This is a genomic window from Streptomyces spinosus (genome assembly GCF_020400655.1).
GTDB lineage: Bacteria > Actinomycetota > Actinomycetes > Streptomycetales > Streptomycetaceae > Streptomyces > Streptomyces argyrophylli.
Genome location: NZ_JAINRC010000035.1, coordinates 1 through 43711 on the forward strand (window position 1 = coordinate 1; position 43711 = coordinate 43711).

The window sequence follows — 43711 nt, forward strand, 5'->3', positions numbered from 1 at the left end:
CGCCGACTGGCAGACCAACCCGGCCACCCAGATCAAGTGGGGCCTGAACTACATGAACAGCGTCTACGGCAGCCCCTGCCAGGCCTGGACGTTCTGGCAGGCCAACCACTGGTACTGAGGCCCGTCGGGCGAGCGGGACGGCACCTCGCGTGCGTCGGCCTTCCGGGCGGACGCACGCGAACCACGTGAGACCACCGCTCGTTCCCGTAACGGAGGAGTCCCGGCCCCCGCCCGCCGGGAAGCCCCGCCTCAGGGGGTGGACGTCGCTATGGCCACGGAACCGGACTGGGACCTGGGCGTCTTCGCTCCCGGCTTCTTCGGGGCGATCGTGCGCGGGTCGACCGCTTCTCCCGGCGCTCCCTCGCGGTACAGGCCGTCGGGCAGGCTGTCACGGTCATGGGGCAGCAGGAAGAACACCCGGCGCTTGTACAGGCCGCTGTCCGGGTCCGGGGAGGCGTCCTCGTCCAGCAGCGCGTACCCGACCATACGGCCGTCGCGCGCGTACGGCGGCTTGGTGTTGCGCCGCCTCGTCTTGTCCAGCGCCTGACGGACGTAGTCGAGCCGTTCGAGGTTCTCCAGCCACACCACCTCGGCCTCGTGGATGAGGTCGCTCTCGGTCAACAGCGAACTCATGGCTGCAGCCTCTCCTTCGTCGGCGTGCTCCCCGGCCATGGGACATGGCCGGGCATCTGTCCGTGTCGCTCCGGCCCGCCCTTCCCCGGGGGACGGGCCGCTTCTCGGGGGCTCACCGCATTCGGGGCCCGCCCACCATCGTAGAGCGCACTCCGACGACCGTGTAGGCCACGTGGTGGAGAGAGCAGACAAACGGAGGCCGTCATGAGTGCTCCAATAGGGCGATGCCAGGATAATATTTCCGGCCATTTGACTTGATCATGTCGGCGGGTGAGGCCACGCCCACCTCCTGGCGGACGCGGTTGGCGAAGGCCCGGGGTGTCGCGGGCCGGATCCCCTCGCCGGCGTTGCACCACGAGCTGTACTCCGAGTAGAGGAGCCCCTGCTCCACCCGCAGGTCCTTCCCCTCGCCGTCACGCGTGCAGCACTCGGCGAGGAAACGGCCGATGTGGTCCTCGGTGGTGGCGTAGGCCGTCGTCGCGATACGGACCCTGTCGGGGCCTTCCAGCGGATCCCTGGTACGCAGGTAGCGCTGTGCCCCCTCGATGAGCCAGTGCAGGATTCCCGGCCCCTCGTCACGGACCAGTTCGAAGGCCAGGTTGTCGATCCTGCGGTGCGCCGGAACCGTCCGGGTGAAGGGCAGCAGCCGGATGCGCCGCCAGAACGCGAAGCCGCCCGTGGACACCTCCGGGCGGTGGTTGCCCAGCAGCCACAGGTGGTGGGTCGGGGTGAACGAGAAGTAGTCCTGCCGCATACGGCGGGCCTTGATCTTGTCGCCGCCCGTCAGGAGGCGGACGCGCGCCTCGTCGAACTTGTCGTTCGGCTTCAGCTCGCTGCACACCACCAGGCGGCGCCCGTGCAGTTCGGTCAGCTCGGTGGAGTGCTCCGAGAAGGCCCCACGGTCCATCAGGAAGCCGGGCGGAGCCGCGTCCGCGTAGTCACCGAGGATCTGGATCATGATGTCGAGCAGCACCGACTTGCCGTTCTTGCCCTCGCCGTGCAGGAAGGGCAGCACCTGCGCGCCCACGTCGCCGGTGATGGAGTAGCCGAGCAGCAGGTGCAGGAAGTCGATCATCTCCCGGCCCTCGTCGTCCTCGCCGAAGGTGTCGGCGAGGAACCGGTGCCAGCGCGGGGTCTCCATGGCCTGCGGGGCGACACTGGTGGCACGGGAGTGGAAGTCACGGGTGGGGTCCGGCTTGCGGAGGTGCCCGCTGTGCAGGTCGACCACTCCGACGGGAGTGCACAGGGCGTACGGGTCCCCGTCCAGCCTGTCAGGGGCGACCGAGATGTCCGGTGAGGCCTTCGCCTGGGTGAGGAGCGCCTTCAGACCGGTGGTGGACAACGTGCGCCGCTTGTGGTTCGCCAGTTCCCGGTCGCTGAAGACGCCCCGCGGGTCGGTGGCCGGCATGTCCTCCGCCATCTCCCCCGCGGCCCACAGCGCGGCCTTCTCCCCTCCCCCGCGCTTCCACCGGTAGCCGTCCCAGGCGAACCAGCCCAGTCCCTCCACGTGCCGGAACTGATCACGGTGCATCTGCACGAACAGGCGGGCGTTTCCCCGGTCCGAGAGGGAAGGAGGCAACAAGGGAACCGAGGAGGCGGCTCCGCCGCCGAACGACGCCACAGGGGCGTTGACGAAGCCCTGCGCGGGCAGACGTGCGGGCGCGGCCACCACTTCCACCGTCTCCAGGTCGAGCATCTGCTGAGCGGCGGCCTGCGGATCAAAACGCGGTGAGCCTTCGGCACTGCTGCTCATGGACGTCCTTTGAGGTGAAGAGGGCGGACGGACCCTACGGCAAGGGCGTCGTCGACGATCTTTTCATTCCTGGTCTGCTGCCACGGCCGGGCGTAGGAAGCGACACGGACAAGTCGGTCACGAATGGTGGCGTGGTCGAGATGGCCCGCGCCGACCAGGCCTCCGGCCGTGTACGCGGCGCGGTTGAGCTTCTCGGTGAACCCCGTGCCCTCGGGGGCGGCCGCACACTCCGCGACACTGGCGATCAGAGGATCGAGCAGCCGCTCCGCCGAGGCGGCTCGCCGCTGCGACCGCGTCACCGGGGCCGGAACGGCGGCCACAGCGGCCACAGCAGGGCGCTGTGACCCGAGCACGTGTCCCGTACGGCGCAACTCGCGCTGGAGCCACTCCGGGAGCACCGCAGGACGCCGGGCCGTTCCCTCCGCACGGTAGACACCCTGCGGCGTGCGGGTGCCGGGGGCGACGATGTAGCCGCCCTCGGCCCGTACGTCGACCTGCCAGGCGAGCGCGGTGTGGCGGGCGGACCCGGTCGAACACCTGTACCGCGTCGATGTGTCGGGATTGCGGTACCAGACGTGCAGACCACCTGAGGGAGTACGTACGCGCAATGTGTTCTCGTCCTCGGCAGGGGAGGTTTCACCCCGATAGGCGGCCAGGAGGGCCAGCGTGTCGAAGCCTGAGGCCAGCCCGGCGAGCTGCACCTGGTCGGGGATCGGGATGCCGGGGAGGAGCCGTCCCCGGTCCGGCACGGGGGCCTGGTGGGCATCGATGTCAATCACGACGAGTCCTGCGGGGCCGCAGGCGACTCCGACACCGGCGGCGGGCGTGTCGGCCCACCAGCGGTCGACGAGCCCGGGATCCGTCGTGGCGGCGTGAAAGCCGTGGCAGGGGCGTCCTGCGGGCAGACAGGGGCACTCGGCGGGTTCGTGCCGGCGCCCCGAGCAGGCGGAGCAGTTCCCCACAGGGGTCTTGCGTCCCGGTGTCAGCGGGTGGACCGGCCAGCCCTGCGCCGCACACCAGCCCGCGACGGCTCGCGGCGACCCGTGCGCAACTCCGGCTGCACTAGGGCTGCTCTCGTCTTCGCGGCGCACGGGAATCGTCCTCGTCACTTCTGTCTGCCCGATCACTTCACACACCTGGCGTGGGACGTTGCCCCCACCAGGGACCGAAGGGACTCTGATGCCAAACGAGTGTAAGGCCCGCTTACTGAAAAGGGAGTGTCTGTCTGACCCGCGTGCCGTTCTATCAGTTTCGTGGGTCCCTTGGGTCCCTGGCTAGGTGCTCCGCTCCCACCCTAGGGGCTGAAGGGACTGAACAGCACGGTGAACTTCGCCTGCGTTTCGGGGAGGAAGCGGGCAAGGCCTGGTCCAGGGGGCGGGGCGAGGGACCAAAGGGTCCAGGGACCAACGGCCAGGGGCTGTAAATCCGGGCGGTCCCTGCTAGGGCGGGGAGCATAACCGCAGGTCAGGGCCTTACGCCTCATCTACGCAGGGACTGTAGGGACTCAACGTCGCCATTATGAGCTGTACTTGAGTGTTGTGTTGTATGCGCGCGCGTGTACGAATACATCTCTTCTCTACGTCATAATTGCGAGTTTCGGTCCCTACAGTCCCTCTCAGATCCTGTGCTAGGGCTCTGACCTGCACAAACACCAGGGACGGAAGCTCAGGGACCAAAGCAGCCGCAGTCCCTCCCGCCCCTGCGGTCAGGCCCTGCCGGCAGTTGCGTCCCTGCCGGCTTTTTTTCCTCGCCCTGCTGGCCCCTGTGGAGGTCTTGAGTCCCTTCGGCCCTTGAGTCCCTTGCCCGGACCGGAGCGGCGTCCCTGGCGACACGGCCTCGGCGAGCCGCGAAGCAGGGACTGAACCTTTTCGGTCCCTGCAACCGTTCCCTCTGAGAAGGCGTAACGTTTCTCTTCGGTCCCTGGCGGGTCGGCTCTCCAGGGCCTGACATGTCCTCAACCCGACGCAGACGGGGAGGCTCAGCCCGTCTTTGACAGGTTTTTACTGACAGAGCCCATTTGTCAACCACCCACAGCCCGCGTGTCGCAGGCACGCGCCGCCGCGAACGAGCCTCTCCCCCACCGACGGTGAGACGCTGACCGAGGGACTGTAGGCCGTCCGCTGCGCGGTCCCAGGGCGGCGCGCGGCCGAGGCACCAGTGGCCGTCGAACCCCTCGTCGAGGATGCGGCGGTCAGAGGACGCTTGTCCGAACCCTGGCAAACGGGGACGAAGGCTGCGCCTGTTCGATGCTGGGCGGCGGAGGTGGACGGCGGACGGCACCTTTGACTGTCCCCCCTCCCGGGACGCCTCGTCCAGCTGGCGGACCGGACACGCTGAGAGGCGTTGGCTGGTTACGGGCTGACCGCCTGGATGTGTGTCGGCAGTGCTCTGTGTTGGCTGACGTGAGTGGGCGTGGGCGGAGTCGTCGATACGTCGGACCGGCTGAGCTGAAAGCTGCGTTCTGTTCTGGTGGCGGCGGGCGTCGGATCGGATCAGCGGCTGACTTCAGTGCCTGGATCGTGGAGCAATCGGCGGCGGAGCCGGCCCAACCGTTCCCCCTCGTGATTGAGTTCGTCTGTGTCTTCTGCGGCAGCGCTCTGCCTGTGGCGTGGAACGTGGATCCCACCGGTGACGAGTGCGGGCCACAGCCACTCGCTGATGGCAGCGACGAGGACGGTCGCCTTGTAGCGGCCCCGCCGAGCACCGTTCTGCTGCGGCCGGCGGAACAGGTCGTAAATCCGGTTCCACGGTACGTACTCGAAGGGGACGTACCGCCCCGGAACCTCGTTCCGGACCCGGACCCGGACCCGGAGCCGTACGCCGTCGATCAGCTGCGACCGAGGCCAGACGGGCGTCCGCCCTACCTTCAGACCTTGCGGCGGCAATGGGTCAGCATCGCCCGCTGTTCCTTCGCGAGATCTCCCCGACCGATGAGCCGCGATCATTCATGGCCCAAGATCCACTTTCGCTACACGTCTGGAGCTATTACGGCGTAATAGCTCCAGACCTGATGGCTCCTCCGCCGCCGCTAGTTGCTGCGCAGCACCGACCCCCCGTTGTGTTTTCCACGGTCCTGCAAGAGGGCCGCTGGCCTTCGGGCCCGGCATGACTGTTCCTCCCCGTCGAAGGGATGACCTGGGGTGGTGGCACCGAGGGCCTGGGAGACGTCGTTGGAGACAAGCAACTGCCCAACAGCGAGCCGAAGCTGCGGGCCGTCTTCGACAAGCCGGCCGCGGAGTTCGGCACCGTGCTGGTGATCGTGGACCAGCCCGCCTCCATCGGAGCTCTGCCCCTGACGGTCACCCGGGACGTCGGGTTGCAAGGTCGCCTACCTGCCCGGACTCTCGACGCGGCGCATCGCCGACCTCTACCCGGGTGAGGCGAAGACCGAGGCGAAGGACGCGGCCGTGATCGCGGAAGCCGCACGGACGATGCCGCACACCTGCGCTCGCTGGAACCGGCCGACGAGATCACCGCCGAGCTGACCGTACTGGTGGGCCTCGACCAGGACCTGGCGGCCGAGGCCCGCATCTCCAACCGGATACGGGGCCTGCTCACCGAGTTCCACTCCAGCCTGGAGCGTGTCCTCGGCCTGCGCCTGGACCACTCTGCCCGGCCGATCGACGTGGTCTTCGACGCCCTCGACGAGCAGACCGTTGTGGTCCCGGGCACCGGCACCCTCCCCGTTGTGATCCCATTTCTGGTCCGTTCGCACGCGGCCGTCTGCGAACAGCGACGATCCCTGGAAACGCAGATCGGACAGCCGCTGGAGACTCACCCTCGTTCCAGGGTCTTGACGTCGCTGTCCGGCGTCGGCGTCAGGACCGCCGCTGCTTTGCTGGTCACCGTCGGCGACGGCACCAGCTTCCCTACCGCCGCCCACCTGGCCTCCTCTGCCGACCCGGCCCCGACGACCAAGTCGTCGGGGCCCTCGATCCATGGCGAACACGCACCCAAAGGCGGCAACCGGCAGCTCGTGAGCGTCCCGTGTCCAGGGTCGACCTCTTCCAGAACCGCAACCGTCGGCTGGCGGGACTGGACCGAGGCCGGCGTCAGGCCACGTCCGCACGCCCCTCTGCTGGACCTGGACGACTGCCCCGTCGACGCATCGCACTCGCGACCCAGGTCGGACGTGTCCGCTTTCGCTGGCTGCACCAGGGCCTGCTTGCAACAAGCTCACCAAGCCGGGTCGATGAAGGGACTCTCGTCGTATCACAGCAGGTCAGCCGCCCCGCCATGCTGTTCGACTCGCCGACACCGGAGACGATTCACAGTCTGTGAAACGGCGTTCGGGCGGGGCAGGATGTGCGTATGAAGAAGCGCGTGCGAAGTGCGAGCCGCCCTACAAAACCGCTGGTCAAGGCTCCTATGCGGATCGGTCCCCTTGATGCTCCGGCCGTCGTCGGTGAACTACGCAAGATGCACGAGAACGCGGAAGACCCGGACGTGGAACGCATGCCTGCCGATGACGAACTGTTCGGTGCGCTCGTGTATGCCGAGAAGCACGTGCAGGCGTTGCGGGGACAGCCACCTGAAGTGCAGCGTGCCGCGGCGCTGAGGCGTGTGCAGCTCTGGGAGTACCTCCGTGAGCAGACCGAGGTCCACCAGGCGCGAGCAGTGGACGACGCCCGCCGAGCGGGAGCCCAGTGGATCGAGTTGGCTCCCGCGTTGGCTGTCGGCGCACCGAACGCCGCCTACAACAAGGCGAAGCGACTGAAAGCCGTCCAGCTCATCGATGGAACGCCTCAGGCCAAACCTGTACGTCGGACGCCTGAGGCGGTCCTCGATGCTGAGCGACGGATCGCCTTGGAGGAGGCCGCCGAGCGTCGCGCCCAGGAGGCGGCGCAACGGCGGCATGAGCTGTTGGTCCCGGTGGTCACCCGTCTGCTGGAGCAGCGCGAGTCCTTGCAGCGCGACGAGGATGCCGACTACTGGTTGGAGGAGATCGAGGCGGTACTCCCCCATTGCCGGACTCCGCTGCAGATGGTGAGCCTCAACCGCTATCTCGACGCAGCCCTGCGGGCTCTGCTCAAGCTGGGGAAGCGGACGGGCCGTTCACCGGCGTTGACAGATGAGGCTCGCCTGGCTTTGGCCGCTGCGGTGGAACTACAGAAGGGACCGGGGGCCAGTAACGAACTCGACTCCCCCGGCGCCGTCCCGCACGGCGCGTGAGCGTCACTTCGTTCAGGGCCTCCAACTATTACGCCGTAATAGTTGGAGGCCCTCGAAGCCGGGCAGGCAGGCACTTACCTGATTCATGCTGGCGAGGCATCGATCCCGGATGATCAAGCACGCGGAGCACCAGCCCCATCGCCCGCCCGACGTCTCACAGCTGCGGGACCGCTCAGGAAGGATGCCTCGAAGTGCTTCATGCGGACGCGGGACATGGGCCCGCCCCAGCGCTACTCCCCCGCTTCAGAAGCAACGGCAGTGCTCACCGCGCGCGTGTCCCGGGCCGGTTTGGTGCTGCTGCAACGGCGCCCCTCCTGACGCCTCGCTCCCCCGGCCGGCTCTCGGTTCGGGACCGTGTTGCACTGGCTGGCGGTGGCCTGCGCAATGTGCCAGCCAGGTGGTAGGTGCTCGGGCGTGACCGCTCGACACCGACTGCGGGACTGGTTCGATGCTGGGATCTGGCCCTCCCTGGACACGGCACCCCGTCCGCCATCACCCTCCGGCCAAACGGCTGCCAGCTCAAGCGGTCAACGCATCAGCGCTGCTCGGTAGGTCAGCGGAGATCTCTGTCAGAGTGCGATACCTGCCGTGGGTTGTGCGGCTTGCGGAGGTAGATCGGTATCCCCGTCTCGGCGGTGATGGCCGGTGCTCGGTCATCTCGCGGCCCTGGCACCTGGTGAGCGTTCGCCGTAGCCGGGGCGGGATGCTGAGAAGACTTTTGGTGAGTTGTGGAGTGACCTGCTCAGCCCCGTCCTGCGATCTGCTCGGGTGACCGGCACAGAGCGGGCTTGGCCTCTGCCGGTGCGGGTGGAGCGGGCCGCTGGGCTAGTTTGGTCTGCTTGGGACGACGCCCGTGTCCGTAGGCGGCCGTATCGGCCGTGGCAGCTTGGTAGGGGTCCCGGCCGGCGTTGCGGGCGGTCTCGCGAGAGACGGTCAAAGGGGAACCGGGTCGGTCGCTTGGCCAGATGCCGGGCCGGTTCCCCGGCGGCGATGCCGCGGGATGTCTTCTCGCGCCCGCTGCTGCTTGGATGCAGCTCTGACCGCGCCTGCGGGCCGAGACGGGCGCTGCCGCCTCGGCCCGCAGGAAGCGATGGGCATGGTGCATGGGCGCCCCGAGCGGCCACCCGGTCGACCCGAACGATTGCCCCTCACGCCAACCTCTCCTCCACATCTCGTCCGACGGGTCAGAGAGCACCGCGTTGAGTCTCCGAAGGCCACGCGGAGTTCTGGTTGGCTTTGGGAGTCACCAGGCCTGGCCCGGCCCTGATCGCTCGGACGGTACGACGCGTGTCGTGTCCCCGTGGAGCTTCAGACGCCGCATCCGCTGTCGACCTATTACGGCGTAATAGCTCCGCGGCGCACGATGGCGTCAGGAAGTCGGGTTCGCGGAGGACATCGTGCCTCGGTGAAGCAAGGCACCGCAGCCGTATAGCCGGCCTCATTCGGCGTCGGCCCGTGCCGCTAGGCCCGCTGTCTGGGGAGGCTGGTGACGTGGCTGGCTGGTGGTTGGCCGCTGATGCCGGTGTGGGGTCTGGAGTAGTTGTATCAATGCAGCTGCTCCGGGAACGCTGCCCGGCGTTCGAGGTCTGAGGTGCCTGACCGGTGGTGGGCCCATTCCTTGAGGAGTGTGCGGCCGGCCGCACGGCCCCGAGAACCTGGTGGCCGCCGCCGTCGGGGTACGGCTGAGTCCTTGATGTCGATGTGGAGCAGTTCGCCGGGCCGGGCGCATCCATAGTGGCGGACGGGTTCGCTGGTGGCCGATCCAGCGTGGCCAGGGCGGGCACGCCTCACCGGTTCAGAATCCGGTGGACGATGCAGGCGGCGACGCCGGTACGGGCCGCCAACCGCAACGGACCGATGCGGTGGCGCTGGTGTGGCTGACATGGAAGCGCTCCGGGCCTGCCGCAGGGGCCATCCCTCCTTCACAACGCACCGGGTGGATCACCTGGCGCCGGGGCTGCTGGGACGTTTTACGGAGATGCGATCGGATCGCGTGGGGCGAATACGCCTGTCGACCAGGACCACGTCTGGTGGTCCTGCGGTCGCTTGAGCGCCCAGTCAACCGAGCGGCGGAGGGAGGCGGGCATCAGCGGCTGTCTGGATCGGCCGGGCTGAAGTCTGCGGTCCCTCTTGTTGACGGCAGGCGTCGGATCGGCTCGGCGGCTGACCTCGATGGCTGATCACCGGGCATTGGCAGTGGAGCTGACCGCACCGTTCACCTTCGTGGCACGGACGGTGTGCTTCGGCTGGCGCTGCCGCGAAGCGAGCCCGAGGGCTGTGCTGGCGGAGGGATGGTTCAGGTGCTGCAGAGATCAGCTTCGTACGCGAGGCGCCTTCGTCTGCGTCTTCTTCGGCAACCATCTGCGCGTTGGCTCGTGGTGCCGACAGGGTCATGCAGTGAATCTCGCGGCGGCGCAGGGCGCGCAGCGCTTGTGGGGGCCCGTGACGACGAGGCTCGAACCCGCTCAGGGTGAGTCCATCCGACGTGGCCACCGACACCGCATCGCGCCCGTTGCCCCGGAAGCCGTCTGGCTCTTGCCGCGCCTGACGTCAGGCCGGTCACCACGCCGCTCGCCGGTTGCCGCGCTGGTGCCCAGAAGCCGAAAGCGCAGGGGGGGGGCGGGGGAGTAGTCGGGTAAGTGCGTGGGCGCAGGCTATTACGCCGTAATAGGTCGCCGATGGAATCGGGCGTCAGCCAGCGGTGCCCAGGACGACTGGATGACCGAGGAGCATGAAGGCCGCACCCCGCTGGTGACTCCTGTCCAGGTGTCCATGGAGGAGCCTGACATGCTCCGGGCTCTCCTTTGCTCTGGCTGAGCGACCCTTCCCTTCTTCGCCCGCCGGCCCGACGTGGCTCTGCTGCCTGGGCCTGCGCCCCCTCCGCTGAGGCCAGCCGTCCAGCCTCCGTCGCGTGAGCGGATCAGGGGTCCCCGAGCTGACGACCTGAGGCGTCGTCAACCGCTGCCAGTCGGTGGTGGCTTCCTGGGATTCGGATGAACGTGGCTGAGCCAGGTGGGGGGCTGATGGAGACACACGCGCGCCTGATCGTGCTCGTACGGGTACGTCGTGGCTGACTTTCTGTGGTGCGGGTGTAGCGGGGGAGAGGGGAGCGCGTGATTGGTGACAGTGGCTGCGTTCACGGGCCTGAGCCGAGTCCGGTAACCCCGTACGGCGCTGGGTTTAAGTAAAGAGAGCGACACCTCTGAAAGGGCCTCTGACCTGCATAAACAGTGGTCTGGACCCAGACCGTGTGAACTGCCAGGCAGTTCCTGTGACAGCAGAGGCGGATCCGTGGAACCGAGTGCCCAGTTCCACGGATCGTGGCAGTCAGTTCCCAGGGACCGCCACCACGGCTGAAGGAACCGCCAGGCAGTTCTGAGGGACCGCCAGGCAGTTCCCAGGAACTGCCACCACGTCCACAGGGACTGAGTACCACTGTTCTACAGCAGCGGTAGATTGACGTCACGTACATCTCTCACGCAGGTGCAGGCGGTGTCGGGGAGCTCGCGAAGTGATCCGTGACGGCAGACGACACGGCCGACAGGCGGAGTTGATTGACTTCTTGCTCATGTACGTTAGGTTCATGAGGGCGGCTCGAAGGCCGCTCTCAAGGAACGGTGCGGCAATGACCCATGCACGGAGGGCCTGTTGGGAGCAGCACGCAGACTGGTCGATGCCGACACGGGCGAGCCAGTCCTCTATGCGCCATACGCCTTCTCCGGCAGGCACACCCAGGTAGACAAGGCCAGGGTCGAAGCCATCACGGAGTCGAAGGCGTTCACGCCCAGCCAGAAGTTCCTGGTCCTCTGGTGGATCGGCGTCTCTCCGGAGGGGATGGAGCCGTTGAGGGCCACGGGAGCCGACATCGCCAAACGGGTGGGCATGTCGACCGACGCCGTGGGGAAAATCAATAGGAAGCTGACCAAGCACCGCATCCTGGTAGTGCGTGGACGTATCGGAAATTACAACCTTTACCGCATCAGTCCTTACATCGCTTTCCATGGCACAGGCTTGGAACAGCGTGAAGCGGTGAAATCATGTAATCCACCAGACATCCCCGGCTTCGACGAGAACACGCCAGCACGGTGGGAGGCAAAGTGACCAGCGACGACAGGCAGCAAAACCTCAGGCTGCTGGAGGCCACGGCCGGCATGACCGCCAACCAGCGCCTCGTCGTCATGCTCTACGCTCTGCACCCGACAGATCGCTCAGGCGCCGTCCTGGAAACCGCTGCTCAGCTGGCCAAGCTGGTCGGCATGGCGCCGCCCGTCTTCTCCAGAACGCGTAAGCAGGTCATCGAACTCGGCTGGCTGGAGCAGACGGAGAAGATCGGTCACATCAAGTACTACCGGTTGACCCCGGGGCAGCTGGGGGAGCGGGTCGTGGTCCCGTTCCGGCGGGCCACCTGAGGTATCCCCGCATCGATCTGAGGCGGTCTGCGGATCGCGCTAGATGTACGCCACGTCAATGAGGCGCGATCCGTAGGACGTCTTTGACTGTCGCCCGGGCAAGGTGATGGGTCTCATGCCGGCCCCTTTTTCGGGTCCCTCGTCGACCCCTCGTCGGCCCATTGGGTCCCTCGCCGGTCCCTCGCCGGTCCCTTGTCGGTTCCTGGCGGTCCCTTGTCGGCCCCTTCTTGGGTCGTGGCTGGGCCGGGGTCGCGGGCTGAGCCGGTTTCGCGAGGGAAAGGCGCTCGATCCCTGGGCGGCACCTCTGATGCGTATCAGTCGGGCGAAACGCATCATAACGGCCTGACTTTCGAACAGTTCGATTCTTCGCTCAGAACGATTCTCCCGAAGACACCTCCGAAGCGTCGAAGACGATTTCGCGTTGAGGACGGCCCCACAGCGGCCGTCGACATGGCTCTGCGGGGGTGCGGAGCCTGTTTTTGCCTCTGCGTCGGTGGGTCAGTGGTCCGTTCTCGCCCGGCGTGGTCACGCGCTGCGTGCCCGATGCCTCCGTTCCATTTCACGGTTCGCCATACGCCTCGGCACATGTGTGTAAAGACGAGTCGAGGCGGCGGCTGCTCGGGATACGTGTCTCTATACTGACGTCGCGGCCCATCGCGTACGCCGGAGAGCGCGCATATGTCGCTTCCTGAAGCCGCCGGAAAAGAACTGGGCTGCCGGCTGCCGTAACCAGTCGCCCTCGGACGACGCTGCCGTACACGTGTGTGAAGGACATGGTCGCACACGTGTGTAAAGCTGGAGGGGTGCTCCCCTCGTGACCTATGGGCGTGAGAACTTCAAGTAACACATGTTACTCGATCGTCCCACCGTGCCTGAGGCGTGGCGTGCCACGCCAGTGACGACGGAGTCCGGCAATCCAAGGCGTGAAGCCGGTAACGGTCGAGTTGTCGGCAAGTCGCTGCGCGATTCAAGTCACCGTCTTGACTGGTGACGTACGGCCCTGCCATGATTACGTCACCACCTCAACCGGTGACACGATGGTGTCCGGCCGGAAGGTGCCCGCACACCACTCGTTCCAGACCGGGAGCAACAGCCATGGCAGTCAGCTACACCGCCGTCGTCGACGTCGACGGAGAAGGCCGCAACGGCGGCCACGTCCGCTCCTCCGACGGCCTGCTGCAGACCAGCCTCGCCCTGCCCCAGGAACTGGGCGGCGCCGGCACCGCGACCAACCCCGAACAGCTCCTGGCCGCCGGCTGGGCGGCCTGCTTCCTCGGCGCCCTGCGCCGCGCCGCCACCACCCGCAAGATCCGCCTGACCAGCACCACCATCACCGCCGAGATCACTCTCACCCACGGCGACGACGGCGAGTTCACCCTCTCCGCCGTCCTCAACCCCGTCCTCGGCGGCGTCGACCAGAGCACCGCCGAAGAACTCGCCCACGCCGCCCACCAGATCTGCCCCTACTCCAAGGCCACCCGCGACAACATCCCCGTCACCATCAACGCCACCACCGCCACCGCCTGACACCCACACCCACGCCGACACCCACCAGACCGCGGGTCCCGTGCCCCTTCCCCCGGCACGGGACCCGCTCCGCCCCCGACTGCGACGCCGGCTCAAGGACGTCGGATCGCGGGGCCGTGCCGGACACACCGTCAGGTGACTGATGTGGGGCATGCCGTTACCGGACGACAGTGAGGACGGAGACGGCGAGCGCCGGCACGTGGACACGTGGTTCACCCATCAACGAACCACCCATCAACGAACCAACCATCAACCGACCCACCATCACACCCGAACCGAAAGCGAGACATCCCATGGACATGAAGCTCGAAGTCGTCATCCTCCCCGTCTCCGACGTGGACCGCGCCAAGGGCTTCTACGTGGAGCAGCTGGGCTGGCGTCTGGACGCCGACTTCCCGATTCACGACGGTTATCGGATCGTGCAGGTCACGCCCCCCGGTTCGGAGTGCTCGATCATCTTCGGGGAGGGCCTCACCGAGCAGCCGGCGGGCACGCTCCACGGTCTCCAGCTGACCGTCACGGACATCGTCAAGGCCCAGGAGGAGCTGACCGGGCGCGGTGTGGAGGTCACCGGGCCGTTCCGTGACGAGACCGGCGCGTTCCACCACGCCGGTGACTCCCACCGGGTTCCGGGGCTCCACCCGGAGCGGGCCAGCTACGGCACCTTCGCCGCCTTCAAGGACCTCGATGGCAACGAGTGGTTCCTCCAGGAGGTCACCGAGCGCGCGCCCGGCCGCTGAGACCGGGTCCCGGCGCGGCCGTCATCCCCGTCGCGCCGGGACCGCCCGTGTGTTCGGGCACCACGACACCCACCCGACCGGCACGCATCCACCGGAGGACACATGCCGACCGAGAACATCCGGACCTACGACGTCATCGTGATCGGCGCGGGCCCGGTCGGCGAGAACGTAGCGGACCGCACCGTCGCCGCCGGGCTGAGCACCGTGCTCGTCGAGAGTGAACTGGCCGGTGGCGAATGCTCGTACTGGGCCTGCGAGCCCAGCAAGGCGCTGCTGCGTCCCGTGCTGCTGCGCGCGGACGCCACGCACGTTCCGGGGCTCGACCCGGCCGTGAAGGACCCACTGGACGTCGAGGCCGTCCTGGCCCACCGCGATCGCATGTCCGCCGACTGGAAGGACGACGGGCAGGTCGAGTGGATCAAGTCGGCCGGCATCGACCTGCTGCGTGGCCACGGACGCCTGGAAGGGGTCCGTGAGGTGTCGGTGCGGACACCCGAGGGCGACACCGTCCGGCTTCGGGCCCGGCACGCCGTCGCGGTGTGCACCGGCAGCCGCGCGGCCTTGCCCGACCTGCCCGGGATCGAGTCGCTGCGGCCCTGGACCAGCCGGGAGGCGACCAGCGCCCAGCGGGCGCCGGGGCGCCTGGTGATCGTGGGCGCCGGTGTGGTGGGCGTCGAGATGGCCACCGCCTGGCAGGCCCTGGGCAGCCGGGTGACCCTGCTCGCCCGCGAGGACGGGCTGCTGCCGCGCATGGAGCCCTTCGCGGGCGAACTGGTCACCGAGCGTCTGCGCGAGGCCGGTGCGGACGTAAGGTTCGGCGTCTCGGTCGTCGCCGCGCGACGGCTGGGTGACGGCGAGGTGCGGATCACGCTGTCGGACGGGGACGAACTCACCGCCGACGAGATCCTCTTCGCCACGGGCCGTGCTCCGCGTTCCGAGGACATCGGGCTCGGCACGGTGGGGCTCACCCCTGGCGACTGGATCCCCACCGACGACAGCCTGACCGTCACTTCCGTCCCCGGGAACTGGCTGTACGCCGTGGGTGACGTCAACCGGCGGGCGCTCTTCACCCATCAGGGCAAGTACCAGGCTCGTATCGCCGGAGCCGTGATCGCCGCCCGTGCCCGGGGCGAGGAACTCGACACCGGCCGTTGGGCCCCGCACAGCAGCACGGCCGACCTCGAGGCCGTTCCCGGCGTCGTCTTCACCGATCCGGAGGTCGCCTCCGTCGGTCTGACCGCGGATCAGGCCGAGCGTGCCGGACGCGCCGTCGACGTCGTCGACTACGAGATCGGCCACCTCGCGGGTGCCGTGCAGTACCGCCCCGACTACCGGGGTCGGGCCCGCGTCCTGATCGACCGTGACCGCCACGTCGTCGTCGGCGCCACGTTCGTCGGGCCGGGCGTCGGTGAGCTGCTGTACTCGGCCACCGTCGCCATCACCGGGGAGGTGCCCGTCGAGCGCCTGTGGCACGCCGTACCCGCCTTCCCCACCATCAGCGAAGTGTGGCTGCGCCTGCTGGAGACGTGGAGGGACTCATGACCACCGCACAGGACCTCACGCTCGTCGTCCTCGGACTGCTGCCCGACCAGCCCGTGGAACAGGGCGACCTGTCCCTCGCGCTGGCGGGTGCCGAGGCGATCGATCTGCTGGAGAGCGGGGCGCTGACCCTGGACGGCGAACGCATGGTCCCCGGTCCGCGGGTGCCGACGGGTGACCGTCTGCTGGACCAGGCGGCCGCCTCGCTCGCCGGGCAGGAGCCGCACGAGACGGTCGAGGACTGGCTGTGGCGCCGCGGACGGGAACTCGCCGGGGCCTATGTCGACGACCTGGACCGGGCAGGGCTCTTCGTCCACCCGCGCCGCCACGGCTTCCACCTGTGGTCGGGGCGGACCGTGCCGGCGGACTCGCCGGAGCGGGCGCGCGCCGAGGAACGCCGGGAGTCGGGCGAGCCCGTCCTCGGGGCTCTGCTGGCGGCCGTGGGGATCGGCGCCGGCCCGTCTGCGGAGGACGAGAGCGCGACCGGGGACGCGGTCACGACCGTGCTGGCCGCCGTGGGGGACGCGGTGACGAGCCTGGAGGCGCTGCGACTGCGCAGGGATGTCGAGAACGCCGCGTTCGACAACATGTGGCGGGGCTAGTCCCTCGTTCGGATCACGCCGGGCTCGTGGGGTGATCCGAAGGAGAGACCCCGGGGCGTCCCGCGGCCCGGCCGGTGTGCCGGTGCGGGAGCGGGCCGTGACACCCATGAGCGAACCGAACGGATTCGCCGTGTTGACGTGGGGGCGCGGCCGGCGGTCCGGGCCTCGCGCGGGGCGTGTGCCGACCGAGGGGCCGCCGGTTCGTCGGACGCGGGGGCCGATCCGGGTGAACCTTTGGGCATCGCCCGTCCGTGGACACAAGGAGGACGCAGGGAAGCCGGGTGGGTCGCCCGCCGGTGCGGACGTGAGGGGAGACGCGCTTGTGGGAACCGGCGCCGAGTTGTCCGGCGGGGGCCGCGCGACGGGGCGCCGCGCCGTCGGCCGCGCCCTTGCCGCACTCCCCGGAAACGGCTCACCCGTCCCGCGGGGCGGGGTCCGCCACACCGGACACGTACCGGTGTCCGGTGGCGGGACCACCGCCGACGGGACGGGCGCACAGGTGTCAGCCGGCGGTCTCCGTCGCGGCCGAAGCCGGTTTCACCAGGGTGTACATGACGGAACGCTGCTGCTTGTGACGCCGGATGCGGCCCTTGGCGACCAGGGCTTCCAGGGTGTTCCGGACCACCTGCGGGGTGGGGTTGCGGTCAGGGTGCTTCTCGAGCAGCTCGTCCCGCAGCTCCTTCGCCAGGCGCGGCTCCTCGTAGCCGGCGAGCAGTTCCGTCAGCAGGTCGCCGAGCAGGGGCCGGTGCGACTTCCCCTTCGCACCGGCCTTCGCGGGCCTGCCCTTCGCCGCGGTCCTGACCTGCGCCGGACGCCGCGAAGCGGTTCCGGAGGCGGGCTTCGCCTTCGGGAGGACCGGCTCGTCCTGCAACTGCTCGGGCAGACGTGACGGGTCGGCGAAGCCCTCGTACCGCTCGGCGAGGTTCAGGATGTCCGCCAGGAGGGCCTCCTCCTGCTTCAACATCCTGATCCTTTCCTCCAGCTCCTGCTGTCGCCGGCGGTTCTCCTCCAGGTCCGATGCGGCTTGTTCCACGTACCGCGACCGGAGCGTGGCGGCTGATTGGCTGGTCACAACCGTTCACTCCCTCGATATGGATGACGTTGCGCATGGTACCCACGCCGAGGGTCCCGTGCAGATAAGTGTCGACGCCAGACGGTTCGCCGGGCATGTTCACTCTTCACGATAAGCGCGATGCGCCCGATGCACGTGGCAAGTGCCTGCTTTTCACACGGCTTGCGGGACGTGACCGCCACCCGCACGAGGTTCCCCTCGAACAGACTGCCCGGGGAGTGTGTCGTCGAACCCTGTGCGCACCGGTGGGACGGGAAGCACCCGCCCCACCGGTCCCCGAGGTCACATCGCCGGGCGTTCGCGGGCGGTCAGGGGCTGTCTGCCCGGCCGAACCCGTGGTCACGGGTGCGTGACCGGGCAGGACGGTGTCCGCGTCGATCCGCTCCGACACCGCGAGGGACTGGAGGGCCCTGGCGCGGTCGGTGTGGAACATGTCGGGCAGCAGGCGCGGTCCGCTGACGCGTGACGTGGGGTGCGCGGTCACCAGGGCGTCACCGCTGACCAGGACGCCCCTGCCGGGCAGGTGATACGCAGTGCCCTCTGGTGTGACCAGGGGTGTGCACGGGGACGGGGGCGCCGGGCAGGTCCAGGGACCTCGGCACGGGGAAGGCCCGCGGCTCGCGGACCGGAACATGGGTGGTTCCGGCCCGCGCAGGGCGTGCACGGCCCACGGGAGAACGCCGGGCCGCCACGCCTGGCCGAGCACCTGTCCGACCGGGACCTGGTCGAGGAAGTCGCGAGGAAGTCGCGGCGGGCGTGTGGCACCTCGTCCCCGCGCATGAGGACGGGTACGCCGTACACGGAGCGGGGGTGTTCGGCCGCACCGATGTGGTCGTCGTGCGCGTGCGTGACCAGAACGGCGGCCACCGAACGCGGGTTCAGTCCGACCGTCTGCGACGAGGCGTCGGTCGGCACCGGCCCGCGGGCGAGCGCGTGCCGCACGCGTCGCACACGGCATCGCAGACGGCATCCCGCAACGCCCTGACGGCCTCGTACAGCTCCGATGGCGGGGGAGTGTGCGGCATGGCGGAGTGCGTACCGGGGCGGCCCCACAACGGCCTGGTCCACGCGGATTCGTGGACCGGGCCGGTGCCGACCGCTGCCGCGCGGGCCTCGTCGACCAGGCGGCGCCGGCACACGGACGGTGCCTCACGGATCGCCTCCGGGCGGAGCGGTGCGTGCCGGCCCGCGCCTTCCAGGGCCACCGGCAGACGGATCTTCGCGGCCGTCAGCACGGCGACGGCGCGGGCCGCGAACTCGGTACGGGCCGTCGTGAGGGCCTCCCTGACGCTGTCGCCCAGCTGGGGGGGCGGCCAACTCACGAAAACGCCGGCTGACGAAGTGGACCCCCGCGGCGCGCCCGTCGGCGCCCACGGTGACCTCCACGACGCCCTCCCTGGAACACGCGGTCACCGACAGCGCCCTCATCTGCTCCCGGGCCCTGGTCAGCACACCGTACTGCTCGGCGAAGTCGGAGGACCTTCTCCAGACGGCTCCCCGGTGGCCTGTCCATACGTCCTCCGCCGCCGGTGAGACCGCGCGCGGGCGGCATGACCTCGAAGCGGCCGGGTGGGCCGCGTGTGCCGCGGACACGTACCGGGACGACCTCCGCGTCCGGGCCGGGCGGTCTTCGAGGGCGGAGCCGGGCCGGTGGTGCCGTCGGACACATGATGGACACGAGACGACGACGCACTTGGTTCACGTGCCGGGGGAACCGGAAACGTCTTCCACCGGTCGGCGGCCGGGTGTGAAAACATCTCCGTCACAGGTGCGCCAGGTGTCTTGTCGCGCCGGTCCGTGGCCCCATCTTGGAGGACTCTTGTTCAGCATCACCGTACGTGACCACATGATGGTCGCCCACAGCTTCCGGGGCGAGGTCTTCGGGCCCGCCCAGCGGCTGCACGGTGCGACGTTCGTCGTGGACGCGACGTTCCGTCGCCCCGACCTCGACGACGACAACATCGTCGTCGACATCGGTCTCGCCACCGCGGAACTCGGCAAGGTGCTCGGTGCGCTCAATTACCGCAACCTCGACGACGAGGAGGACTTCCGGCAGATCAACACGTCGACGGAGTACCTCGCGAAGGTGATCGCCGACCGTCTGGTGGAACGGATCCAGGCGGGAGCACTGGGGGAGGGCGCCCGGGGGATCCGCGAGGTGGCGGTGACGTTGCACGAGTCGCACATCGCGTGGGCGTCGTACGAGCGGCGCGTGTGATCGGCCGTACCGTTCGGTGGCCGGGCCGACCCTCGGCCTCCTGGTGCGGCGAGACCGCCACGGCGTGCTGCCGTGGCGGTCTCTTCGTGCCCCGGGAGGGTGCGGGGGCGCCTACTGGAAGTCGCAGCCCGGGTTGGGGGCGTCCTCGGACAGCGGGGCGCCGTGCGGCAGGACGTAGAGCACGTCGAGGACGACGTCGGTCGTGCCGAGGTTGCGGCCGAGGTGCACGTGGTCGGCGCCGGACGGCTCCGTGATGCTGCTGCCGGCGCGGTACACGCCGTCGGAGGCGCAGTCGGAGGCGAAGTGGCTCAGGGTGCCGTGCTGGACGAGGCCGTAGACGGTCCCGTCGTGATAGTGCCAGCCCGTGCTCTGGCCCGGGGGGACGGTGATCTGCCGGAGGACGTAGTCCTTCCCGCCGAACGTCGTCCGGGAGATGACCGTGCCCTTCACACCGGGACCGGCCGGTGTGGCGAACGCGGTGCCCGCGCCGAGGGAGAGGCCGACGGCCACGGCCGTGGTCACTCCCAGGCGCAGCAGGTTCTTGCGCATGTGCGTCAAACCTTTCAGGTGGGTCCGCAGCGCGCCGGCAGGGGCCGGCGTGGCCGGTCGGGCCGGCGCGCCGTCTCGTTGGAACACGCGTGGGTGACCGGCGCCGTCGGCACAGGTGGCCCTGGGGTCCCTACCGTGCTCGCGCGCGTCGCGTGCCGGGCCGACGGTGTCACACCCGTGGCGTGAGCCGCCCGGGCCACCACACTCTCCACCCCATTGCCCCACGACGATCACATGTGTTTACCTTGGGCGCCGCGTCGTCCCGAGAGTCAAGGCGGCGTGACGCACGTGACATATAACTCACCGTTCGGACATGTTTAGATCCTGTTAAGACCGGGAATAACCCGGCGGAGCAGAAAACCACCTGGTGAGACGGGGTTCTCCCCTCCGCCGCGGACGGTGTGCGCCCACATGTGCCGGTCGGACGGCGACACGGCACTGCGACGACACAAATGCGGCAGATTTCTGGCACTCGCCGCTGCCTACAGTGCGAAAGCGGGGGTTACATCCGGCCCCCGGTCGCCGCACGAAGAGAACCAGGATGGTTCAGAACACTATGGCTACGCCCCTCACGGCTATGTCCCGGTCCGAGCTGCTCGGCACGATCATGAGGGAACACCGGGACGGCCTCGTCTCGTACGCCGAGAAGATGCTGGGTGACCACGGACTGGCCGAGGACATCGTCCAGGAGACCATCATCCGGGCCTGGCGGAACATCGACCGCCTGGTGGGGATGGAGGGATCGGTCCGCGGCTGGCTCTTCACCGTGACCCGGCACCTGGTCATCGACTGGGTGCGCAAACCCCATGCCCGAAGGGAAGTCATCGGAGACAACTACAACGACCCCGTGTCGGGTACCGACGGCACCGAGGCGGTGCACGACGCCCTGGTCGTCAAGCCGCTGCTGCGCCGGCTGTCTCCCGAGCACCGGGCTGTGCTGGTCCACATCTACCTGTGTGACCGCACCATCCAGGAAACCGCCGGCATCCTCGGCGTGCCGGCCGGCACGGTCAAGAGCCGTCAGCACAACGCCCTGCGCAAGCTGCGCGCCGTCGTCCGGCCGGAGGCCGCTTAGACATCGTTGTCTTCGCGTCGGGACCGCCCACGGGCCACGAGGTCTCGGCGGGGAGAGGCCGCGTGGAACACACGGCAGGCCGGGCGAGGACCCCGTGACCGACGCGGTGGTGCCGCCGGGCCCGGAGAGAGGGCGTCGGCGCGGGGCGGTCTCCGCGTCCGCGCCCTTACGAGGGGAGCTCCGGCACCACGCGCCCTTACGACGGGAGCTCCGGCACCACGCGCCGGACGACGCGGACCGCACGGCGCGCCGGTGAGCGAGGTGTCGTTCTGAGCGCGGCCCACACGAGGCGTGGGCGGAGGTGGCGCAGGGTTCCCGGGGAGCGGTCCGCCGCCTGGGCGTGCGGCCTCCGGCCCCGGTCGCGGCCGGCGGGGGGCCGCCGCCGTGGACGTCGTGCGGCGGACCGTCCCCGTGGGACCGGTCGCGGCCCCTACTCCTCCTCGACGCACGTCTCCAGTGCCGAGGTCAGTTGCCGCCGGAAGGCGTCGCCCCTCGGGTGGTGACTCAGCGAGCGGGCGAGTTCGGGCAGCAGGTACCGCTCGGCGACGATCCACTCGGCGGCGTCCGCGCGTCCCTCGAAACGCTGGGGACGGACACCCGGTCGCGGCGGCGGCAGGATCACGGTGCTGCGGTGCGGTGCGAGCAGCGCCGTGGCGGCCTCGGCGCTGTACAGGTAGTGCTCGACCATGCGGGCGACCGCTTCCGACCGGGCGCTCGGCGAGTCCAGCAGGGAGCTGAGTTCCGCGGCGTAGGCGCGCAGCAGTTCGTGACAGGTGTACCGCCCGGCGACCAGCTCGACGAGGAGGTGGTGGTCCATCAGCTCGGCCACGTCCTGCCGGGTCCTGCGCAGATCGGTGCCGGCCATGCTGGCGGCGGCCGGCAGGGCGATGTCCCGCGAGGGGTGCAGGCCGAGCAGCCGGAACAGGCGTGCGGCGCTGCTGCCGAGAGCGTCGTAGGAGCGGTGGAAGGCGTCGCGGGTGCTCGTGCGGGCGTCCCGGCTGGACAGGGCGTCGAGGCTGTCGGCCGTGTCACGCAGTCCGGCCGTGAGCGAGGCCAGCGGGAACCGCGGCTGCGTCAGGGCACGGGCGCCGACGACGGCCAGCGCCAGCGGCAGCCCGCCGCACAACTCCACCAGCTCCTCCGCGGCGGCCCGCTCGGCACGGGTCCGGTCCGTGCCCAGCCGCCGGTCGAGCAGTTCGAGACCTTCCTGCCGGGTCATGGGGTCGAGTGTGATGATCCGGGCGTTGTCGGTGACGGCGAGGCCCTCCAGCCGCCGGCGGCTCGTGACGATCGCGAGGCACCCCGGCGTGGCGGGCAGGAGCGGCCGTACCTGCTCGCAGTCCACCGCGTCGTCCAGGAGGAGCAGCAGCCGGCGTCCGGCCAGGGCGCTGCGGTAGGCGGAGCCGAGGGCGGCGGCACTCGGGTACGACTGGTGGTGCTGCACGCCGAGTGCCTCGAGGACCTCGGCGATGGCCGCGCCCGGTTCCAGGGGACCCTGGGACGGGTGGTGGCCCTGGAGGTCGACGTAGATCTGGCCGTCGGGGAAGTGGTCGGCCACCAGGTGGCCCCAGTGCACGGCCAGCGTCGTCTTGCCCACGCCCGCCATGCCGCAGACGGCCGCGGTCATCGTGGGCGGCCGGCTCTCACCCTCCAGCGGGAGCAGTTCCAGGCACTGGCCCAGCGCCTGCTCGCGGCCGGCGAAGGACAGGCAGTCCGCGGGCAACTGGGCCGGCTTGGCGACGCCCACGGGCCGGGGCGCCGGATGGTCCGTACCGGCGGCGATCCGGCGCTGGAGCAGGTGCTGCTGGGCGGCGCGCAGTTCGGGTCCGGGTTCGACGCCCAGTTCGTCGGCCAGCCCCCGGCGGATGTGCTCGAACTGCTCCAGGGCCGCGGCCTGCCGGCCGCTGGCGGCCAGCGCGGCGATGACGCGGCAGTGCAGGGCCTCGTCGAAGGGGTGGCTCTCGACGGCGCGGCGCAGCATCGTCAGCACTTCTTCGGTCAGGGCGGGCTCCGCCGTGAGGACGGCGTCGGCCGCCTCCTTCACCGTCGCCACGAACTCGTGGCCCACCGACGTGAACACCGGGTGCCGGGCCACACGGGTGCCGGCGGCCACGGTCGGACCGCGCCAGAGCCGCAGCGCTTCCATGAAGTGCTGTGCGGCCCGCGCCGGCGCGCCGCTCCTGAGCGCGAGCTGTGCCTGGGCACGCAGGTCACGGAAGTGCAGCAGATCCGAGGTCGAGGTGTCGACGAGCAGGCGGTATCCGTCGGCGGCGCGCACGAGGTGTGTCGCGTGCGTCCTGCTGCGGAGTTCCGGTTCGAGTGTTCTGCGCAGCGCGCCGATGTGCCGGTGCACCACGTTGACGGCGCTGGCGGGTGGTTCGTCGTCCCACAGGATGTCCACGGCTTCGCCCACCGTGAGCGGGCCGGGGGCGCGCAGCAGCAGCAGGGCGAGCAGGGCGAGTCTCTTCGGGGGGCCCAGGTCGATCTCGGTGTCGCCACGCGATGCCCGGACGGTGCCGAGGATTGAGTAGCGCACTGTCGCGTCCATCTCGCCGCTGGCCTCGTCATTCTCACGTCGTGCCGTTGGTCGCCCGTCCGGCGGGGCCGTCGCTCGGGTCCGGGACCGGGCCGTCCGCCGCGAGGTGGTTCCCGGCATGCGCGGGACGATGTCAGACATGTCATGGCACCCCGGTGGGAACGGGCAGGGGATGGGCGCACGGGACGGGTGTGTCCGGAACCCACCACTGCCGGGTCGACGTGTTCGTTGCGGGGACGGTGCTGCCCCGACTGTCCGCCGTGCCGCGGCACGGGAGTGCGGAGACGTTTCCGCCACGGCACGCCCGTAAGTGGACTCCAAAGTCCATTTAGCGCCCCGACTGTACTACAGGCCATGGTGTCCGGCCAGTCCGTCCGTTCCGGGGCGGGGCTCACGGGGTCAAGCATGGCAGCCGGTGGCCGTAGGCGGATCAGTCTGCCGACTTGCCGTTCCGGCGCCGTCCGGGTCTCCGATGCGTCACATGACGATAGGAGTGCGTGCCTCGGCCTGTCGAGCGCCGGTCTCCGCCGCGCGGGACCGGGCCCTGGGCGTGTGTGACCGGCATGTGCGCCTCGACTGACGGTGTCAATGGGGACGTGGGGACGGAATTCATCATCCTCTTCAGTGCGTCACCGATCAAGGTGGTGACGGAACGCGCGGGGGACACCATGGAGCGTCCGTGGGGGTGTGGATCCGTGCGGCATGATGGATCATGGTCGGGTGACAACCGGAGGTACCAGGGCCGCACCGCCCACCCGTGTACACGTGCCCACGCACACGGAGGTACACGTGTACACGTCCGCCGGGCGCCGAGCGAGCCGGGACGCCGACGGTGCGGGGACGGCAGGTGAAACATGCCGAATCCTGCGCCGTCCGTCCTCATAACAGGCTTCCACGGCTGCGGGGCCGCCACGGGCGCCCGCTGCGCCGGCCTGCCGGTCCGGCCGACGGCTCGCCTTCACGCGTCGTCACGCCGGTGAGAGGAAAAGCCCCCATGTACGTGCTGGTCCCCGACGACCCTGTGTTCTTCGCGAAGTTCGAGAGCCTCGAGGAGCCGCTCCTCCGCCGGCTCTACCTGCTCCACAGCGCGGACCGGGAGTCCGACGACGAACGGATCATCGCGGATGCCTACGACAGCTGGGTGCAGGTGCTGCTGAAACTGCCGCTGTGGTCCCAGTGGCACGCCACGGACACGTCCGCCGGACAGGCACCGGGCGAGCCGGCCGGGTACACCCTCTACGGCGCGGGCGGCACCCAGCTGACGAGTCTCTACCCGATCGAGGTCGACGCGGCCGACCTCGGGCACCTGACGGCCTGCCTCGACCTGTTCGCCGCGGCCGGCAGGACCCGGCAGGCCGTGGCTGGCCACGCGGACACCGAAGCGGGTGCCGACCGCTCCGAGCGGAAGGACACCCTCGTCGACGTCTTCCGGCGCGTCATGGAGGTGTTGCTGCTCCCGCCGCCGCAGCGGCTCCTGGGCGCCTTGCGGCAGGTCGCGGGCCGGGCCGGGACCGGCTCCGTGATCCTGCCGGCCGAGGAGGAGACGGAGTACCGGCGCTACTGCGAGGACATCGTGACCATCCTCAGCTCCGGGGACGCGTTCGCCTACCGCAGCCATCGCGCCCTGTACCTGTGAGGTGCCCCGGATCCCTCGGGCGGTCGCTGAACCTTCTCGGCGCCGGGCCCGTTGTCCAGTTGAAAGGCCACGCCGTCGGACACGCGGACGGTGGGGCCGGGGCGGGCCTGCTGGGGGGTTGTCCATCCCCCCTGGCGGACGGATGACCGTCCCCGTGCCGGCGGTCCCGAGTCCCCCCTCGGGGCCGCCGGTGTTTCAAATCCAGCGGACCGAAGCACATGCCACGGAACGAGCGCCGGAACACTTCTCCTCCACAGGATCTCCTGACACGTGTCTCTGTGGTACGTTCCGTGCTCGGCCGGTCCGGTGATCATGTGCAGCGACCCGCACAGGTGGGTGGGTGGCACGCCTGCCCGGGGCCCGGCTCTCTGGCGAGAAAGGTCTACGGATGTGCGCCACGCAGGTGCCTGCCAAGGAAGGCACCCGTCTCTTCGAGGAACTGTGCGCCGTGAACGGCGTCGTGACCCGGGGCGCGCAGCTCGTCGCCGAGTCCTTCACGCGGCTGGCGGGCGGTGCGGCCGTCGACACGAAGACGCTGGTGGCGACCGTGCAGTGGTTCGTCGACTTCGTGCGCCGTGTCCACCGTGGCAAGGACGAGCTGTTCTGGCCGGCGCTGCGGGAGCGGTTCCCCGAGAGGGTCCGCCGAATCGACCGGCCGGCCGAGGACGCCGACGCGCTGGCAGAGGCGCTCGACGAACTGGAGAGCGTGATCGCGCGGATCGCCGAGGAGCGCCGGGTCGGCGGGTCGGTGAGCTGGGGGCACGCGATGCGGGAGGGCACGCTCGCCTCGCACCGGGCCCAGGACCTGCTGGCCGCGCGCCTCGGCGAGGAGGAGCCGCTGCTCAGGGTGCTGGCCCCCGTCATCCCGGACGAGGACGTCGTACGGCTGCGCGAGGCGCTGGCCGACGCCGTCCCGCACGGCGCACCGCATCTGGTCCTCGGTCTCCTGGAGCACCCGGAGCCGCTTGCGGGCCGGGACCGGCTGTACGCCGGCCTCCCGCCGTCCGTGCGCTGGACCCGGGGGGTGCCGGCGGGCAGGTTCCGCAGGACGCTCAGGGCGCTGGCGGCCGACTGAACGGGAGCCCTCCGGGTTCGCGTCCGCCGGGTTCGCGTCCGCTGGGTGCGGGCGGTGCGGGTACGCGTCCCCGGGGGCCGGGGCCGGGGCCGGGGCCGGGGCCGGGGCCGGCTGCGCTGGGCCTGGTTCGGCAGGTCAGCGGACGGGCATGGCGGGCGCGGTCTTCTTCCGTGCGCGGTAGGCGGCCGCCTTGATCTTGTTGCCGCAGGACTCCATGCCGCACCACTGGCGCCGCATGCCCCGGGAGCGGTCGATGTAGATGCGTGTGCACTCGGGGTTGCCGCACTCCTTCATCAGGGGCACGTCCGGGCCGCTGAGCAGTTCGACGGCCTGCCGCGCGACGGTCGCCAGGGCCTGCCCGGGGGTCGCCTCGTTGTGCCGTCCGGCCATGGTGAGCTGCGGCGTCACCGGGGTCTCGCGCGCGGCGCCGTTGACCACGGCGAGTGCCTCGCGGTCGAACTCGTCGCCGAGCCGGCGGTTGGTGACGAGGCGGTAGATGGCCTCGCGCACGGTCGTCGCCTGCCGGACGTCTTCCTCGTCGCCCGGTGTGATCGTGTCCACGAGTCCGGACTCCAGGTACCAGGCGTTCAGCCGCTCCGGTGTCACGAACATCTCGAACCGGGTCGAGCGCCGGGCGCGGAGGGTGGCCGCGAAGTCGAGCGCCGGGTGCCCGCATACGAAGACATGGTCAAGGTTCACATCACCATCTTGACAGGTGACTGCCATGGAGCGCAAGAAGCGTCACCGTTCCAGGCGGTGCCGCTCGGAACGGGGGTTCGGTGGTCACCGTACAGAAGATTCGCGATCACAGACACCTGGAGCGGTCGGGAAGCACCGGGTCGCGGTGGCGGGCACCGGGGCGCCCCCGCAAGGCACCCCCGCCCCCCCAAGGTGCCCCCGGTTCAGTCCCCGGAACCGGTCGTCACCGTGTTCTTCCCCTGTCCGCTTCCCGGTTCAAGGTGGATCTCGCGGCCCTGCCACCGGCGTCGCAGCCAGCGGTCGTGGCTGGCCAGGACGATCGCGCCGGGGCCGGTGCCGAGCGCGGCCTCCAGTTCGTCGCACAGGGTGGGGGACAGGTGGTTGGTGGGTTCGTCGAGCAGCAGCAGGTGCGGCGGGCGGGCCACCAGGAGGGCCAGCGCGAGCCGCCGGCGCTGCCCCACGGACAGCCCGCCAACGGGTTTGTCCAGGTCCGCCTCGTGCAGGAGACCGAGCGAGCCCAGCGGCACCTTCTCGGCGCGCGTCGGGCCCAGCGACAGCTCATACGTGTCGCGGACCGTGCGTTCGGGCCGGTCGAAGACGGTGTCCTGGGTGAGCAGGCCGACCGTGAGCCGGCGCCGCCTGCGCACCTCTCCCTCGGCCGGCAGCTGTCCGGCGAGCACGGCGAGCAGGGTCGACTTGCCCGCGCCGTTGCCGCCGGTGACCAGCAGCCGGTCGGTCGGCGAGACGTCCAGCGCGTCCAGCGCGAGCCGGCCGGGCACCCGTACGTCACGCAGGGACACCAGCGGCTGGGGGCTCTCCTCCGTGCGGGCGGCCAGTTCCCCGGCCGCGAACCGCAGCGGCCGGGGCGGCTCGGCGACCCGGGTGCGCTCCAGCTCCTCCAGCCGGCGGGTGGCGTTGCGCACCCGGCGGGAGATCTGGTTCTGCACCCGGCCGGCCCGGTGGCCGTAGCCCATCTTCTCGTTGTCGGTGCGGCCCCGGTCCGGTGCGACCCGGTGCGCGGTCACACCCGCCGACTGCCGCAGTGCCTCCAGCTCCTCCTGCTCCTCGGCGTAGCGCCGTTCCCAGCGCTCCCGTTCGGCGCGCTTCTCCGCCAGGTAGGCGCTGTAGGTGCCGCCGTAGCGGACCGGGCCGTCGACCGCGGGGTCGAGGTCGATCAGGTCGGTGCAGACCGCGTCGAGGAAGGCCCGGTCGTGACTGGCGACGACCACGGTTCCGGGCAGTCCGCGGACCTGCTCCTCCAGGAACGCGGCCGCCGTGTCGTCGAGGTGGTTGGTGGGCTCGTCCAGCAGCAGCGCCGACGGCCTGCGCACGAGCAGCGCGGCCAGGGCCAGCCGCCCGCGCTGCCCGCCGGACAGCGAGCCGAGCGTGCGCTCGTGCCCGAGCGAGCCGAGGCCCAGGCCGTCCAGCACCAGGGCCGCGCGGCGGTCGGCGTCCCAGGACTCGCGGTCCTGGGCCTGTTCCAGCCGCCGGCCGTAGGTCTGGAGGAGTTCGGCATGGCCGGGATCGTCCTCCGGGACGCGGGCCAGCTCCTCGCCGAGCCGCTCGAGCTCAGCGAGGTCCTCGCGGGCCTCGCGCAGTGCCTCGTCGAGCACCGCGGCGATGGTCGAGCCCGCGTCGAAGGGCATCTCCTGGTGCAGGAAGCCGAGGTCGCCGGGGCGCGTGACGCTGCCCGCGTCGGGTTCGTCGACGCCGGCCAGCACCCGCAGCAGGGTGGACTTGCCGACGCCGTTCTCCCCGATCAGGCCGATGCGGTGGCCGGGAGAGGCGGTCAGACAGACGCCGTCGAGGACGCGACGGCCGCCGAGGGCGCGGACGATGTCATGGGCGAGCAGGGCGGGTTGGGGCACGGGGAACCGTCCAACGTGATCGGTGGTCGGCCCGCCGGGCACACGGCCTCGGACGCGGGCCACGTCACACGCCGGCGGCTCACACCGCCGGGGCCCCGGTCTCCTTGAGCGCCCCGTCGGCCAGCCGCAGCCAGCGGTTCACCCCGATCTCGGCGAGGAACCGCTCGTCGTGGCTGACCACCATGAAGGCGCCCTGGTAGGAGTTGAGCGCGCTCTCCAGCTGTCCGGCGCTGACGAGGTCGAGGTTGTTGGTCGGCTCGTCGAGCAGGAGCAGGTGGGGGGCCGGTTCGGCGCACAGCACGCAGGCCAGGGTGGCGCGCAGCCGTTCGCCGCCGGACAGGACGCCGACCGGCAGGTGGGCCCTAGCGCCGCGGAAGAGGAAGCGGGCGAGCAGGTTCATCCGCTCCGCCTCGGGCCGCTCGGGGGCGAACCCGGCGAAGTTCTCCGCCACGGTGCGGTCCAGGTCCAGCAGGTCCAGGCGCTGCGAGAGGTAGGCGATGCGGCCGTCGTTGCGCTTGATCTCCCCGCTGTCCGGGGCCAGGTCGCCGGTGATCAGCCGCAGCAGTGTGGTCTTGCCCGCGCCGTTGGGACCGGTCAGCGCGATGCGCTCGGGGCCGCGGACGGTCAGGTCGACACCGCCGTCGGCGAACACGGCCTTGCCCGCGTGGTGGACCTGCATCGCCTCGCCGAGGAAGAGGTTGCGTCCGGCGGGCACCTGGGTGTCGGGCAGTTCCAGGGTGAGGCGCTGCTCGTCGCGCAGCGCGCGTCCCGCCTCGTCGAGGCGGGCCTTGGCCTCGCTGACCCGGGAGGCGTGCATCGTGCCGGCCTTGCCCGCGGCCTCCTGCGCGCCGCGCTTCATGTTGCCGGCGAAGATCTTCGGCAGACCGGCGTTCTTGAGGTTCTTGGCGGCGTTGCTCGCGCGGCGTTCGGCGCGCTCGCGGGCCTGCTGCATCTCCCGCTTCTCCCGCTTCAGCTCCGCCTCGGCGTTGCGGACGTTCTTCTCGGCGACCTCCTGCTCGGCGCGCACGGCCTCCTCGTACTCGGTGAAGTTGCCGCCGTAGAAGCGCAGTTCGTCGCTGCCGAGTTCGGCGATGCGTTCCATGCGGTCGAGCAGCGCGCGGTCGTGGCTGACGAGCAGCAGGCAGCCGTTGAAGTCTCCGAGCACGTCGTAGAGCTTGTGCCGGGCCTCCACGTCGAGGTTGTTGGTCGGCTCGTCGAGCAGCAGCACGTCGGGGCGCTTGAGCAGCTGGGCGGCGAGGCCGAGGGAGACGACCTGGCCGCCGCTGAGCGTGCTCAGGCTGCGATCCAGGGTGAGGTCGGCGAGGCCCAGGCGGTCGAGCTGGGCGCGGGTGCGCTCCTCGATGTCCCAGTCGTCGCCGATGGTGGTGAAGTGCTCCTCGCTCACGTCACCGGATTCGACGGCGTCGATGGCGCGGATCACCGCGGCGACGCCGAGCACCTCGGCGACGGTGAGGTCGCCGGTCAGGGGCAGGCTCTGGGGGAGGTAGCCGAGCGTGCCGGCCACGGAGATCGAGCCGGTGGCGGGCTTGAGCTCCCCGGCGATCAGCTTGAGCAGGGTGCTCTTGCCGGAGCCGTTGGGAGCGACGAGGCCCGTGCGGCCGGTGGTCACGGTGAAGGACAGGTCGTGGAAGACGGGGGTGTCGTCGGGCCAGGCGAAGGACAGGTTCGAGCAGACGACGGCGGCGTCGGACATGGAGGCGACCTCAGAGGTACTGAGGGCAGAGCGTGGACCTCTGCCCTGGGCAGACGTGGGAAAATGGGTACGACGAGACAGACCACCTCGGCGGCGCTCCTGAGCACCGGCCGGTGGCCGTCAGATCCGGATCTCACCCGGAGATGTCGTCTTCACCCACCACGTCTGCGACTCCTCGATACACGGTCAACGTCGCCGCAAGTGTAGCAGGGGGACGTCCGCCGATTCCCCTGAGTGAGGGTTCACACATATGTGCCCGTCCGTTGACAGTCCCGGACGGCCGTGTCACTATCGTCACCAGTTCAACAGGTGACGGTGTCGGGAGCGGCCGACCGTGTTCACACGTGTGGGCCCGCCCGGACCGGTGCCTCCGTCCGGCCGCAGCTCGCCGGGATCGTCGCCACCTCTAAGGAGCACACTGACCATGGCAGGAAAGCCGAAGCGCGGGGCCGGGGGCGCACCGGTGGGACGGCGGGCGATGCTGGGCATGCTCGGAGCGGGAGCCGCCGGGCTCGCCGCCGCGCCCTATCTCCAGCGTGGCTGGGAGGGGGTCCTCGGCGCCGCCTCCCAGGTCGACGCCACGGGCCTGACCGGACTGCTGCCCAACCCGGGCGGTTTCCGGTACTACAGCGTCGTCGGCTCGGTGCCGCACAAGGACGCGACGAACTACGCACTCAAGGTCGACGGTCTGGTGGAGAAGCCGAAGACCTACACGCTCGACGAACTGCGCGCGATGCCGCAGACCCGGGTCGTCCACGACGTGCTGTGCACGGACGGGTGGCGGGTGGACAAGACACCCTTCGAGGGGGTGAAGCTGGCGGACATCCTGGACGCGGCCGGGGTGCGCTCCCCGGGCGCGGCGGTCCGCTTCACCTGTTTCGACGGCGCCTACACCGAGAGCCTCACCCTGGAACAGGCCCGCCGCTCGGACGTCCTGGTGGCGCTGAACATGCAGGACAAGCCCATCACCCACGAGCACGGGGGACCGGTCCGCCTCTACGTGGCTCCCATGTACTTCTACAAGTCGGCCAAGTGGCTGTCCGGCATCTCGGTCACCGACAAGGTCGTTCCCGGCTACTGGGAGGAACGCGGTTATGCAGTCGACGGCTGGCTCGACGACGCCGACCGGCACGGCGACGCGGCCTGACCCGCCCGGCCGTGTGCGCCGGTTCAGCACCGCCGAGCGCATGGTCCACCGGGCCACCGGCTACCTGATGCTCGTGTGTCTCGTCACCGCCGCCTGCCTGTACCTCGGGCCGCTGGCCCAGCTCGTGGGGCGGCGCCACCTGATGGTCACGCTGCACGAGTGGTCGGGCATCTCCCTGCCGGTTCCCTCCCTGCTCGGACTCCTCTCCGCCGACTTCCGCGCGGACCTGCGCAGGCTGAACCGTTTCGCCGTGTACGACCGGCAGTGGTTGCGGGCCGTGCGCAAGCGCCGGAAGTGGCCCGAGGCGCGGCCGGCCGGCAAGTTCAACGCGGGCCAGAAGATCTACGCGGGCTGGATCGCCGGCGCCGTGCTGGTGATGATGTCCACCGGCCTGCTGATGTGGTTCATGGGGCTGCTGCCCTTCATCTCCCGCACCAGCGCGATCTTCGTCCACGACCTCCTGGCCTGGGCCATCACCTTCGTACTCCTCGGACACATGCGCCGGGCGTTCGAGGATCCGGAGGCGAGGCTCGGCATGCGCACCGGATACGTCAGCCGGTCCTGGGCCGAGCGGTACCACTCCCGGTGGCTGAAGGAGGAACGGATGGGTACCGTGACCGGTGAAACCGAGGAAGCGGACAAGGTGTGACATGTCCCCCGAGAAGGGGTGGCTCTGGCCGGAAGGGTTCATGGACGACCGCAGCGCTCCAGACGCCGGGTCCCCGGACGGCCGGGGGCCTGGATCCGCCGGAGTGCTCGGGGACGAGCTGACGGCGCTGCTGCACCGTGCCGTGCACCAGGCCGCCCACCGTCTGCACGCCGTCACGGCCGCCGTGTACCTGCTGACCCCCGACGGCAGCGAACTGCGCGCCGCCATGATCGGCGGCAGCCCGCCGTCCATGCTCACGCTCCCCGGCCGCATGAAGCTCGACTCCCCCTACGCCTCCGCGCGCGCCCTCGCCGGGCAGCGCCTGGCGTTCCTGGCCGAACCGGATCCGCTCGCCGAACCGGAGAGCGGGGCGCTGGCCTACCCCTACACCGTCGCCTCCGTCGCCCTGGAGGCGGAAGGGCGCCGTTTCGGATCGCTGACCGTGCTGCGCACCGAGGACAGCGGGGACTACGGCGGCACGGACCGCCGGGAGCTCGCCCGGATCGGCGACCGGCTGGCCGTCCTGCTGGCCGCTCTCCACGCTCGCGGCGCCATGATCACGCCCGGGAGCCTGCCCGTGCTGGTGCCGGTGTTCGGCACCGAACCGCCGGCCGCGGCCGGGGAGCAGGTCGCCGTCCGGGGTGTGCCGGGTGTGCCCGGCTCCGCGGGGATGACCCTGCTGTACGCACTTCAACGGATGACGGAAATGCTGAACCGGGCGACCACCATGGAGGACGTCGTCGGGGTGGCGGAGTTCTGCGTCATGGCCCCGATGCGCGCCCGAGCGCTGGCACTGACCTCGGCCGCCGAGGGCCGGCTGTGGGTCCTCGGCCACAGCGGGGACTCCGCGGACCTGGTGGGCGAGCTGCACGGCGGCGCTCTGCACGCGGGCACGCCCGCCGCGCGGGCGATGCGGGGGCGGGCGCTGTTCGTCCCGGGTTCCGCCGGCGCGCCGGCCGCGGGCCGTGTCCCGGACGCCGGCCCCGGGCATCAATCGAGCGGTGTGCCCGGCGACGGGCGGCACGCCGCCTCCTACCTGCCGCTGGTCGGCAGCCGGCACGTGGTCGATCTGCCGATGACCGGTACCGCCCCGGTCGTCGGGGTCTGCTGCCTGTCGTTCGACGGGCCGCGGACGTTCCCGCCCGAGGAGCGGGCCGTGCTGACCATGATGGCCGGACTGCTGGGCGCGGCGGTCCAGCGCATCCAGCTCGGCGCCGCACGGCAGATGCTCGCCGAGGGCATGCAACGGCGGCTGCTGCCCGCCGACCTCCCCGAGGCGCCCCGTCTGCCCACCACGGCCCGGTACCGGCCGGCCCAGGCCGCGAGCGAGGCGGGCGGCGACTGGTACGACGTGATCACCATGCCGGACGACCGCGTGATGCTGGTCATCGGGGACGTCGAGGGCCACACGCTGGAGAGCGCCGCCGTCATGGGCCAGTTGCGCACCTCGGTGGCCGCCTACGCCACCGAGGGCCACGGGCCGGCGGCGCTGCTGGAACGCACCGACCGGCTGCTGCCCCGGCTGGGCACCGACCTGCTCGCCACCTGCTGCGTGGTGGCCGTGGACACCGGGACGGGAGTGGCCGAGGTGGCGCTGGCCGGACATCCGGCGCCGCTCGTCCGGCTGTCCGACGGCACCGTCCGTCCGCTGTGGGCACCGGCCAACGTGCCGCTCGGACTGCACGGACGCACCCCCTACCGCTCCCAGGAGCACACGCTGCCGCCCGGAGCCGTGCTGGTGCTCTACTCGGACGGAGTGCACGAACCGGATCGCGACGACATCGGCGCCCGCCTGGGTGCCGGCGGGGCGGGTACCGACCTGGAGACCCTGGCGGACCGCCTGCTGGCGGGCACGCCCGGCCGGCGCGACGACGCCGCGCTGCTGCTGGCCCGCTACGAGGGAGCGGACGACTCCGCCGCGCCCCGGACCGCGCGTTTCCACGTCCACCGGCGTGATCTGCGGGCGGTCAGGGAGGCCCGCGGCTTCGTGCACGAGTGCCTGTACGAGTGGGGTCTGGCCGATCTGTCGGACGACCTGGAGCTCATCACCTCGGAACTGGTGACCAACGCGCTCATCCACGCGGGCAGCGATGTGGACGTACGGCTGCGGGCGTCCGGTCACCGGGTCCGTCTCGAGGTGCGGGACTCGGACAGCGACCCGCCCGTGCCCACCGCCTACTCGCTCACCGAGGAGGGCAGCGCACGGGCGGAACACGGCCGCGGCCTGTACCTGGTCGACGCGTTGGCGCACACCTGGCACACCTCTCCGAGCGGCCGGGGCAAGACGGTCTGGCTGGAGATGGACATCCCCGGCGCCTAGGGTCTTCCGTTCGGATCAGGCGCGAGCCCAGCACGATCCCCACGAGAGGGGCCCTAGGTGTGCTGTCCCGGGACGTTGATGACGCGCGTGCCGGGTGCTTGCACCGGTGGAGGCCTTCCGGGTTCGGTGCGGATTGCCACAACCGCCGGGCGTGGTCGGCGAAGTGGCCGTGGAGGACCTCGGTGATCCCGGCGACCGGGGACGCCGGGCACTGACCCGGGTCCGCGGCCGCCGGTCCGCCGGCTCGTGTCAGAAACGTACAAGACCGGACGCGTCCCGCTCGGGCACGCTCGCAGCATGGACAACATGAGCGGGCCGACGACCGCCATCAACCTGGCGCACAAGCTCTCGCAGTTCAGCGAGCTGTGGACGCAGAAGAAGATCGCCGATCTGAACGACTACGAAGTCAAGCTCGCCAAGCTGAAGGGCGAGTTCGTCTGGCACACGCACGAGGACACCGACGAGCTGTTCCTTGTCCTCAGCGGGCGCCTCACCATCCGGCTCAGGGAGACCGGCGACGTCGTCCTGATGCCGGGTGAGTTGTTCGTGGTGCCCCGCGGGGTCGAGCACTGCCCGGTGGCCGAGGAGGAAACGGCCGTCCTGCTGCTCGAACCCGCAGGGGTCCTCAACACCGGTGACAGGCCCGGACCGCTGACCAGACCCGCCGAACCGCCGGACCAGTCCCGCGATCCGCCATCCGTCAGGGAGCGATGACCAGCCGGCTGATCAGCCCACCGTCGAGCACGAAGTCGTAGCGCAGGTCGACCGTGCCGCCGGGAAAGTCGCCGTCGAGCCGCTGGGTCACGGTCCAGCGGTCCGGTCCGGACCGCGCCGCCCCCAGATAGGTGGTGGTGTACGTGTACTCCGAGGCGGCGCGGTCGAGCCACCCTTCGATGGCGGGCAGGCCGTCGTACGTCTTTCCGTCGTCGATGACCTGGGCGTCCGGCGTCATGAGCGCCGCCGACGCCGACGCCTCTCCCGCGTTGTGCACCGCGAGGTACCGGCGGATCACCTCGGGCAAGCGGTCGCGGTCCACCGGCGTGGAGGAGGACGAGTCGGTCATGGCTGTCTCGCTTTCCATGGGTTCCGAAGCGTTGCGGGGTTCAGAGGGCGGGGACGGTGCCGCCGTCGATGACGTACTCGGCGCCGACGATGGCCGACGCGCGGTCGGAGACGAGGAACGCCACCAACTCGGCTACTTCCTCCGGCTCGTTGGGTCGGCCGAGGGGGATGCCGCCGAGGGAGTCCATCAGGGACGCGAGGGCGGACTCCCGGTCGCCGGTCCGCTCGGCGAGGCGGTCGACGAGGGCGTCCGCCGCCTCGGTGCGGATGAAGCCGGGCGAGACGGTGTTGACGCGTACGCCAAGCGGTGCGACCTGGTTGGCCAGGCCCTTGCTGTAGGTGGTGAGCGCGCCCTTGGCCGCCGCGTAGCCCAGCGTGCCGTCCCACAGGGGCATGCGGCGCTGGATGGAGGAGACGTGGACGACGGCCCCACGGCCCTGCGCGAGCATGCCGGGGATCAGTGCCCGGTCCAGGCGGACCGCGGCGAGCAGGTTCGCATTCAGCTCCTGCTGCCAGACCTCCTCCGTCAGCACCTGGAAGCCGCCGGAGGGCGCGGCCGAACCGCCCAGAGTGTGGACCAGGACGTCCACACCGCCCAGCCGCCGCCGCGTCTCGTCCGCGACCAGCTCGGCACCCTCAGGCGTGGTCAGATCGGCGCCGACGAACTCCTCCTCGGCCAGATCGGCAGGCCGGGTGCGGGCGGTGACCAGCACGGTCGCCCCCGCCGCCCGGAGACGTGCGGCGATCGCCGCTCCCGTGCCCTTGCTGCCGCCGGTGACCAGGGCGCGGCGGCCTTCGAGTGACGCGTCGATGACAGGAGGCATGGTGCGTGTCCGTTTCCGGGGCAGGCCGAAGGCACACCCCTACTCACTGCTAGAATAGAAGCTAGTGACTTTCACTTTAGCAGTGACTCGGGAGGGTGCCACCATGGCGAGCCGGATCAGGCTGGAGGACCGCGAGTGTCCGCTGTCGACCACCGTGCAGCACGTGGGCGAGTGGTGGACGCTGTTGATCCTCCACGACGCCTTCGACGGGTACACGCGGTTCGACCAGTTCCAGCAGAGCCTCAACATCTCCACGAGCATGCTCACCGCGCGCCTGAAGACCCTGGTCGCGGACGGTCTGCTGGAACGGCGGCCCTACCAGACGAACCCGTTGCGCCACGAGTACGTACTCACCGAGCGCGGACGCTCCCTGCGCCCTGTGATCGTCGCCCTGGCGGCCTGGGGCAACCAGCACCTGGCGCCGGAGGAGCGGTCGATGGTCCTGGTCGACGCCGCGACCGGTGAGGAGGCCGAGCCGGTCGTCGTGGACGCGCGCACCGGTCGGAGGCTGGACGACAGTGAGGCGTTCGTCTTCGCCGCGGGTCCGGCCGCCGGGCCGGGCATGCGGGCCCGGTACGCCGAACTCGGACGTGACCGGCGTGAGCCGACGACCGGACCGCACACCTGAGCCCCGGCGTCGTCGTACGCACCGAACCGCGGGCACCTTCGGCCGGGCCTAGACCCCGGAGCGAGGGACGGCGTCGGTCTTCTCGCGAGCCGGTTCTGCGTCGAGGTGGGCCGGAAGGCCGGCCGGAGCGGTCGGGGGCGGCGAGCGGACGAGTCTCGCGGCCCGTGGCTCCGGCCGCCCCGGCCAGGCACTGCGGCGGGTCCACGACCCGGCGGGGTACGGTCCCGGGATGCCCGCGGAGCCGTCGAGGACCGGTGCGGCCCGCGACGACGCGTGGGCAGGCAGGGCTCATCCGTCCACGACGTCCTCGGCCTCCCAGCGCAACAGGTCGCCCGGCTGACACTCGAGCACCTCGCAGAGCGCCGCGAGCGTCGCGAACCGTACCGCCTTGGCGCGGCCGTTCTTGAGTACCGCCAGGTTGGCGGGCGTGATCCCCACGCGGTCCGCGAGCTCGCCCACGGACATCTTCCGCCGGGCCAGCATGACGTCGATGTCGACGACGATCGGCATCAGATCACCTCGTCCAACTCGGCCCGCATCCGTGCCGCTTCGACGTCGCGCGCGACGGCCTGGGCGAGCAGCATCCGCAACACGAGCACGATGAGCGCGACGCCCAGGATGGCCACGCCGATCCCGCCCATGATGAGGGTGACGCCCGGGTCGTCCCGCTGGCCCGGCGCGTTGAGGGCGGTGACCGCGAACCACACGAGGGCAGCCGCCACGATCGCGCCGATCACGCCGTCCACGTATCGGAAGGCGGCGTGGGAGAACACGGTTCCACGCCGGACCATCGTCACCAGCCGCCATACGCAGCCCAGGGCGACCTGGGCCGTCACCATGCCCAGGATCGTGATCAGGCGCAGCGGCGTCAGCGGGAGCGACCCGCCCTCCTTGTCGGTGGCCAAGGCCCACACCATCAACGCCTGTACGAACACGGTGCCGGCGAGCACCGCCACCAGCACCGCTCGCAGTGCACGCACCGTCAGCTTTCCCATGCCCATCCTTCCATCGATTTGCGATGGAAATCTATCGAATATCGATAGGTAGGGCAACGGCCGGCACGGAGAGCTGGACGGAGGCCCGCCCACCCGACCGTCGAATGACCCAACAGCGCCTCGGCGGGTGCCCGCACCGAACCCGGATCACGGACCGTCAACTGACTGTGGTCCGGCCGGGGTACGCCCGGCCAGAGTGAGAGCGCGGGCCGAGGGGGCGCCCGCGGCTGTGGGGTGATGTGTCCCGCGGTCGTACGGCATGTGGTCGCGAGACATGTGACCCGCCCTCTGTCGTCACCGGTTAAACCGGTGATACTGTCTGGCTCAGTCTTCGACGCCCGAGACCGCCTCGGGCCGCGTACCGAGGTCGCGGAGGCGCGCGTGCGGACGTTCGCCCGCGCAGGCCCGCCGGCTCCGGCCCTGTTCAGCTCATGTGACGTGCACCTGTGTCGCCGCGGTGAGGCGCACACCTACTTCCGGGATGGAAACCAATGAGACGCACACTTCTGACTGCCCTCGCCGCCGGTGTGCCGCTGGCCGCCGCGCTGTGGGTGCCGACCGCGTCGGCGGAGCCGGCGAACACCGCCTCCGCGCCGCTCGGCTGCCGGTCGCTGCCCGTGAAGGCCCCGGCCGGAACCAAGGTGGAGAGCGTGACCGTGGTCGGCCACGCTGCGGGCACCGTGGACGTGCCCCCGGTCACCCCGCTGCCCGGGGCGCAGATCCCCGACGTACCGGCGTTCTGCGACGTGACGGTGACGCTGACCCACCCGGGTCAGGGCGACCACGCCAAGGTGCGCGTCTGGCTCCCGCAGCAGGGCTGGAACGGCCGCCTCCAGACGCTCGGCGGCTCGGCCTACGCCGCCGGCGACTACGGCGCGGGCCTGGCCGCCGCGGTCAAGAACGGTTACGCCGCAGCGACCACCGACGCCGGCGTCGGCACCTACATCGACACCGGCTGGGCCCTGACCGACGGGGGCAAGGTCGACAAGGCCCTGCTGAAGAACTTCGCCAGCCGCTCCGAGCACGAGGCCGCGGTCGTCGCGAAGGACGTCATCGACGGCTTCTACAACAGGCCCGCCTCCTACGCGTACTTCAACGGCTGCTCCACCGGCGGACGCCAGGGCTACATGGAGGCCCAGCGCCACCCCGACGACTACGACGGCATCCTCGCCAACGCGCCCGCCGTCAACTGGGACGAGTTCGAGGTCGCCACCCTGTGGCCGCAGGTGGTCATGAACAACGAGAAGACCTACCCGACCTCCTGTGAGTTCTCGGCCTTCACCGACGCCGCCGTCAAGGCCTGCGACCCGCTCGACGGCGTCAAGGACGGCCTGGTCAACGACCCGGCCCGGTGCGACTTCGACCCCCGCCGGCTGATCGGCACCAAGGTGGTGTGCGACGGCAGGGAGCTGACCATCACGGCGGCCGACGCGGCCGTGGTCCGCAAGATCTGGGACGGCCCGCGCACCACGTCGGGCAGGAAGCTGTGGTCCGGCGTCCCGATCGGCGCCGACCTGTCGGCCCTGGCCGGCGTCACCCCGCCGGACGCGAACGGCGTCGTCAAGGGCGCCCCCTTCCCGGTGCCCGCCGCCTGGGTCCGGACCTGGCTGGAGAAGGACCCGTCCTTCGACCTCACGAAGATCACCTACAGCCGGTTCACGCGGCTGTTCGAGCAGTCCGAGGCCGAGTACGACAAGATCATCGGCACCGACGACCCGGACCTGTCCGCCTTCCGCGAGTCCGGCGGCAAGCTGCTGACCTGGCACGGCCGGGCCGACCAGTACATTCCCGACCAGGGCACCGTGAAGTACCGCGAGCGGGTCGAGCAGAAGCTGGGCGGAACCAAGAAGGTCGACGACTTCTACCGTCTCTTCCTCGCCCCGGGCACCGCGCACTGCGGCCTGAACAACGGCAGCGGTGCCGCCACCGACGACCTCGGCGCGCTGCGCACCTGGGTCGAGAAGGGCAAGGCCCCCAGGACGCTGCCCGCCACCCTGGTCAACGCCGAGCACAAGACCGTCACCCGCGATCTGTGCAGCTACCCGTCGGTGTCCCGCTACGACGGCCACGGCGACCCGGCCGCCGCCTCCAGCTTCCGCTGCGTCCTGCCGTCCCGGCACTGACCCGGCCGCCGACCACCTGACCACACGAGAAAGGCACCCTCCCTCATGAGCACGCAGACAGCGGCACCGTCGAACCCGACGGCGGCGGACGGACGTTCCTCCCTGCTGAGGCTGTACCTGGGCCGCGGCGTGCTGGCCGTGGCATGGGCCCTGGCGTTCGCCGGAGCCCACGAGAACGTCGACGCCGTGGCCATCACCCTGCTCGTCGTCTACCCGCTGATCGACGCGGTGTCCTCGCTGATCGACTACCGCGCCACCCCTGACGGTCCCGAGCGCCGGGTGACCGCGTTCAACGGGGTGCTCAGCACCGTGGCCGCCCTCGCGGTCGGCATCGCCGGGGCCGGCGGTGTCGCACCGGTGCTCCACGTGTTCGGTGCCTGGGCCGTCGTCTCCGGTGCCGCCCAGGTGGTCGTCGGACTGCGGCGGCGCGGTCCCGAGCTGGGCAGGCAGTGGCCGACCCTGATCTCGGGCGGACTGTCCTTCCTGGTCGGCTTCTTCTACAACGTCCAGGCCGCGGGCGACAGTCCCTCGCTCGACGTGCTGTCCGTGTACGCCACGGGCGGCGGGGTCTGGTTCATCCTCCAGGCCCTGCTGCTGGGCTGGAAGGCCCGCCAACTGCGCACCCGGACCGTCTGACCGGCCCCGACCGGTGCCGTCCCGGCCCGCGCCCCGTGGCGCGGGCCGGGACTTTCCCGTCCTGCGCGGTCTGACGGACCTGGAGGACTCCCTGTACTGGGAAGCCCACCGCCGGGCCGCCCAGGACTGCGCGGCCGAATGCGCCGCTCGTGTGCCCGGACTCGGCGAGGGCCGGAGAGCCGACATCGAGTAGTGGTACGTAGAGCAACAGGTTTGACTGACGTCGCCCCCGGATCGTCCGCCACTGGGGCTTCCAAGCACCCCGGCTGTGACATCGTCGCCCCCGTGGTGCCGCGGCACCGGCCTCCGCAGGCCGGAGCCGCGGGCCGCCCCCGTGCGCGGAGGCCGTCTGTTTCTCAGACCCTCGTCACGGACGCCCGCTGGTGTCACAGACCGGATGTCTGTCCGGTCACACCTTCGGCTACCCGGGCCCATGAAGGGATGACGGACGATGACAGCTCACGGGGATCTCCCCGCACCGCAGCAAGGCCTCCTTCTCACGCACTTCCTGACGGTGCGCGATGTCGCGGTGTCCCGGCGCTTCTACGCCGACGTCTTCGGCGGCGAGGTCGTGATGGAGGAGAATCCGGCGATCGTCAAGGTCGCCAACACCTGGATCATCATGAACCCCGGTGGCGGTCCCACCCCCGACAAGCCAGGGGTCACACTGGAGGCACCACGAGATGGTGAGCGTGTTTCCAGTTTCCTCAATGTGCGAGTGGCCGACATCGTCGCCTTCCACGCGCATGCCGTCGCGAACGGCGCCGACTTCCTCACCGAGCCCGTTGACCGCGGATCCGAGCTGCGCTGCTACTTCCGTGACCCCGACGGCTACCTCATCGAAGTGGGTCAGTCCACCGGTCTGCTGACGGGAATCCACGCGTCCACCCCGGAAGAGTCCAGTTGAGCACCGTTACGCGTCCCGTCCATAGGGGAGTGTCCGGATGAAGGTCGTTGTGTTCGACGACGGTGGGCTCATCGGCGCCGAGACCGCTCTCTGGGTCAGGGATCACGGGCACGAGGTCGACCTGGTCTCGGCACCAGGGGGTCTTGGCTCGCTCACAGGAGAAGAGATCGCCGAGTCCCTGCGCCATTGTTCAGTCGTGATCGACCTCTCTCGCCAGCCGTCCCCGAACACCGGGATCATCACCGACGATCACGGCCTCGTCATGGACGAGGAGGCCCTCGTCGCGGCATGGCGACGTTCCACCAGCGCCCTCCTCCAGGCCGAGACGGCCGCCGGTGTCGAACACCATGTCTCCCTGTCCGTGGTAGGTGTGGAACGTATAGGAAGTGAGGGCGCCTTCCGAGCCCTCCAGGCACACGAAACCATGGTCCAGCGGTCCGGTATCCCCTACTCCATAGTGCGTTCTACGCAGATGTTCGAGTCGGCCGAGGACATAGCGACCGCAGGCACCGAAGACTGGATCGTCTGGGTGCCGCCGGTCGAAGTGCGCCCGGTGTCTCTGACCGACGTGGCCATCCTGCTTGCGCATACCGCCGTGTCCCGGCCTCTGATCGGCGTGCGTGAGATCGCCGGCCCTGAAAAGTTCAGGCTGGACGCGTTCGTGCGTACCGCCCTGACCACCGTGCATGCCGAGCACCGCCATGTCCTCACGGACGTCCGCAGCCCCTTCTTCGGTGCGCGTCTTCGACCCACGGACCTTCTGCCAGGTGTGGATGCCTTCGTCGCGCGGACGAGCTACCGCGAATGGTGCGCCAGCCGACCTGGGCGGGAGAGCGCCGAGTGGCCTGGAGGCGGTGAGTCACCCGACTGCGCCCATAGACCCCCTCACGGACCGTCAGACGAAGGCTGTTGCCGAGAATGAAGTACAGAGGGCTGGACTGCGACTGCCGCCTCCCAGGGCGTGCTGAGTGACAGCGGCTTTCACGCGATCAGCGCCGGACCACGTCCGGCCAGGCGCATCCTTTCCGGGAACCGAACGGTCCTGTGCACCGGGCCGTGGCCACGCCCGGCGACCTGCTGTTCCCCATCCGCGCTTCGAGGCTGGACCTGTGCTTCGCGCTCGCCACGGAAAACACTCCCTCCGGGCCATGGCCGGCCAGATCGGTGTGTCTCCCAGCTTCATCTCCCGACTCGAGCGCAACAAGACGAACGCGAGCGTGGGCACGGGCGGCGAACCGGACGTGCGGATGAGCCGGTCCACCGCGGTGGGGAGTCCGGTGCAGCGGGCCGACAGCCGAGCCCGGATCCGCTTCCGGGGCGTGACCTCGGAGCAGCTGACCAGGCGTCGGACGCCCTGGTGGACTGCCTGCACGTCCGCTGTGAGCCGGGCAGCGCCTCGTGCGCGGCAGAGGACATGATGCGCCACGGAGGACGAGAGCAACGAGTTCGATGCCCCCTTGGAGGCGGTCGACGTCGTCGGCAACCGCGATGACACGCGGGGCCGGACGGTGCCCAGCCCCGCGTCCGATGTGGCCCACATCCCGTCCCTTCGTACCTGAGCGGCGTTCCACGTCGCGGACGGGTTTTTGTGGTCGGAGCTGTA

35 protein-coding genes and 3 pseudogenes are annotated in these 43711 nt (G+C 70.3%); 23 read left to right on the forward strand and 15 right to left on the reverse strand.

Going from position 1 to position 43711, the window contains the following annotated elements:
* A partial coding sequence (locus tag LG395_RS39470) for an aggregation-promoting factor C-terminal-like domain-containing protein (RefSeq protein WP_505016512.1) occupies positions 1-118 on the forward strand: 118 nt, incomplete at its 5' end.
* A 131-nt stretch (positions 119-249) separates the two neighbouring features.
* On the opposite strand, the gene LG395_RS39475 is transcribed toward LG395_RS39470, so the two are convergent.
* The 3 genes from LG395_RS39475 to LG395_RS39485 form a co-directional block, all read right to left on the reverse strand.
* A complete protein-coding gene (locus LG395_RS39475; RefSeq protein ID WP_014669013.1) occupies positions 250-633 on the reverse strand; it encodes a DUF6009 family protein in 384 nt (127 codons plus the stop codon).
* 202 nt (positions 634-835) lie between these two features.
* The gene (locus LG395_RS39480) at positions 836-2386 is read right to left on the reverse strand and encodes a DNA primase family protein (RefSeq protein ID WP_225814228.1); all 1551 of its coding nucleotides are present in this window, start codon (positions 2384-2386) and stop codon (positions 836-838) included.
* Positions 2383-3483, reverse strand: a complete 1101-nt coding sequence (locus LG395_RS39485; protein WP_372463528.1) for a bifunctional DNA primase/polymerase — start codon at positions 3481-3483, stop codon at positions 2383-2385. Before LG395_RS39485 ends, LG395_RS39480 begins: the two co-directional genes overlap by 4 nt.
* A gap of 2042 nt (positions 3484-5525) precedes the next feature.
* On the opposite strand from LG395_RS39485, the pseudogene LG395_RS39490 reads away from it, so the two are divergent.
* The 8 genes and pseudogenes from LG395_RS39490 to LG395_RS39535 all read left to right on the forward strand — a co-directional run.
* A pseudogene (locus LG395_RS39490) lies at positions 5526-6362 on the forward strand (IS110 family transposase); the annotation flags it as partial.
* Between the two features lie 335 nt (positions 6363-6697).
* Complete coding sequence (locus tag LG395_RS39495) at positions 6698-7558, forward strand: hypothetical protein (protein WP_225814238.1); 861 nt, start codon at positions 6698-6700, stop codon at positions 7556-7558.
* A gap of 3648 nt (positions 7559-11206) precedes the next feature.
* A complete protein-coding gene (locus LG395_RS39510; protein WP_078611565.1) occupies positions 11207-11659 on the forward strand; it encodes a MarR family transcriptional regulator in 453 nt (150 codons plus the stop codon).
* Positions 11656-11967 (forward strand): cyclic nucleotide-binding domain-containing protein, encoded by a 312-nt coding sequence (locus LG395_RS39515; protein ID WP_014669002.1) that lies wholly within the window; start codon positions 11656-11658, stop codon positions 11965-11967. Before LG395_RS39510 ends, LG395_RS39515 begins: the two co-directional genes overlap by 4 nt.
* Before the next feature lie 1095 nt (positions 11968-13062).
* Complete coding sequence (locus LG395_RS39520; RefSeq protein WP_225814240.1) at positions 13063-13494, forward strand: organic hydroperoxide resistance protein; 432 nt, start codon at positions 13063-13065, stop codon at positions 13492-13494.
* Between the two features lie 293 nt (positions 13495-13787).
* Complete coding sequence (locus tag LG395_RS39525) at positions 13788-14234, forward strand: VOC family protein (protein WP_225814242.1); 447 nt, start codon at positions 13788-13790, stop codon at positions 14232-14234.
* A 102-nt stretch (positions 14235-14336) separates the two neighbouring features.
* Positions 14337-15776 (forward strand): dihydrolipoyl dehydrogenase family protein, encoded by a 1440-nt coding sequence (locus tag LG395_RS39530; protein ID WP_225814244.1) that lies wholly within the window; start codon positions 14337-14339, stop codon positions 15774-15776.
* A complete protein-coding gene (locus LG395_RS39535) occupies positions 15773-16375 on the forward strand; it encodes a GOLPH3/VPS74 family protein (RefSeq protein WP_225814246.1) in 603 nt (200 codons plus the stop codon). The genes LG395_RS39530 and LG395_RS39535 overlap by 4 nt, the downstream gene beginning before the upstream one ends.
* A 502-nt stretch (positions 16376-16877) precedes the next feature.
* On the opposite strand, the gene LG395_RS39540 is transcribed toward LG395_RS39535, so the two are convergent.
* The 3 genes and pseudogenes from LG395_RS39540 to LG395_RS39550 form a co-directional block, all read right to left on the reverse strand.
* Positions 16878-17447, reverse strand: a complete 570-nt coding sequence (locus LG395_RS39540; protein WP_225814248.1) for a hypothetical protein — start codon at positions 17445-17447, stop codon at positions 16878-16880.
* 313 nt (positions 17448-17760) lie between these two features.
* Positions 17761-18347, reverse strand: a pseudogene (locus tag LG395_RS39545) (MBL fold metallo-hydrolase); the annotation flags it as partial.
* Positions 18326-18769 carry a hypothetical protein gene (locus LG395_RS39550; protein WP_225814287.1) on the reverse strand — a complete coding sequence of 148 codons (444 nt, stop codon included), beginning with the start codon at positions 18767-18769 and terminating at the stop codon, positions 18326-18328. The pseudogene LG395_RS39545 and the gene LG395_RS39550, both read right to left, overlap by 22 nt.
* Positions 18770-19266: 497 nt before the next feature.
* Here LG395_RS39550 and LG395_RS39555 point away from each other — a divergent pair, with 497 nt between their 5' ends.
* Positions 19267-19665: a 6-pyruvoyl trahydropterin synthase family protein gene (locus tag LG395_RS39555; protein ID WP_225814250.1), complete on the forward strand. Its 399-nt coding sequence runs from the start codon at positions 19267-19269 to the stop codon at positions 19663-19665.
* A gap of 111 nt (positions 19666-19776) precedes the next feature.
* Here LG395_RS39555 and LG395_RS39560 read toward each other — a convergent pair whose 3' ends face one another.
* Complete coding sequence (locus LG395_RS39560) at positions 19777-20214, reverse strand: cupin domain-containing protein (RefSeq protein WP_225814252.1); 438 nt, start codon at positions 20212-20214, stop codon at positions 19777-19779.
* Positions 20215-20770: 556 nt separating this feature from the next.
* Here LG395_RS39560 and LG395_RS39565 point away from each other — a divergent pair.
* Positions 20771-21289 carry a sigma-70 family RNA polymerase sigma factor gene (locus LG395_RS39565; protein WP_225814254.1) on the forward strand — a complete coding sequence of 173 codons (519 nt, stop codon included), beginning with the start codon at positions 20771-20773 and terminating at the stop codon, positions 21287-21289.
* 430 nt (positions 21290-21719) lie between these two features.
* Here LG395_RS39565 and LG395_RS39570 read toward each other — a convergent pair whose 3' ends face one another.
* Positions 21720-23825, reverse strand: coding sequence for an AfsR/SARP family transcriptional regulator (locus tag LG395_RS39570; protein WP_225814255.1), 2106 nt, complete (start codon positions 23823-23825; stop codon positions 21720-21722).
* Between the two features lie 994 nt (positions 23826-24819).
* On the opposite strand from LG395_RS39570, the gene LG395_RS39575 reads away from it, so the two are divergent.
* Both LG395_RS39575 and LG395_RS39580 read left to right on the forward strand, forming a co-directional pair.
* Complete coding sequence (locus LG395_RS39575; protein WP_225814256.1) at positions 24820-25461, forward strand: hypothetical protein; 642 nt, start codon at positions 24820-24822, stop codon at positions 25459-25461.
* A gap of 388 nt (positions 25462-25849) precedes the next feature.
* A complete protein-coding gene (locus tag LG395_RS39580; RefSeq protein WP_225814257.1) occupies positions 25850-26536 on the forward strand; it encodes a hemerythrin domain-containing protein in 687 nt (228 codons plus the stop codon).
* 135 nt (positions 26537-26671) lie between these two features.
* On the opposite strand, the gene LG395_RS39585 is transcribed toward LG395_RS39580, so the two are convergent.
* The 3 genes from LG395_RS39585 to abc-f form a co-directional block, all read right to left on the reverse strand.
* Entirely contained in the window at positions 26672-27235 is a 564-nt protein-coding gene (locus LG395_RS39585; RefSeq protein WP_225814258.1) for a CGNR zinc finger domain-containing protein, read from the reverse strand.
* Positions 27236-27438: 203 nt separating this feature from the next.
* A complete protein-coding gene (locus LG395_RS39590) occupies positions 27439-29103 on the reverse strand; it encodes an ABC-F family ATP-binding cassette domain-containing protein (RefSeq protein ID WP_225814259.1) in 1665 nt (554 codons plus the stop codon).
* A 79-nt stretch (positions 29104-29182) separates the two neighbouring features.
* Positions 29183-30817, reverse strand: a complete 1635-nt coding sequence (gene abc-f, locus LG395_RS39595) for a ribosomal protection-like ABC-F family protein (RefSeq protein ID WP_225814261.1) — start codon at positions 30815-30817, stop codon at positions 29183-29185.
* A gap of 424 nt (positions 30818-31241) precedes the next feature.
* On the opposite strand from abc-f, the gene LG395_RS39600 reads away from it, so the two are divergent.
* The 4 genes from LG395_RS39600 to LG395_RS39615 all read left to right on the forward strand — a co-directional run bounded on the left by LG395_RS39600 (position 31242) and on the right by LG395_RS39615 (position 35647).
* Positions 31242-31964, forward strand: a complete 723-nt coding sequence (locus LG395_RS39600) for a molybdopterin-dependent oxidoreductase (RefSeq protein WP_225814263.1) — start codon at positions 31242-31244, stop codon at positions 31962-31964.
* Positions 31912-32613 (forward strand): cytochrome b/b6 domain-containing protein, encoded by a 702-nt coding sequence (locus LG395_RS39605; protein ID WP_225814265.1) that lies wholly within the window; start codon positions 31912-31914, stop codon positions 32611-32613. Before LG395_RS39600 ends, LG395_RS39605 begins: the two co-directional genes overlap by 53 nt.
* Position 32614: 1 nt before the next feature.
* Positions 32615-34933, forward strand: coding sequence for an ATP-binding SpoIIE family protein phosphatase (locus tag LG395_RS39610; protein WP_225814267.1), 2319 nt, complete (start codon positions 32615-32617; stop codon positions 34931-34933).
* Between the two features lie 297 nt (positions 34934-35230).
* Positions 35231-35647, forward strand: a complete 417-nt coding sequence (locus LG395_RS39615; RefSeq protein ID WP_225814269.1) for a cupin domain-containing protein — start codon at positions 35231-35233, stop codon at positions 35645-35647.
* Here LG395_RS39615 and LG395_RS39620 read toward each other — a convergent pair.
* Together LG395_RS39620 and LG395_RS39625 are read right to left on the reverse strand one after the other, a co-directional pair.
* Positions 35634-36014, reverse strand: coding sequence for a nuclear transport factor 2-like protein (locus LG395_RS39620; RefSeq protein ID WP_225814271.1), 381 nt, complete (start codon positions 36012-36014; stop codon positions 35634-35636). The genes LG395_RS39615 and LG395_RS39620 overlap by 14 nt on opposite strands.
* 22 nt (positions 36015-36036) lie before the next feature.
* Positions 36037-36819, reverse strand: coding sequence for an SDR family oxidoreductase (locus LG395_RS39625; RefSeq protein WP_225814273.1), 783 nt, complete (start codon positions 36817-36819; stop codon positions 36037-36039).
* Positions 36820-36922: 103 nt separating this feature from the next.
* Between LG395_RS39625 and LG395_RS39630 the strand changes: the two genes are divergently transcribed.
* Positions 36923-37447: a winged helix-turn-helix transcriptional regulator gene (locus LG395_RS39630; protein WP_225814275.1), complete on the forward strand. Its 525-nt coding sequence runs from the start codon at positions 36923-36925 to the stop codon at positions 37445-37447.
* A 288-nt stretch (positions 37448-37735) separates the two neighbouring features.
* Here LG395_RS39630 and LG395_RS39635 read toward each other — a convergent pair whose 3' ends face one another.
* Together LG395_RS39635 and LG395_RS39640 are read right to left on the reverse strand one after the other, a co-directional pair.
* Entirely contained in the window at positions 37736-37957 is a 222-nt protein-coding gene (locus LG395_RS39635; RefSeq protein WP_225814277.1) for a helix-turn-helix domain-containing protein, read from the reverse strand.
* Positions 37957-38442 (reverse strand): DUF2975 domain-containing protein, encoded by a 486-nt coding sequence (locus tag LG395_RS39640; RefSeq protein ID WP_225814279.1) that lies wholly within the window; start codon positions 38440-38442, stop codon positions 37957-37959. The genes LG395_RS39635 and LG395_RS39640 overlap by 1 nt, the downstream gene beginning before the upstream one ends.
* 491 nt (positions 38443-38933) lie before the next feature.
* On the opposite strand from LG395_RS39640, the gene LG395_RS39645 reads away from it, so the two are divergent.
* The 5 genes and pseudogenes from LG395_RS39645 to LG395_RS39665 form a co-directional block, all read left to right on the forward strand.
* Positions 38934-40565 (forward strand): tannase/feruloyl esterase family alpha/beta hydrolase, encoded by a 1632-nt coding sequence (locus LG395_RS39645; protein ID WP_225814281.1) that lies wholly within the window; start codon positions 38934-38936, stop codon positions 40563-40565.
* 45 nt (positions 40566-40610) lie between these two features.
* Positions 40611-41201, forward strand: a complete 591-nt coding sequence (locus LG395_RS39650; protein WP_225814282.1) for a DUF308 domain-containing protein — start codon at positions 40611-40613, stop codon at positions 41199-41201.
* 451 nt (positions 41202-41652) lie between these two features.
* Positions 41653-42108 carry a VOC family protein gene (locus tag LG395_RS39655; RefSeq protein ID WP_225814284.1) on the forward strand — a complete coding sequence of 152 codons (456 nt, stop codon included), beginning with the start codon at positions 41653-41655 and terminating at the stop codon, positions 42106-42108.
* Positions 42109-42145: 37 nt separating this feature from the next.
* Positions 42146-43030 (forward strand): SDR family oxidoreductase, encoded by an 885-nt coding sequence (locus LG395_RS39660; RefSeq protein ID WP_225814285.1) that lies wholly within the window; start codon positions 42146-42148, stop codon positions 43028-43030.
* A gap of 95 nt (positions 43031-43125) precedes the next feature.
* Positions 43126-43239, forward strand: a pseudogene (locus tag LG395_RS39665) (Dyp-type peroxidase domain-containing protein); the annotation flags it as partial.
* Positions 43240-43711: the final 472 nt, after the last annotated feature.

Bases quoted from the DNA above. Each gene is read 5' to 3' on its own strand.
- LG395_RS39475 (WP_014669013.1), bottom strand. From the start codon at position 633: ATGAGTTCGCTGTTGACCGAGAGCGACCTCATCCACGAGGCCGAGGTG.
- LG395_RS39480 (WP_225814228.1), bottom strand. From the start codon at position 2,386: ATGAGCAGCAGTGCCGAAGGCTCACCGCGTTTTGATCCGCAGGCCGCC.
- LG395_RS39495 (WP_225814238.1), top strand. From the start codon at position 6,698: ATGAAGAAGCGCGTGCGAAGTGCGAGCCGCCCTACAAAACCGCTGGTC.
- LG395_RS39520 (WP_225814240.1), top strand. From the start codon at position 13,063: ATGGCAGTCAGCTACACCGCCGTCGTCGACGTCGACGGAGAAGGCCGC.
- LG395_RS39525 (WP_225814242.1), top strand. From the start codon at position 13,788: ATGGACATGAAGCTCGAAGTCGTCATCCTCCCCGTCTCCGACGTGGAC.
- LG395_RS39530 (WP_225814244.1), top strand. From the start codon at position 14,337: ATGCCGACCGAGAACATCCGGACCTACGACGTCATCGTGATCGGCGCG.
- LG395_RS39535 (WP_225814246.1), top strand. From the start codon at position 15,773: ATGACCACCGCACAGGACCTCACGCTCGTCGTCCTCGGACTGCTGCCC.
- LG395_RS39560 (WP_225814252.1), bottom strand. From the start codon at position 20,214: ATGCGCAAGAACCTGCTGCGCCTGGGAGTGACCACGGCCGTGGCCGTC.
- LG395_RS39565 (WP_225814254.1), top strand. From the start codon at position 20,771: ATGGCTACGCCCCTCACGGCTATGTCCCGGTCCGAGCTGCTCGGCACG.
- LG395_RS39575 (WP_225814256.1), top strand. From the start codon at position 24,820: ATGTACGTGCTGGTCCCCGACGACCCTGTGTTCTTCGCGAAGTTCGAG.
- LG395_RS39580 (WP_225814257.1), top strand. From the start codon at position 25,850: ATGTGCGCCACGCAGGTGCCTGCCAAGGAAGGCACCCGTCTCTTCGAG.
- abc-f (WP_225814261.1), bottom strand. From the start codon at position 30,817: ATGTCCGACGCCGCCGTCGTCTGCTCGAACCTGTCCTTCGCCTGGCCC.
- LG395_RS39600 (WP_225814263.1), top strand. From the start codon at position 31,242: ATGGCAGGAAAGCCGAAGCGCGGGGCCGGGGGCGCACCGGTGGGACGG.
- LG395_RS39605 (WP_225814265.1), top strand. From the start codon at position 31,912: ATGCAGTCGACGGCTGGCTCGACGACGCCGACCGGCACGGCGACGCGG.
- LG395_RS39610 (WP_225814267.1), top strand. From the start codon at position 32,615: ATGTCCCCCGAGAAGGGGTGGCTCTGGCCGGAAGGGTTCATGGACGAC.
- LG395_RS39615 (WP_225814269.1), top strand. From the start codon at position 35,231: ATGGACAACATGAGCGGGCCGACGACCGCCATCAACCTGGCGCACAAG.
- LG395_RS39620 (WP_225814271.1), bottom strand. From the start codon at position 36,014: ATGGAAAGCGAGACAGCCATGACCGACTCGTCCTCCTCCACGCCGGTG.
- LG395_RS39625 (WP_225814273.1), bottom strand. From the start codon at position 36,819: ATGCCTCCTGTCATCGACGCGTCACTCGAAGGCCGCCGCGCCCTGGTC.
- LG395_RS39630 (WP_225814275.1), top strand. From the start codon at position 36,923: ATGGCGAGCCGGATCAGGCTGGAGGACCGCGAGTGTCCGCTGTCGACC.
- LG395_RS39635 (WP_225814277.1), bottom strand. From the start codon at position 37,957: ATGCCGATCGTCGTCGACATCGACGTCATGCTGGCCCGGCGGAAGATG.
- LG395_RS39640 (WP_225814279.1), bottom strand. From the start codon at position 38,442: ATGGGAAAGCTGACGGTGCGTGCACTGCGAGCGGTGCTGGTGGCGGTG.
- LG395_RS39645 (WP_225814281.1), top strand. From the start codon at position 38,934: ATGAGACGCACACTTCTGACTGCCCTCGCCGCCGGTGTGCCGCTGGCC.
- LG395_RS39650 (WP_225814282.1), top strand. From the start codon at position 40,611: ATGAGCACGCAGACAGCGGCACCGTCGAACCCGACGGCGGCGGACGGA.
- LG395_RS39655 (WP_225814284.1), top strand. From the start codon at position 41,653: ATGACAGCTCACGGGGATCTCCCCGCACCGCAGCAAGGCCTCCTTCTC.
- LG395_RS39660 (WP_225814285.1), top strand. From the start codon at position 42,146: ATGAAGGTCGTTGTGTTCGACGACGGTGGGCTCATCGGCGCCGAGACC.